Annotated in this window: 57 protein-coding genes; 29 read left to right on the top strand and 28 right to left on the bottom strand. The window is 49.5% G+C overall.

The annotated features are described in order from the left end of the window. Positions 1-21 precede the first annotated feature (21 nt). From DZK30_RS22675 to DZK30_RS22655, 5 genes are all read left to right on the top strand, one after another. On the top strand, positions 22-1368 hold the full coding sequence (locus DZK30_RS22675) for a UDP-N-acetylmuramate--L-alanine ligase (protein ID WP_118976477.1): 1347 nt from the start codon (positions 22-24) through the stop codon (positions 1366-1368). A gap of 42 nt (positions 1369-1410) precedes the next feature. Next, a complete protein-coding gene (gene accC, locus DZK30_RS22670; RefSeq protein WP_118976476.1) occupies positions 1411-2889 on the top strand; it encodes an acetyl-CoA carboxylase biotin carboxylase subunit in 1479 nt (492 codons plus the stop codon). A 218-nt stretch (positions 2890-3107) separates the two neighbouring features. Then, positions 3108-3980 carry a hypothetical protein gene (locus tag DZK30_RS22665; protein WP_118976475.1) on the top strand — a complete coding sequence of 291 codons (873 nt, stop codon included), beginning with the start codon at positions 3108-3110 and terminating at the stop codon, positions 3978-3980. A 32-nt stretch (positions 3981-4012) separates the two neighbouring features. Continuing rightward, a complete protein-coding gene (gene proC, locus DZK30_RS22660; RefSeq protein WP_118976474.1) occupies positions 4013-4813 on the top strand; it encodes a pyrroline-5-carboxylate reductase in 801 nt (266 codons plus the stop codon). Positions 4814-4988: 175 nt separating this feature from the next. Then, entirely contained in the window at positions 4989-5168 is a 180-nt protein-coding gene (locus tag DZK30_RS22655; RefSeq protein WP_118976473.1) for a class I lanthipeptide, read from the top strand. A 127-nt stretch (positions 5169-5295) separates the two neighbouring features. Here DZK30_RS22655 and DZK30_RS22650 read toward each other — a convergent pair whose 3' ends face one another. The 4 genes from DZK30_RS22650 to DZK30_RS22635 form a co-directional block, all read right to left on the bottom strand. Further along, complete coding sequence (locus DZK30_RS22650) at positions 5296-6054, bottom strand: acyl-CoA desaturase (protein WP_118976472.1); 759 nt, start codon at positions 6052-6054, stop codon at positions 5296-5298. A 207-nt stretch (positions 6055-6261) separates the two neighbouring features. Then, positions 6262-6534, bottom strand: a complete 273-nt coding sequence (locus tag DZK30_RS22645; protein WP_118976471.1) for a hypothetical protein — start codon at positions 6532-6534, stop codon at positions 6262-6264. A gap of 196 nt (positions 6535-6730) precedes the next feature. Further along, positions 6731-6979 carry a hypothetical protein gene (locus DZK30_RS22640; protein ID WP_118976470.1) on the bottom strand — a complete coding sequence of 83 codons (249 nt, stop codon included), beginning with the start codon at positions 6977-6979 and terminating at the stop codon, positions 6731-6733. A gap of 4 nt (positions 6980-6983) precedes the next feature. After that, positions 6984-7235: an RNA recognition motif domain-containing protein gene (locus tag DZK30_RS22635; protein WP_118976469.1), complete on the bottom strand. Its 252-nt coding sequence runs from the start codon at positions 7233-7235 to the stop codon at positions 6984-6986. Between the two features lie 431 nt (positions 7236-7666). Here DZK30_RS22635 and DZK30_RS22630 point away from each other — a divergent pair, with 431 nt between their 5' ends. The 7 genes from DZK30_RS22630 to hppD all read left to right on the top strand — a co-directional run bounded on the left by DZK30_RS22630 (position 7667) and on the right by hppD (position 19903). Continuing rightward, the gene (locus DZK30_RS22630; RefSeq protein ID WP_162903350.1) at positions 7667-7858 is read left to right on the top strand and encodes a hypothetical protein; all 192 of its coding nucleotides are present in this window, start codon (positions 7667-7669) and stop codon (positions 7856-7858) included. A 243-nt stretch (positions 7859-8101) separates the two neighbouring features. Continuing rightward, complete coding sequence (locus DZK30_RS22625) at positions 8102-8812, top strand: SDR family oxidoreductase (RefSeq protein ID WP_118976467.1); 711 nt, start codon at positions 8102-8104, stop codon at positions 8810-8812. A 159-nt stretch (positions 8813-8971) separates the two neighbouring features. Continuing rightward, positions 8972-10525 (top strand): T9SS response regulator signal transducer PorX, encoded by a 1554-nt coding sequence (gene porX / locus DZK30_RS22620; RefSeq protein ID WP_118976466.1) that lies wholly within the window; start codon positions 8972-8974, stop codon positions 10523-10525. 109 nt (positions 10526-10634) lie between these two features. Next, positions 10635-16445, top strand: a complete 5811-nt coding sequence (locus DZK30_RS22615; RefSeq protein ID WP_162903349.1) for an alpha-2-macroglobulin family protein — start codon at positions 10635-10637, stop codon at positions 16443-16445. An 87-nt stretch (positions 16446-16532) separates the two neighbouring features. Continuing rightward, positions 16533-17693, top strand: coding sequence for a homogentisate 1,2-dioxygenase (locus DZK30_RS22610; protein WP_118976464.1), 1161 nt, complete (start codon positions 16533-16535; stop codon positions 17691-17693). Between the two features lies 1 nt (position 17694). After that, a complete protein-coding gene (locus DZK30_RS22605; RefSeq protein WP_118976463.1) occupies positions 17695-18576 on the top strand; it encodes a hypothetical protein in 882 nt (293 codons plus the stop codon). 187 nt (positions 18577-18763) lie between these two features. Further along, complete coding sequence (gene hppD / locus DZK30_RS22600) at positions 18764-19903, top strand: 4-hydroxyphenylpyruvate dioxygenase (RefSeq protein WP_118976462.1); 1140 nt, start codon at positions 18764-18766, stop codon at positions 19901-19903. Positions 19904-19978: 75 nt separating this feature from the next. Here the strand turns inward: hppD and DZK30_RS22595 are convergent, their stop codons facing one another. Continuing rightward, positions 19979-21307 (bottom strand): saccharopine dehydrogenase C-terminal domain-containing protein, encoded by a 1329-nt coding sequence (locus tag DZK30_RS22595; RefSeq protein ID WP_118976461.1) that lies wholly within the window; start codon positions 21305-21307, stop codon positions 19979-19981. 156 nt (positions 21308-21463) lie between these two features. Here DZK30_RS22595 and DZK30_RS22590 point away from each other — a divergent pair, with 156 nt between their 5' ends. Both DZK30_RS22590 and DZK30_RS22585 read left to right on the top strand, forming a co-directional pair. Further along, on the top strand, positions 21464-21898 hold the full coding sequence (locus tag DZK30_RS22590) for a hotdog fold thioesterase (protein ID WP_118976460.1): 435 nt from the start codon (positions 21464-21466) through the stop codon (positions 21896-21898). Positions 21899-21944: 46 nt separating this feature from the next. Next, positions 21945-22742 (top strand): glycosyltransferase family 2 protein, encoded by a 798-nt coding sequence (locus tag DZK30_RS22585; RefSeq protein ID WP_118976459.1) that lies wholly within the window; start codon positions 21945-21947, stop codon positions 22740-22742. Here the strand turns inward: DZK30_RS22585 and DZK30_RS22580 are convergent. From DZK30_RS22580 to DZK30_RS22530, 11 genes are all read right to left on the bottom strand, one after another. After that, the gene (locus DZK30_RS22580) at positions 22721-23956 is read right to left on the bottom strand and encodes a 4-hydroxy-3-methylbut-2-enyl diphosphate reductase (RefSeq protein ID WP_118976458.1); all 1236 of its coding nucleotides are present in this window, start codon (positions 23954-23956) and stop codon (positions 22721-22723) included. The two genes, DZK30_RS22585 and DZK30_RS22580, sit on opposite strands and share 22 nt — an antisense overlap. Before the next feature lie 10 nt (positions 23957-23966). Next, positions 23967-24521 (bottom strand): SRPBCC family protein, encoded by a 555-nt coding sequence (locus tag DZK30_RS22575; protein ID WP_118976457.1) that lies wholly within the window; start codon positions 24519-24521, stop codon positions 23967-23969. 125 nt (positions 24522-24646) lie between these two features. Continuing rightward, complete coding sequence (locus tag DZK30_RS22570) at positions 24647-24946, bottom strand: GIY-YIG nuclease family protein (RefSeq protein WP_118976456.1); 300 nt, start codon at positions 24944-24946, stop codon at positions 24647-24649. Between the two features lie 304 nt (positions 24947-25250). Next, the gene (locus DZK30_RS22565; RefSeq protein WP_118976455.1) at positions 25251-26198 is read right to left on the bottom strand and encodes an arginase; all 948 of its coding nucleotides are present in this window, start codon (positions 26196-26198) and stop codon (positions 25251-25253) included. A 106-nt stretch (positions 26199-26304) separates the two neighbouring features. Further along, positions 26305-26787, bottom strand: coding sequence for a TlpA disulfide reductase family protein (locus DZK30_RS22560; protein ID WP_118976454.1), 483 nt, complete (start codon positions 26785-26787; stop codon positions 26305-26307). A 268-nt stretch (positions 26788-27055) separates the two neighbouring features. Continuing rightward, positions 27056-27880 carry a TPM domain-containing protein gene (locus tag DZK30_RS22555; RefSeq protein ID WP_118976453.1) on the bottom strand — a complete coding sequence of 275 codons (825 nt, stop codon included), beginning with the start codon at positions 27878-27880 and terminating at the stop codon, positions 27056-27058. Between the two features lie 12 nt (positions 27881-27892). Next, positions 27893-28354, bottom strand: coding sequence for a TPM domain-containing protein (locus tag DZK30_RS22550; RefSeq protein WP_118976452.1), 462 nt, complete (start codon positions 28352-28354; stop codon positions 27893-27895). Positions 28355-28411: 57 nt separating this feature from the next. Further along, positions 28412-29011, bottom strand: a complete 600-nt coding sequence (locus DZK30_RS22545; protein WP_118976451.1) for a LemA family protein — start codon at positions 29009-29011, stop codon at positions 28412-28414. Between the two features lie 92 nt (positions 29012-29103). Beyond that, positions 29104-29982 carry an NAD kinase gene (locus tag DZK30_RS22540; RefSeq protein ID WP_118976450.1) on the bottom strand — a complete coding sequence of 293 codons (879 nt, stop codon included), beginning with the start codon at positions 29980-29982 and terminating at the stop codon, positions 29104-29106. A 78-nt stretch (positions 29983-30060) separates the two neighbouring features. Further along, entirely contained in the window at positions 30061-31446 is a 1386-nt protein-coding gene (locus DZK30_RS22535) for a BamA/TamA family outer membrane protein (RefSeq protein WP_118976449.1), read from the bottom strand. Between the two features lie 161 nt (positions 31447-31607). Further along, positions 31608-32543, bottom strand: coding sequence for a helix-turn-helix domain-containing protein (locus DZK30_RS22530; RefSeq protein WP_118976553.1), 936 nt, complete (start codon positions 32541-32543; stop codon positions 31608-31610). Positions 32544-32658: 115 nt separating this feature from the next. On the opposite strand from DZK30_RS22530, the gene DZK30_RS22525 reads away from it, so the two are divergent. Together DZK30_RS22525 and DZK30_RS22520 are read left to right on the top strand one after the other, a co-directional pair. Further along, positions 32659-33078 (top strand): hypothetical protein, encoded by a 420-nt coding sequence (locus DZK30_RS22525; RefSeq protein WP_118976448.1) that lies wholly within the window; start codon positions 32659-32661, stop codon positions 33076-33078. Positions 33079-33097: 19 nt separating this feature from the next. Continuing rightward, positions 33098-33619 (top strand): hypothetical protein, encoded by a 522-nt coding sequence (locus tag DZK30_RS22520; RefSeq protein ID WP_118976447.1) that lies wholly within the window; start codon positions 33098-33100, stop codon positions 33617-33619. 103 nt (positions 33620-33722) lie between these two features. On the opposite strand, the gene DZK30_RS22515 is transcribed toward DZK30_RS22520, so the two are convergent. Genes DZK30_RS22515 through DZK30_RS22505 form a run of 3 tightly spaced genes read right to left on the bottom strand, consistent with a single transcriptional unit; the run spans position 33723 to position 36013 of the window. Then, positions 33723-34274 carry a DNA-3-methyladenine glycosylase I gene (locus DZK30_RS22515; protein WP_118976446.1) on the bottom strand — a complete coding sequence of 184 codons (552 nt, stop codon included), beginning with the start codon at positions 34272-34274 and terminating at the stop codon, positions 33723-33725. Between the two features lie 2 nt (positions 34275-34276). Then, positions 34277-35197: a helix-turn-helix domain-containing protein gene (locus tag DZK30_RS22510; protein WP_118976445.1), complete on the bottom strand. Its 921-nt coding sequence runs from the start codon at positions 35195-35197 to the stop codon at positions 34277-34279. 18 nt (positions 35198-35215) lie between these two features. Next, the gene (locus DZK30_RS22505; RefSeq protein WP_118976444.1) at positions 35216-36013 is read right to left on the bottom strand and encodes an SDR family oxidoreductase; all 798 of its coding nucleotides are present in this window, start codon (positions 36011-36013) and stop codon (positions 35216-35218) included. A gap of 189 nt (positions 36014-36202) precedes the next feature. On the opposite strand from DZK30_RS22505, the gene DZK30_RS22500 reads away from it, so the two are divergent. Continuing rightward, a complete protein-coding gene (locus DZK30_RS22500; protein ID WP_118976552.1) occupies positions 36203-37096 on the top strand; it encodes a DUF72 domain-containing protein in 894 nt (297 codons plus the stop codon). Here the strand turns inward: DZK30_RS22500 and DZK30_RS22495 are convergent. Continuing rightward, positions 37093-37560: an SRPBCC domain-containing protein gene (locus DZK30_RS22495; RefSeq protein WP_118976443.1), complete on the bottom strand. Its 468-nt coding sequence runs from the start codon at positions 37558-37560 to the stop codon at positions 37093-37095. The genes DZK30_RS22500 and DZK30_RS22495 overlap by 4 nt on opposite strands. A 156-nt stretch (positions 37561-37716) precedes the next feature. On the opposite strand from DZK30_RS22495, the gene DZK30_RS22490 reads away from it, so the two are divergent. From DZK30_RS22490 to DZK30_RS22470, 5 genes are all read left to right on the top strand, one after another. Beyond that, a complete protein-coding gene (locus DZK30_RS22490; protein ID WP_118976442.1) occupies positions 37717-38796 on the top strand; it encodes an NADH:flavin oxidoreductase in 1080 nt (359 codons plus the stop codon). 201 nt (positions 38797-38997) lie between these two features. Continuing rightward, positions 38998-39333, top strand: a complete 336-nt coding sequence (locus DZK30_RS22485; RefSeq protein ID WP_118976441.1) for a YciI family protein — start codon at positions 38998-39000, stop codon at positions 39331-39333. A gap of 3 nt (positions 39334-39336) precedes the next feature. Continuing rightward, complete coding sequence (locus tag DZK30_RS22480) at positions 39337-40554, top strand: RNA polymerase sigma factor (RefSeq protein ID WP_162903348.1); 1218 nt, start codon at positions 39337-39339, stop codon at positions 40552-40554. Between the two features lie 129 nt (positions 40555-40683). Continuing rightward, positions 40684-41592 (top strand): SIR2 family protein, encoded by a 909-nt coding sequence (locus tag DZK30_RS22475; protein WP_118976439.1) that lies wholly within the window; start codon positions 40684-40686, stop codon positions 41590-41592. A 178-nt stretch (positions 41593-41770) separates the two neighbouring features. Further along, positions 41771-42622, top strand: a complete 852-nt coding sequence (locus DZK30_RS22470; protein ID WP_118976438.1) for an alpha/beta fold hydrolase — start codon at positions 41771-41773, stop codon at positions 42620-42622. A 322-nt stretch (positions 42623-42944) separates the two neighbouring features. Here the strand turns inward: DZK30_RS22470 and DZK30_RS22465 are convergent, their stop codons facing one another. The 4 genes from DZK30_RS22465 to DZK30_RS22450 all read right to left on the bottom strand — a co-directional run bounded on the left by DZK30_RS22465 (position 42945) and on the right by DZK30_RS22450 (position 46697). After that, positions 42945-43472, bottom strand: coding sequence for a hypothetical protein (locus DZK30_RS22465; protein WP_118976437.1), 528 nt, complete (start codon positions 43470-43472; stop codon positions 42945-42947). Then, positions 43469-43942: an N-acetyltransferase gene (locus DZK30_RS22460; protein WP_118976436.1), complete on the bottom strand. Its 474-nt coding sequence runs from the start codon at positions 43940-43942 to the stop codon at positions 43469-43471. Before DZK30_RS22460 ends, DZK30_RS22465 begins: the two co-directional genes overlap by 4 nt. A 385-nt stretch (positions 43943-44327) precedes the next feature. Continuing rightward, positions 44328-45431 carry an MBL fold metallo-hydrolase gene (locus DZK30_RS22455; RefSeq protein WP_118976551.1) on the bottom strand — a complete coding sequence of 368 codons (1104 nt, stop codon included), beginning with the start codon at positions 45429-45431 and terminating at the stop codon, positions 44328-44330. Between the two features lie 54 nt (positions 45432-45485). After that, positions 45486-46697, bottom strand: a complete 1212-nt coding sequence (locus DZK30_RS22450; protein WP_118976550.1) for a phosphoglycerate kinase — start codon at positions 46695-46697, stop codon at positions 45486-45488. Between the two features lie 194 nt (positions 46698-46891). On the opposite strand from DZK30_RS22450, the gene DZK30_RS22445 reads away from it, so the two are divergent. The 4 genes from DZK30_RS22445 to DZK30_RS22430 all read left to right on the top strand — a co-directional run bounded on the left by DZK30_RS22445 (position 46892) and on the right by DZK30_RS22430 (position 49041). Continuing rightward, positions 46892-47410: a hypothetical protein gene (locus tag DZK30_RS22445; RefSeq protein WP_162903347.1), complete on the top strand. Its 519-nt coding sequence runs from the start codon at positions 46892-46894 to the stop codon at positions 47408-47410. 75 nt (positions 47411-47485) lie between these two features. Further along, entirely contained in the window at positions 47486-48379 is an 894-nt protein-coding gene (locus DZK30_RS22440; RefSeq protein WP_118976549.1) for a pirin family protein, read from the top strand. 1 nt (position 48380) lies between these two features. Further along, complete coding sequence (locus DZK30_RS22435) at positions 48381-48767, top strand: OsmC family protein (protein ID WP_118976434.1); 387 nt, start codon at positions 48381-48383, stop codon at positions 48765-48767. A 61-nt stretch (positions 48768-48828) separates the two neighbouring features. Continuing rightward, entirely contained in the window at positions 48829-49041 is a 213-nt protein-coding gene (locus DZK30_RS22430) for a hypothetical protein (RefSeq protein ID WP_162903346.1), read from the top strand. Positions 49042-49975: 934 nt separating this feature from the next. On the opposite strand, the gene DZK30_RS22425 is transcribed toward DZK30_RS22430, so the two are convergent. The 4 genes from DZK30_RS22425 to DZK30_RS22415 all read right to left on the bottom strand — a co-directional run bounded on the left by DZK30_RS22425 (position 49976) and on the right by DZK30_RS22415 (position 52517). Next, positions 49976-50599, bottom strand: a complete 624-nt coding sequence (locus DZK30_RS22425) for a peptidylprolyl isomerase (RefSeq protein WP_118976432.1) — start codon at positions 50597-50599, stop codon at positions 49976-49978. Positions 50600-51167: 568 nt separating this feature from the next. Next, complete coding sequence (locus DZK30_RS26080; RefSeq protein WP_162903345.1) at positions 51168-51353, bottom strand: hypothetical protein; 186 nt, start codon at positions 51351-51353, stop codon at positions 51168-51170. A gap of 23 nt (positions 51354-51376) precedes the next feature. After that, on the bottom strand, positions 51377-51709 hold the full coding sequence (locus DZK30_RS22420) for a hypothetical protein (RefSeq protein WP_205529539.1): 333 nt from the start codon (positions 51707-51709) through the stop codon (positions 51377-51379). A 13-nt stretch (positions 51710-51722) separates the two neighbouring features. After that, entirely contained in the window at positions 51723-52517 is a 795-nt protein-coding gene (locus tag DZK30_RS22415) for a carboxypeptidase regulatory-like domain-containing protein (protein ID WP_118976430.1), read from the bottom strand. Positions 52518-52810: 293 nt separating this feature from the next. Between DZK30_RS22415 and DZK30_RS22410 the strand changes: the two genes are divergently transcribed. From DZK30_RS22410 to DZK30_RS22400, 3 genes are all read left to right on the top strand, one after another. Continuing rightward, positions 52811-53851, top strand: a complete 1041-nt coding sequence (locus tag DZK30_RS22410) for a GlxA family transcriptional regulator (RefSeq protein ID WP_118976429.1) — start codon at positions 52811-52813, stop codon at positions 53849-53851. 144 nt (positions 53852-53995) lie between these two features. After that, the gene (gene gap, locus DZK30_RS22405; protein WP_118976428.1) at positions 53996-54973 is read left to right on the top strand and encodes a type I glyceraldehyde-3-phosphate dehydrogenase; all 978 of its coding nucleotides are present in this window, start codon (positions 53996-53998) and stop codon (positions 54971-54973) included. A gap of 470 nt (positions 54974-55443) precedes the next feature. Continuing rightward, the gene (locus tag DZK30_RS22400; RefSeq protein ID WP_118976427.1) at positions 55444-56778 is read left to right on the top strand and encodes a BamA/TamA family outer membrane protein; all 1335 of its coding nucleotides are present in this window, start codon (positions 55444-55446) and stop codon (positions 56776-56778) included. Positions 56779-56814 lie beyond the last annotated feature (36 nt).

The following is a 56814-nucleotide window of genomic DNA, read 5'->3' as shown; positions in this document are numbered from 1 at the left end:
AAATTAATACAAAATTTAATAATGCACATACATTTTATTGCTGTGGGTGGGGCTATTATGCATCAACTGGCAATAGCCCTGCACCGGAAAGGTTATACTGTTACCGGAAGCGACGACGAGATTACCGATCCTGCCCGCACCAATCTCAGCCACTATGGCCTTCTCCCCCCGGCCCAGGGCTGGTTTCCCGAAAAGATAACTACCGCGCTCGATGCCGTTATTCTGGGTATGCACGCTAAAGAAGACAACCCGGAATTGAAAAAAGCAAGGGAAGCCGGTATAGCAGTTTACTCATTTCCCGAGTATATGTACGAAGTTTCCCGGGATAAAAAGCGGGTTGTGGTTGCCGGTAGCCATGGTAAAACCACTACCACCTCCATGATCATGCACGTGCTGCGCGACCAGGAAGTGGATTTTGACTACCTGGTGGGCGCCCGTGTAGAGGGCTTCGATCATTCCGTGCGCATATCAGACGCGCCGGTCATTATCCTGGAAGGCGACGAATATCCTGCCTCGGTGATCGAGAAGCGTCCAAAAATCCACTTCTATCATCCCCAGATTTCGGTACTCACCGGTATTGCCTGGGATCATGTAAATGTATTTCCGACTTTTGAACAATATAAAGAGCAATTTGCGATCTACCTGAGGGAAATGGATGAGGGCAGCGTATTGATCTATAACGCAGAAGATAAAGAGGTCGTTTCCCTGGTGGGAAAGGAAGCGGCCCATCTCAAGCTGATGCCCTATGTAACGCCCAATTTCAGGATAACCGACAATGCCGTTGTGCTCACCACTTCGGAGGGAAAGGTAAACCTGCAGATCTTTGGCAGCCATAACCTGCAGAATATGGAAGCCGCCCGTAAAGTGTGCAATACGCTGGGTGTTTCGGATGCCGCCTTTTACCGGTCCATCGCAGGCTTCAGCGGCGCCGCCCGCCGGCTGGAAAAGATCGTGGAAAGAGAGGAATTTATCGCCTACCGCGATTTTGCCCATGCACCCTCCAAGCTGAAAGCAACGCTGAGCGCTGTACGGGACCGCTTCCCGGAGCATAAGCTGGTGGCCTGTTTTGAGCTGCATACCTTCAGCAGCCTCAATAGCACTTTCCTCAGCGAGTATGCCCATACCATGGACCCTGCCGATGAGGGCGCCGTATTTTTCAGCGCGCATGCGCTGCAGCTCAAAGGGCTGCCTTCGCTCGATCCGGCCGAGGTGCGCCGCCATTTTGCCAATGAACGCCTTTCCGTATTCGAAGACCGGGCTGCGTTGGAAGCCTGGATCAGGAGTGCGGTTGGCAATAGCCACCGGCCCGTGTGCCTGCTGCTGATGAGCTCGGGTACCTTTGAAGGCATGGACCTCGCATCTTTCTGATCCGGTTATCTTTTTAAGCATACTATACAACAATAACGATCAATGAATAAAATCTTAGTTGCCAATCGTGGTGAAATTGCCCTGCGGGTAATGCGCTCTGCAAAAGAGATGGGAATAAAAACGCTGGCTGTTTTTTCTGAAGCGGACCGCAATATGCCTTTTGTGGCCTATGCCGATGAAGCGGTCTGCATTGGGCCCGCCCCCTCGGCGCAGTCTTATCTTCGCGCCGATAAAATAATTGAAGTGGCCAAAGCCTATGGCGCCGACGCCATACATCCCGGCTATGGCTTCCTGAGCGAGAATGCTGCCTTTTCAAAGTCGGTAGCAGATGCCGGGCTTACCTTCATCGGCCCTTCGGCTCACTCGATCGAGATCATGGGTAGCAAGATCGCCGCCAAACAGGCAGCACAGAAATTCAATGTACCCATGGTACCTGGTACCGACAAGCCCCTGGAAAGCTATGAGGAGGCGCGTACCATTGCCGAGAAGGTGGGCTATCCCATCCTGATCAAGGCCTCGGCCGGTGGCGGCGGTAAAGGTATGCGTGTGGTCAACGGCGCAGAGGAACTGGAAGAACAGATGCGCATGGCCAAAAGCGAGGCCCTGAGCGCCTTTAGCAACGACGACGTTTTTATTGAAAAATATGTGGGCTCGCCCAAACATATCGAGATCCAGCTGATGGGCGACCAGCATGGCAATTGTGTATACCTGTTCGAACGCGAATGCTCCATACAACGCCGCCATCAGAAGCTGATCGAGGAAGCGCCGTCTTCCTGCCTCACGCCGGATATTCGCGAAGCCATGGGTAAGTGTGCCGTGGATGTAGCCAGGGCCTGTAACTATTACGGCGCCGGTACTGTAGAGTTCCTGGTAGACGAGGAGCTTAACTTTTACTTCCTGGAAATGAATACCCGCCTTCAGGTGGAGCACTGTGTAACAGAGATGATCAGCGGCATCGACCTGGTGAAAGAGCAGATACGTGTAGCCCGTGGTGAAAAACTTTCCTTTAGCCAGGAAGACCTTCATATCAATGGCCATGCTATCGAACTGCGCGTGTGCGCCGAAGACCCTATGGACAATTTCATGCCCGATACCGGAAGGCTCAATATCTATATACGCCCGCAGGGCCCAGGTGTACGCGTGGACGACGGCTATGAGCAAGGTATGGATATTCCCATTTTTTACGATCCGATGATCGCCAAGCTGGTCGTATGGGGACGCGACCGGAATGAAGCGATAGACCGCCTGTGCCGCGCCGTAGACGAGTACCGGATACAAGGCATCCAGACAACGTTGGCTTTTGGCAAATGGGCAGTACGCCAGCCAGCCTTTGTAGAAGGCAAGTTTGACACCAACTTTATTGCCAAATATTTCAAGCCCGAATACCTTGTGCATGAAACCGAAGAGGAAGCTGCCGTAGCCGCGGCGCTGGCAGGCATCCTGTGGGAGAAGGGCAAGAAAGAAACGCAAGCTCCGGCAAGCGGTGGTAAGGTGTCGCAATGGAAAATGCAACGCAACTGATCCCGGTAGAAAGAGCTGGCACAACCGGTATCTCTTAGAACCCATATTCCGCCGTATGGCCTTATAACAGGGGCATACGGCGGATTTCTTATCCGGCTTTCTTCCGGTATGGATTAACCTTTTTTAACGGAAAGAAAATTTTCATTTGCAAAGCAAATGCTTTAGCTTTATGCTGTGCAGAACCGTTGCAACACAACAATCATCTAAATTACGCCTTTATGAATGCAGACGATGAGTACAAAGAACCTGGGGGGGAAGAGGAACGGTTCAGTGACGATCCGGAAGAACAGCTGAGGATCGAGAACGAATTGCTGCGGCTCAAGCTACAGGCCGAGACCGGCGCCGATATCCACCGGCTGGAGGATGTACCACCCGAGGTCGAAAATGCCTTTCTCAACAATATCCTGGCCTTTGAGCGCCAGCTGGACAGCGTCGCAGAGGTAAGCATCTATAAGATATTGGGAGAACCAAAGGACTTTAAGGATGCCGCAGTGCTGAACGATGAACAGATCGAAAAGGAGCTTGAGCGCCTGGAAACATTTATGCGGGACAAAAATATCGAAGTGGACTACGGCGACAGCTACCCTGCGCGCCTTAAATACAAATTCATTACCGAAGAGCTGTTCCTGCACGAGACCCAGCAGTTTGACATTCCCGAAATGGTGAACCACTTCATTTACGAAGAGTTCCATCCCAATCACCGGCTAACGATTGAGGGTATTGCCGAAGACTTCCTGGAAATGTGGCTGGACCGGCATGTGGACGAGGAGAGTTTTATTCTTGCAGACGAATTCGTTTCGGACAACAACGTGGTTTATACCAAAGAGCAGTTCATAGCGCATATCCGCAATATCTTCGCATCTTACCTTTCTTTTGAGAATGGGGGCTACAAGATCACCAATATTGTCTTCGACCTGGGAGCAGACGGAGCGCCACAGGGACCGGGCTATGCCGAAGGTATGATCCGCTACGATGCCACGTTGGAAAGCAAAGAGACAGAAACGATCGAGGGACCATTTAAGATCGTTATGGCATGGGTAAACGGCTACTGGGAAATTACCAATGCCATTATGCCCGGCCTCTCGCGGTAACACCACACACTTTATCCGATAATTATTTTTCTATGAGCACTACAGTTGCCGTTATCGGCGGTGGCAACCTTGGCGTTGCCATAGCCGAGGGCCTCATCAGCAGCGGCTTTATACCCGCCCGGGAGCTGATCGTTACCAAACGCAATACCGAGAGCCTGGCCAACCTGGCCGGGCAAGGCGTGACCATTACCAACGACAACCTGGCCGCCGTACGGCAGGCAAGCTGGCTGATCTTTGCCGTGAAGCCCTTCCAGATCAAAGAGATACTGGCAACATTGCAACCCGTATTGGATCCCGGCCGCCACGTGATCGTGAGCGTAATGACCGGTGTATGGCTTCATGACCTGCGCGGCATGCTGGGTGAGGGCTTCAGCCTCTTCAGGGCTATGCCCAATACCGCGATTGCGATAAGGGAAAGCATGACCTGCATTTGCGCCGATGGCGCCAGCGACGGGCAGGTCGATTATGTGCAGGCATTGTTTGGACAGCTGGGTAAGACCGTTTTTATCGACGAGAAGCTGATGGATGCTGCCACCGTGCTTGGCGCTTGTGGTACCGCCTATGCGATGCGTTATATCAGGGCCAATATCCAGGGTGGTATCGAGATCGGCTTCGATGCACGTACAGCTGCGCTCATCGCCGCGCAAACAGTAAAAGGCGCAGCAGAGTTGCTACTGACGCGCAATACCCACCCCGAACAGGAGATCGATAAGGTAACTACGCCCAAGGGCTGTACCATTGCAGGCCTGAACGAGATGGAGCATCAGGGATTCAGCTCCTCGCTTATCCGCGGCGTGGTGACCAGCTATAAAAAGATCCAATCGGATATGTAAAGCAAAGCGGCAGGCGAAGCAGGTAATTCAATATACAGGAAAGACGGTATGCTATATTTTACATCGGCCAGCTACCTTTGGCATTGTCCGGCTGATACGGACAATGCTGAACAATCTTCCCATGGCATAGCATCTGTTTAAAGACAGGGAAGCCTACCAGACTCATCTATTTTTTATGAAAAAGAAAGGCATTTCGCTGAAAGCAAAGCTTACGCTGAACAAAGAAACATTGGCCCAATTGAACCAGCGCCAGCAGGCGGTAGTAGCCGGAGGCGGCACACTTAGCCGCTGCCAGACCAACAGGACCTGCGCGCCGCAAAATACCGGCTTTGTAAGTTGCGAAGGCATGTGTTGATCTCCGTTTAACGGGGGAGCACATACCGTAAAAAAAACTGTCTCTTTATGCTTACGCAAGCATAGGAGACAGTCCTTTTCTTTTTACATAACTCAAAATTTACCGGAACCTATAGCAACGGGCGGTATTAATGCTCCGTATGTGCGATACCTACGGTTTGCATTTTGGCCACCTTTATTATACCGAGCCACTTGAGAAAGAGTATTATCGGGTATACGGGATCGATTTCATGCCAGCGGTTGCCAAAATTTATGGCAGAAGGGCGCTTATGATGATTGTTATGGTAAGACTCACCAAGCATCAGAAGATCGACAAAGATCAGGTTGTGGGATGTATTTTTCAGTTTGAAATTGATGTAGCCATATTTATGAGCAAACCAATTGATCAATGCCCCGTGAAAAGCGCCCATCAATATAACGTTAGGCAATAACAGGTAGAACCAGGGTGAAGGGGCAAATAAAACAAAGAAGGTCGTATAGGCTATGGCCCATACTACTTTGGATAATCCCGAATTCGCCCACTTGTCAAACCAGGGCCATTCCGGAAGATGCTTGGTAAATCGCTCTTCGACAGGGAATGTTCCCTTTACGATACCCGCATAGATCTTTTTGGTCCGCCACATCATGGTAAAGATATTGGAGGAAAAGCTGGGCGAGTGCGGATCTTTTTCCGTATCGGTGTAGGCATGGTGCATCCGGTGCATGATGGCATAAGCTCTGGGACTCATATACGAAGATCCCTGTGTGATATAAGCGAAAATAAAGAAGAAACGCTCCCAGAATTTATTCATCTTAAAGGAAGCATGTGCCGCATAACGGTGCTGAAAGAACGTTTGTGAGAATAGCGATAAATACCATAGCCCACCAAAAAAAATGAGGATAATCATTTGATCAATTTATGAATGAGAAAATTGAATACAGGATTAATTACTAGGCCACTTCATGAAGGGTTGGTAAGTGGAAACCGGAAGATTGGAATACTGAATTCGTGAACGGTAAAGATAAGCTATAAATCCTTTGTTTGCTTTACTGGCGGCGTTTCTTATGATAGTTGTTCTTTATGGGAACATAGCACCATCACAGCATAACGACTATTAAAAATTAAGATCAAATTTGTTGCTGAATCCTTCTTCCCTGAACTTATCGCGAACAGCAGGACTCCCTATGATATTGCCGGTAAAGCGATTCCCCGACCGGTCTACATGTACCGAGCAGTGGCCACCATTGTCTATTACAAAAGCCAGCTTGTCTGCGAGTACGGCTATTACCATAGCTTCAAAAGTCACTTTCATATACGTGGCTGTATGGGCATTGGATGTTAACCTATTTAAAATATTGTACCGGAATTCCAGTTTCTTTATCATCATATTTGTTTTGATTTTTGGCAACCCCCTTCCCGGAGTAAAGCGTACAGGACGCAACTACTGCCTGACTTTAAAACATTGGCCGGGCAAACCTGTACAATAGTCATGCAGTGAGATGAGAAAGGGGATATAAGCCCTCTTTCTTTCCAGCTATAGAAGGCCGTAGCATTTGAATCATCGGACCGGCGCGGGTGTCCCGTTACTGCAGCCACCAGGCGCCTTCGGTAATAAGATGGCCGGACTTGATAAAAAGGCGTGCTACGTCGCCCGGCGAAGTAAACCGTGGACGCATACCTGCAGGTGCTACCAGCTCTATCATATTGTTGGCACTATTGATATTGCGGATCTCATAAGCTTCATCCGGCTTTCCTTCCGGAAAGCATTTGAGTAAAACATCGCCCTTAAGCAATTGGGTTATCTGTTGATCGGTAGTTATTTTTATGGGCATAGTGTTATAGGGCTGGCATCAGGAGCGCCCGATTGACCAGTATGATTTGTTGCATGAACTTACTTTGATCCAGTTTTTTTATAGCATTCAGACCATCGGCTTCATTTGTCATGATGACCAGGCCAAAGATGCGGGGTGCAGCAAGCATTCCCTCCCGGATGATCAATGCATGATTAACGAGACCGAATTCTGCGAATAGATACCTAAGTTGCTTAGGTATGGCGATTGCAGCCAGGTTACGGATTAAAATGTTCATGGAACCAGATAAAAGATGAACCGAAAAGAGGCAAGGGAAGCAAAATCTGAAGGGAAAGAATCGTTCGGATCAGGATGGACAGATGCCAATGAATACAAGTGAAGATAATCAATTTTTTCCACAAGCAGGCTTTTATTTTTTAGTGCATTTCCTTGCGTGCAAAGCAACCTGTCCTAATCGAAACCAATAAAAAAAGCTACTCTTTCGAGTAGCTTCATTGCTATTGTATATGTTTCAAAATGTCGGCGAAAGATTTGTCGTAAAGCGAATTATTGCTAAAAAATCTACGAATCCAAACTAAAATTATACTGTACCATCTATTTACTATCATTTGGTAAAGTTACGAAAAAATATTAAATTTTTTAAAAATATTTTCGTACCTTGTAAGAATGCTAGACTACTTGAAGGACTCGTGCAGGTTATTGGCTCTATTGAAAACAATAGACTTCGCCAAGTATACTTCTTTCAGGATACTACCCGGCTACATCAATAGAACTTATGTGCTGGCGCCATTTCTCAAGCACAATAATTATCAGGCGCGCACCGATGAGCAATTGATGAAGAAGCTGGACAAATTCCTGGAGGATTTTAAAGACAAAATGGGAGACAAAAGTAAAAATTGACCGGCGCCTCGTCTGAAAAAAATCTCGCTGCCGCATCAATATAGGCATCCTCTTTTCCCGCACACATTTCTCCTGATCCGGGATAAAAATATTTTATCTTCTTTTTCCTGAAACTTCGGAAAAAAAATAGCGACATTTGAGCATCCTTGTAGTACAATATCTGCCCATAAGGAGCTAAGCCGGCAATACATCAATAACGCCGGCAACCAGCAATATTCAATCAAAGCCATTTTTACAGGAACAATGTCAGAGACAATAAAAACAGCATTCATTACCGGCGGTTCCAAAGGCATCGGCTACGGTGTGGCCGAAACCCTCATCCGCCAGGGCATACAGGTAGCCATCACCAGTCGCTCCGGCGCTAATGCGGCGGAAGCCGCTGCAAAGCTTAATGCCATCAGGCAAGGCTATGCGCTCGGCCTGGAAGCCGATGTACGCGACCTGGCATCACAACAGCAGGCAGTAGATAAGGTCCTGCAGCAATGGGGCCGCATCGACTACGTGATCGCTAATGCCGGCGTGGGCCATTTCGCACCTATCCAGACTATCGCTATCGATACCTGGAAAGAAACCATCGATACCAATCTTACCGGCGTTTTTTATACCGCTAAGGCCACCCTGCCCTCGCTCGGCCAAAGCCAGGGCTACTTCATTACCATCGCCAGTCTTGCCGGCGCCAATTTTTTGCCCGAAGGCACCGCATACAATGCCAGCAAGTTTGGCCTCGTGGGCTTTACCCAGGCCATGATGCTCGATGTACGCAAAGAAGGTATTAAGGTAACCACCATTATGCCGGGATCGGTAGCTACGCAATTCAACGACCATACCGTTACGGCGCAGGACGCCTGGAAAATACAGCCGGAAGATATCGGGCAGATCGTGGCCGATATCATCCGCATGCCGGCGCGTACGCTTCCCAGTAAGATAGAAGTGCGCCCTGCCCTACCCGCATAGCCAGCCGCTTGCAAATAAAAACTTGTGTTAAAGGCAACAAGAAGCCAGTTATTTCGTTGTAGTTTAGCACAATAACCCAACTGTTTTCTATTCAGTAACTTTACCTCATACATTTTTTCAATTAACATCTAACCCTGCGTCGCAGGACCGCTTTATTATATGCAAGCAGAAATTTTATGGGTAGACGATGAAATAGAATCGTTGAAATCACAGATCCTTTTCCTGAAAAACAAAGGTTATGAAGTAAAGCCTTTCACCAATGGTTATGATGTGCTCGAGCACCTGAAGAGCAACCAGGCCGACGTGATCTTGCTGGATGAAAGCATGCCCGGCATGACCGGCCTGGAAACCCTTTCCCGCATCAAGGAAACCTATCCCACCGTACCGGTGGTAATGGTGACCAAGAACGAAGCGGAGAACATTATGGAAGAAGCGATCGGCTCGCAGATCACCGATTATCTCATTAAGCCGGTAAACCCCAACCAGGTGCTGCTCTCCCTGAAGAAGATCATGGATGGCAAACGCCTGGTATCGGAAAAGACTACAGTCGAATACCAGAAAGACTTCCGCAATCTTTTCATGGCGCTCAACAGCAGCCCCAATGTAGAAGAATGGAAAGACCTGTACAAAAAACTGGTGTATTGGGAAGTAGAAATGAGCAAGAGCGACAGTCCCGAAATGCAGGAGGTATTCAATACACAGAAGTCGGAAGCTAATACCGAGTTTTTCAAATTTGTTTCCCGCAACTATATCGACTGGATCAAAAACAAGCGCGACGATACCCCGGTGATGTCGCATACTTTGTTCAGCCAGATGATCGCACCACACGTTAAAAAAGGCAAATCCACCTTTATGGTGCTCATCGACAACCTGCGCTATGATCAATGGAAATCTATAGAACCCATCGTAAGCCAGTTCTTCCGCGTACAGGAAGAAGATATGTTCTATGCTATATTGCCTACCTCGACGCAGTACAGCCGTAATTCGATCTTCTCAGGCATGCTGCCTGTCGAGATCGAAAGGCGCTATCCGCTCGAATGGAAGAACGACGATGAGCAAGGCGGTAAGAACCTGTATGAGCGGCAGTTCCTGGGCGACCAGATCAAAAGCCTGAACATGGGCAACATTCGCTGGGAGTACCTGAAGATCACCAATAATGATGATGGTAAGACTATGGAAGATAATATTCACAATTACCTGAAGAATGATCTGACCGTGATCGTCTACAACTTTGTGGATATGCTTTCCCATGCCCGCACCGAGATGGAAGTGCTGAAGGAGCTGGCCGGCGACGAACAATCGTACCGCTCGCTTACCGTAAGCTGGTTTGAGCATTCGCCGCTGTTCCGCGCCCTGAAGAAGATCGCCGAAAAGGATATACAGGTGATCTTTACCACCGATCATGGCACCATGCGCGTGAAGACGCCCAGCAAATGTGTGGGGGACAAATCGACCACTACTAACCTGCGTTATAAACACGGCCGTAATATTCAATATGAGGAGAAAGATGTGTTTGCGATCACCACACCGCATGATGCCGGTTTGCCGCAACCCAACGTCAACTCCAAGTATATCTTTGCCAAAGAAGATGTATTCCTTTGCTATCCCAACAACTACAACTACTACGTGAACTACTACCGCAATACCTTCCAGCACGGAGGCGTATCGCTGGAGGAAATGATCGTACCGGTAATACGGATGCAAAGTAAGTAAGACATAACTAACAATAGCAAAAAATACCACACGACAATGTGGTATTTTTTTTGTTACAGCTTGTCCTCATAGCAGGATGCATACGAGGCATCTCTTAAATGCTACCACTATGAAAGCCAGCCTGATAAGTCTCGCGCTGCTGCTCGGCTATTGCTTTGCCACGGCTCAGCCCATTAGTATCGCTACACCCAAACCCGGACCTGATTATTTATACCGCATCACCTCAGCGGAAGCCTTATATCTTTTGGAGCATCCGTTGAAGACAGGAGACACCACTTTCTTCCACGACCTAGTAGGTCAGGTACCCAAGTATTCAGACAGTTTGCCGCTTCCCTATGGTCACTACCTCCAGGTATATGCTGAGGGTAATACTTTACGGTACCGCTACATTGCATCGGAGCCATGGCTCATTTATATACCCGAAGACGGCGATGATCTGTTGATACAGCTCACGTCCAGAGCGACGCGCCAGCCCGTAACTACAGCGGTAATTACGCTGAAAGGGAAGCCTATTCCTTATGATCTTAGAACAGCAGCCTATAAGCACGGCAAGACAAAACGGAAAGGCTTGCTGGCTGTAAGCTTCAAAGGTGAGACCTATTATTATACCGTTAAGCGGGAGCGGAACAAATCCGAAGACTGGAGATGGAGTGATAAGCCACCCGCTAAAACAACGATCCAATACCTGGCTACACCGGTCAGGGCAATAGCAGGCCTGTTTGCACGGAAACGTAAAGAGGATCGGGATCAAGAATGGGAAATGCAGCGCAGGTTTGGTAGCTACTTCTTTTTCAGTAAGCCTATATACCGCCCCGGAGACACCATAAGATTTAAGGCGCAGGTACTGAACAAAAGGAAAAACAAGTGGCTGGATAAAGCCTTATGGGTAACGCTAAATGACGAAAATGACCATAGTTATTATCTGGGAAAAGTAAAGCCTGCTGCGCCGGGAGAAGGTTATTCATTTCAGTTTGTGATACAGGATAGCATGAATATCAGATTAGACCGGGACCATAAAATTGAATTAAAAAATAAGGATTCAGCAACAATTGCCTGGGGCAGGTTCGCCTATGAAGAATATGAGTTGAAACGGTGTGCCTTTAAGGCCGAACTTATGGAAGAGGGCAAACAGGTAAGAGGAAAGCCATTCCGGCTAAAGCTTACCGCAAAGGATGCTAACGAATTGCCTGTTCCCGATGCACAGGCCGAATTATTCCTTATCGCAGAAAGGGTAACCGGAATCGAACAGGATACGCTTCTTCTACCCGATACCTTTTGGCATTACCAAACAGCGATTGAAAACGGAGAAAAAATAGTAGCCATACCGGACAGCATTTTTCCCAATGCGAATATCAGCTATAACCTATATGCGGTAATGCAAAACAGTGAACATGAAAGAACAGTGGAGCAACACTGGGTCAATTTCATGGACCAGGAAATAAACATTGATCTTTTAGATGATTCCGTGATGTTCAGTTGTCCGGAGAAGTCCCCCGATCACAAAATGCGTGTATCGGCTTTTGACAGATCCGATAATTTACTTTTGGACACTGCTATATACCTGCCTTGCGTGCTTCCCCTTAACCCTCATGCCTATGAATATAGCTGCGGCGAAACATTTCTCGAAACAGAAAAGGAAGAAGATGGCCTGGATCTGGACTGGTACCAGGTGGCAGATTCATTTCTGGTTACCTTACACAACCCGAGGAAGCTACCGGCGATCTATCACTTATATGAGGGGAATAAGGAAATAGCAAGAGGCTACGGCCAAACGTTATCGGTACAACTTCCGGTCAAAAGAAACATTGCTTACAAATGGATTATTAGCTACATCTGGTCGGGCCGTATGCTATCTAAAAGCAGGTATATTGGTCTGGCATCCTCACTGGTCAACCTGGAAGTAGCGCAGCCAGCAGTGGTTTATCCCGGTAAAGAAACGGAGATCACGATTACGGCAACGGATGCGGAACACAAGCCTGCCGCAGGCATGGATATACTAGCGTATGCTTATACCAGGAGATTTGATCATGAAGATCATATAAGAGAGCCTTACCTGCCCTACCTGGGACCATATCTGAAAGAGCGGGAGCCGCTCAGCCGGTTTTCTCTTGAAGAGGTGGAAAACTATCCTCGTACAGGAGGGCTAAGCTTCCCGTTCTGGCATAGCCGGTGGGGACTCGATACCGGTGCCTATTACCAATTGCTTTATCCTGCTCCCGGCGTTATCCCCCGGTTTCATTTGCCTTCTGCAGATAGCATCACACAGGTCGCTCCTTTTATTGTTCAGAGTGGTAAGCTGCTTCCAGTGCTGTACGTGCTGATTGATAACATTCCCGTCTACTACGGATTTACTGATGATAAGCTGCCATATAGTTTCGAAACGGATACCAACGCGCACCAGATCACAGTAAGGACCAGCCGCCATTTGATCACGATACCACAATTTCGTGCGAGACCCTTTGTCAGGAATGTCTTCAGTATTGACGTGGATGCCAAAGCGCCGGCCCTGACGATAACAGACTATCCCGATACACTTACAATCAATGAACGCAGTGTATTGTCTCCTTTTGTAATGGGCTATGACCCACGTAACGGATACTTCACCAATGCCTGCCTTAGCAATGGGGCGTCTCACAGCGCTATCCGGCTTACCAACAGCTATTCTGCCAGAACAGTTGGGCCGCTGGTATGGAAGTATTGGATATTTAAACAGGCTGGTCGTTTCGCTGTCAATTTCGAATTTGAGCCTTTCAGTCTCTATAATTTTGCTCCCGGCCTCGTAAAGCAAAAAGAACTATCACGGGTAAAGGCTATCCCGCCAAGGATAAATGCACCGGTGCCACAACTCAACGATGAAGTATTGACGGAAGAGCAGCTTGAGAAGGACTACCGGCGGGAACTTCTTCGCAAAAGACGTCGTGATCCTATAAAGCTCACAGGAGAACAATCGGTTGGCAAAGCGACGATCACCCTGGATCTTGATACGTCCTTCAGGCAGCCTTTGAATCTCATTTTAATTAAACCCGGAGATTTCAGCTTTATCCGTGTCTACCCGGGCGAGACAACCCTGATGAACAAACTTCCAGAGGGTATTTATGAACTCATTGTTGTCAGCAGCCATAATGTTTACCTTAAAAGTGGTAAGCTACTGGCCCGGAACAACTACACCAATTTTTACCGTTTCCGGCGCCTGGATACACTAAGTGGAAAATATACAGTCAAGATGGATTCGCTGTTGTCCGATATCTATGAACAGCCTGAAGGAAGAATCATACCCGGGGTCGATGAGGTATTGAACACTTATATTAGAGCCACCTATAACGGGCCTTCAATGCAGATAGAAGGAACACTCATAGACAGCCTCGGCGAACCTGTTCCCGGCGCCTCGATCACAGTAGCGACAACGGCTATTGGTACCGTAAGCGATGCCGACGGCCATTTCCAGCTGGCGATACCGGAAGCTATTAAGAATCCCCGTTTAGTAATCAAGGCTCTGGGCTGCGAGACAAAAGAAATAGCGGCGACACCCCAGATGTTTGCTATCACCCTTGAAGAAAGTCGTTCTCAGAGCATCGGCGAAGTACAAGTTTACGGACAGAAAGTTGATAAGAGGTCCTATACCGGCGCTGTCAGCATAATTACTTCCACCGGCGCCTACCCGCTTTCGTCTTTGCTCAACACCGTGAACAGCCTTTCGGGGCAAGCGATGGGCATAGGTATCACTTATAGTAACACAAGTCCCCAACTCGAACTCAAACCAGACGAGGCGCATGCTCCGCTTATCGTCATCGACGGTTTGATCTTTTCAGGTCCCTTGGGGCTTATTGATCTGTCGGCCATCGCTTCTATTACGCTGGTTAAGGATAAGGCTACAACCAGCCTCTACGGCGCCAGAGCCGCTAACGGGGTGTTGCAGATCACTATCAGGAAAGGAGCGACACTCCCCGAAAAGATAAGAAAAGGTCTGGAGCAGCCACCAGCTGCTATGCCCGAAACATTGATGGCAAGCGGGCTGCGTCATCGCTTTCGTGATGATGCTTACTGGTATCCGCATCTCAAAACGGACAAGCAGGGTAAGGTGAGCTTTAAAGTAATCTACCCTGACGACATTACGGCCTGGAAGACCTTTGTATTTGCTACGGATGGCGGCAGGCGAACCGGCAGTCATACCGGCCTGGTTAAATCCTATAAGCCACTTTCAGCATCTTTATATGCACCGTCCTTCCTGGTTAAGGGAGATACTGCTTTTATACTGGGTAAATCAGTCAGTTATCTTCCCGATACACAACAGATTACTGGCTCCTTCTTTCTGCAGGACCAGTTGGTAGGCCGGCAGCCAATAGCGTTGAACCGGTTTCACAATCACATTCAGCAGGTAATCGCCCCTGCTATGGATTCGGTCAGGTTGAAATACCAGATCGCAAGGGACGAAGGTTACTTCGATGGAGAGCAGACAAAGCTACCCGTCATACCCATCGGCGTTTCCATAGCCCGCGGTAGATTCACCGCGCTCAGGGCCGGAGATACGACCTTTACCATCCGCTGCCAACCGCATGATACCACCTACCTCACAGCCAATGCATCTCTGCTGGATATTGTCCGGGAAGAGATCGGTTTCATACAAGATTATCCCTATTTATGCAACGAGCAATTGGCATCGAAGATTATTGCCGCGCTGCAACAGCAGCATATCATGGAAGCGCTCGGACAGAAATGGGCAAAAAGGGATCAGAAGAAAGTCCAGGATATGATCGCCCTGCTGTTACAACGGCAAAACGGGGATAAGCTGTGGGGTTGGTGGGAAAACGGCGCTACCATCCAATGGGTTTCGCAACATGTGCTGCAAGCATTGGTTACCGCAAAAGAACGGGGTTATACTCTTGAACAGGACGCTATTGAGAAATGGGTGCAACCTATACAATATATATGGGAAAGGGATAGCACTTACCGGGATATCCATAGCCTTCAATTGATGTACCAGGCCGGATTAAAGGTCAACTATGAAAAATATGTTTCCCGTATAGAGCGGCAAAAGCAGCTTCAGGTATCCTTGCGCCTGGAGCTGATACGGCTGCGGCAACAATTGGGATTACCTTACGCCATACAGCCGCTGCTGGCTTCGATGCAAAGCGATCTTTTGGGCAATATCTTTTGGCAAGACAGCAGCCGAACCGTCTTCGGCAATGAAGTGATGGCTACTACCACTGCGTTGAAAATATTGCTATCCGATAGTACGATCGCTATTGATCATAACAAAGTGATCGGCTGGCTGTTACAGCAAAGGAGCGCCAGGGGCTGGCGCAATACTTATGAGAGCGCACAGATCATCGAGGCTTTGGCTCCTGCGCTAAACCTGAGCGATAGCGCTGCTTTGAAACCACGGCTACGGTTCAGCGGCAATATTGAAGAAGCAGTGACCACATTTCCTTACCGGAAAACTATTTACGGTCCAGCTGAGATCGTGGTTGAGAAAAAGGGCCGGATACCGGCCTACCTATCCTGGTATTGCAATTATTGGGACACGAGCGGGAAGAATGATGGCAAGCATTTCGTCCTGAGTACGACCTTCAGACAGGAAGCTAAGGTCGTATCACAGCTTTCGGCGGGCGTTCCTGTTACGATGATGGTGGATGTAACCGCAATAAAAGCCGCAGATTTTGTTCAGATCGATATCCCTATCCCAGCGGGATGCACCTTTGAGCAGAAGAGTGGATACTATCCGGGAGAGACACACCGCGAATACCATAAAGATCGTGTGAGCATTTTTTGCGAAATTATGGCCAAAGGTCATCATACTTTTACCGTAGATCTTTTGCCTAAATTTGACGGCACCTACACCTGCAATCCCGCGAAAGCCGAGTTAATGTATTTTCCTGTATTCTACGGTTGTACACCTCCAAAAAAGATCAGCATACGATGAGTGCTATCAGTTGGAATGGGTTTAACGCCTTGTTCCCATGCTATTTAACCAAATAGTTTTACCTTTACCGGTACATTTCAAAACGACATGGCTCACTATTATAGTCTGGGAAATATTCCCCACAAAAGACATACACAGTTCCGGAAGCCCGATGGCGGGCTGTATTCCGAGCAACTGTTCAGCACCGAAGGTTTTTCATCCAATTATTCGCTGCTGTATCATGTGCATCCACCTACGAAGATCATCAAAACTGAGGAGCCTTTCGATGTATCGCCCAAGGCCTCTACCGACAATATCCTGAAGCATCGCAGCTACCAGGGCTTTAAGATCAAGCCCGAGGCCGATTTTCTGAAGAGCAAGAAGACCGTGCTGTTCAATAATGACGTTCATCTTTCGTTGGCTGCGCCACAAAAAGGACTTACCGGTAATGTCTTTTATAAGAATGCCGATTCCGACGAGGTCATCTTCGTACACGAAGGCAGCGGCGTACTCAAGACCCAGTATGGCCTGCTCAAGTTTGGCTACGGCGACTACCTGGTAATCCCGCGCGGCACCATTTACCAGATCGAGTTCGATACAGAGGCCAACAGGCTGTTCATCGTCGACTCTTTCAGCCCGGTCACCTACCCTAAAAGATACCTGAGTAAATATGGTCAATTGCTGGAGCATGCCCCCTACTGCGAAAGGGATATCCGTAAGCCGGCCGACCTGCAGACCTTCGACGAGCAGGGTGAATTCGTCATCAATATTCGCAAAAAGGGCCTCATGTATCCCATCTGGTATGGCACGCATCCTTTTGATGTGGTAGGCTGGGATGGTTACGAATATCCCTATGCGCTCAGCATCCACGACTTTGAACCCATTACCGGCCGCGTGCACCAGCCGCCGCCTGTACACCAGACCTTTGATGCGCACAACTTCGTGATCTGCTCCTTTGTACCCCGTAAATACGATTACCATCCGCTGGCGATACCGGCGCCTTATAATCATAGCAATATCGACAGCGATGAAGTGCTGTACTATGTAGACGGCGAGTTTATGAGCCGTAAGCATGTAGAACGCGGTATGATAACGCTGCATCCCGGCGGTATCCCGCATGGCCCGCATCCCGGCGCCGTAGAAAAGAGCATCGGTAAGACCGAGACGCCGGAGCTGGCGGTAATGGTAGACACCTTCCACCCACTGATGATGACCGATGCGGCCAAGGGGATCGAAGATGAGCATTATGTGATGAGCTGGGCGGAATAAGGTGAAGCAGCTGGTTTCAAAATTGCAATACTTCTATTACGAGATAGGAGAATTCAGTGATATCGAGCGGAGAAGCCTGGAGCAAACGATGGACCTGCTACGCAACTATCCCTGGGACGAGCAGCGAAGAAGTTCCTTTGTTGGTCTCAATGGTGCTTCTGTAACCATAGAAGGCCATTCGGGCAGGTTTTTGAAGGCGGGACTGTATTATCATGGAAAGTTCATACTGTATTTGCTGAATGAACGGAAAAAGCTCTTTCTAAAGATTGTCGATACCTGGAACGAACTGGAGTTGGCCGTCAGGGATTTTTACGAGAACGTTCCGGATCATGATTTTGTAAAATATCTGGAATGGGTGAGAAAGCCATCGCGGTATTTTGTGACAAAAGACTTTGGGTATAAGGTTAGTGGTAAACGGATATTGAGGTTTTTAGCATTGCCTTTGGGTTTTACGATCTTGACCTCACCTGCGCTGCTCTTGGGTTTTAACCGTAGTAAGGTCGATATAGGAATGATCGCCGCCCTGACGCTTGTGTTTATATTGCTCGTAGGAATTAAGCTGCTTTTGTTCTTTAATTATTACTGGTACAGCAGAAAGCTTTACCTGAAAATATCCAGGGGCATTGATACGTTTGCGTTCGGTACGCTTGGCAAAATGGAACAGTACAGCAAGCAGGATATAGAATGGGTTAAAGAATATTCCTGCCAGGGACAAAGAGTCCCATGGAACGATTGTTATGTGTACGTTATCCGGATGAAAAATGGTAAAGAGCTGAAGTTGACAAATCTGTTGATCAGTAGCTTTATCTTTGGGGAGAAATTTCCAGGTCATGAAGTGCGCACCGTAAACAAGCCTTTTGCAACTGTTTATAACTGTCCTTAAAATTGTTTAAAGAAAATCAATAGTGGAAAGAGAATATCATAACTCTTCTTACATCAGGGTAAAGAAGCGGCTTAAAAAGCTGGTGATGGCGATGTGGCATTAGGAGCTATTGCATTGCGCAGACGGCAGGATGCCGTATCTGCAGAAAAATCTAATAGCTAATATCTAACTTCTAATATCTAATATCATGTCAACAGTAACCGGAAAAACATTTGCAGAGAAAATAGCCCAGGCCCAGGATTTCCTACCCATCAACGGAACCGACTATATCGAATTTTATGTAGGCAATGCGAAGCAGGCAGCGCACTATTACAAAACCGCTTTCGGCTTCCAGTCGGTGGCCTATGCCGGTCCCGAAACCGGTGTGCGGGACCGTGCTTCTTATGTGCTGCAGCAAGGCAAGATACGCCTGGTGCTCACCACCGCACTCAATTCAGATCATCCTATTTCCGAGCATGTTAAAAAGCATGGCGATGGCGTAAAGGTGCTGGCCCTTTGGGTAGATGATGCCTACAGCGCTTTTGAAGAGACTACCAAACGCGGCGGTAAGCCTTACCAGGAGCCGGTTACCATGACCGACGAATTCGGCGAAGTGCGTATGTCCGGTATCTATACTTATGGTGAGACCATACACATGTTTATCGAGCGCAAAAATTATAAAGGTGCTTTCATGCCCGGCTACGAGGCCTGGGAAAGCGCTTATAACCCTGCTGATGCCGGACTGCTGTACGTCGACCATTGTGTAGGCAATGTAGGCTGGAACCGCATGTTGCCTACCGTACAATGGTACGAAGAGGTAATGGGCTTTGTGAACATCCTTTCTTTCGACGATAAACAGATCAATACCGAATATTCGGCTCTTATGAGTAAGGTGATGAGCAATGGCAACGGCTATTCCAAATTCCCTATCAACGAGCCGGCAGAAGGCAAGAAGAAATCCCAGATCGAAGAATACCTGGATTTCTACGAAGGCGAAGGCGTGCAGCATATTGCCGTAGCGACTAAAGACATCGTAAAAACAGTGACCGATCTGAAGGCGCGTGGCGTAGAGTTCCTGACCGCACCGCCCGATGCTTACTACGAAATGTTGCCGGAGCGCGTAGGCACTATCGATGAAGACATCAAGAAGCTGCAGGGACTGGGCATCCTGGTCGACCGCGACGAGGAGGGCTACCTGCTGCAGATCTTCACCAAACCGGTGGAAGACCGCCCTACCCTTTTCTTCGAGATCATCGAACGCCATGGCGCGCAAAGCTTCGGCGCGGGCAACTTTAAAGCCCTATTTGAAAGTATCGAAAGGGAGCAGGCTAGGCGCGGCAATCTGTAAGGTATTTCCAATGATAAAAAAAGAGAAGTCAAGTTTTAAAAACTTGACTTCTCTTTTTTTATGTGCTTATGCGCTTTAATCGATGATCTCGATAAATTCGATACCGTTCTTCTTCAGCTCTTTCAAGACCGGCACATAGACCTCGGGCATTACAGGGATCTGTACACCGGTAAAGTTCTTGGTGCTGATCTCTTGCAGCAATATTTTTTTGGCCAGGATCGCCATGGGTAAGCCTACCGTCTTGGACATGGCGCTGTACTGGCGGTTGTCGCCGGTTACGATCATAGAGCTGGTAAGCTTTACCAGCACACCCTTTCTTTCGTAGTCGATCTGATGCTGCATCACGACCATATCCTTGTCCAGGGCTTTCATTTTCCAGCGCTCTTCCAGCAATGTCTGCAGGATATCGGCCGAAGAAAGTTGCCCTACACCATTGATCCGGCGGTTGTCAAACAGGCCCAGCCAATCCATCTGCTTCATTTCTTTTTCGTCGGCGCCGAATTTTTTCTTGAACTGCTCCCGCAGCTTATCATCATTGGCAACGCCAACAACTTTAGCTGTCCAGTCGGCATAAGAGCTGTTATCGGCGTGGAACTTATCCTCTTCATTGACCAGGCCGGCTTTGATCACCAGGTCCCAGCCCTTCATAAAGGCCGGATGACGCAAGGTAGCGCGCACAAAGGTTTTGATATCGGGCAGACTGTACAGCTCCAGGTACTTTAGCGAGTCCCGGTTGGGATAATAGCTAAGAGAGCCCAGCTCGGCCACCTTGATCTTTTTGCTGGCCGAGAACAGCTGCTCGTATTTGGCTTCATGCTGCTTGCCGTTTTCCAGCCATACAGCGCCCTGCTTGCCAGCCAGCACAATGTTACGTGGGTTCCAACTGATCTTATAATGCCAGGGATTATCGTCGCTTTCCGGCGCCACCAGGCCACCGCAATAGCTCTTAAAGCTCTGGATGGTGCCTGCGATGCGCTGCACGCCATGAATGATCGCATTGGCCGACATATGGTCGATCCCGGGATCAAGGCCCATTTCACACATCATGGTGATGCCTGCTTTCCTGGCTTCAGCATCCAGCGCTTTGATCTCATCGGATACGTAAGACGAGGTGATGAGGTTCTTCTTGAATTTCAGGCAGTCTTTGGCCAGCAGGTAGTGCAGGTGAGGCGGCATGAGGGACAATACGATATCCGCATTTTTGACCAGCTGCTGCCGGGCCTGCTCGTCCATAATGTCGATCACCGCGGCTTCGCCTTTAGGATGCCCGTTAAGCTTTTCTGCAACCATCTCCGGATTGGCGTCCATTACCACCACTCTCCATTTTTGTTTAGCGTTGGAGAGCATATAGTCAATTAAGTGAGCAGACGACTTGCCGGCTCCTGCGATGAGAACTGTAAGCATAGTACAAATTGTTAATTGGTTAGTAAGTGCAATGCAAATATAGTCAACCGGTGCACATTTTTTTACATTTAAAAAAAAAGGTTTGTTTTAATTGCGCACTTTTTAAAGTATAAATAAATCGTTTAAGCATTAACTTTGACCGCTCAATTCATTTGAATGGCAATCTGGAACAAGGAAATCGTAAGCCTGGAAGAGCTGAACGCCTTGCGGCACAAGACGCTCGCCGGGGTATTGGATATGAACTTTACCGAGATCGGCGACGATTTCCTACGGCTGCAAATGCCCGTCGACGAGCGTACCCATCAACCCTATGGCCTCTTGCATGGCGGCGCTTCAGCGGCTTTGGCCGAAACCGTGGGCAGTGTCGCCAGCTGGCTCGTTATAGACAGGGAAAAACAGATATGCGTGGGTATGGAAATCAATTGTAATCATGTACGGGGCAAGCGGAGCGGCATAGTGACGGCTACTGCCACGGCACTGCACCTCGGCGCTACCTCGCATATATGGGATATCAGGATTACGGATGAGGCCGGGAAATTGGTCTGTGTCAGCCGGCTGACTATGGCTATATTGAAAAAACCGGCTGAGTAATGCCGATTATAATCATCCATACCTGATTTAACCTTGTTGCCCACTTATGCCTTCCGAACAAAATATACCGACGCCCGTAAGCCTTTGCATCGTATCTAACCAGCTGAACAGCCTGCTGGAAAGGATCGTAAAGGCAGCATCGGGTTGGTTTTCGGAAATATTGATCGGCTACGACGGCAAAGCGGAAGCTGTACCGGAGTCCTTTCTATCAGCCGCCCCCAACCTGCGCCTGGTGCCTGTGAGCTGGGAAGGTTTCAGCGCTACCAAAAACAAGCTGGCCGCACTGGCGGCCTATCCCTGGATATTGTCGCTTGACAGCGACGAGCTCCCCGACGACCAATTGTTCCGGTCCATAGCGGCCTTACCGTTTGCCGGTCTGCCCAAAGAACATATCTACACCTTCCGGCGGCTATCTTATTTTGAGGGGAAAAAGATAGTACATGGCGCCTGGGGCCGCGACCGGGTGATACGCCTGTATCACAGGGAAACTACGGCCTGGGACAATGCCATCGTGCATGAGGCACTGATACTGCATCCCGGCATGAAGCTGCAATTGCTGGAGGGCACACTATTGCATTATACCGCCGACGATTACGCGACTTTCCTGGAAAAAAACCGGCGTTATGCCCGGCTGTCGGCCGAAAAATATTTTCAAAAGGGAAAGAAAAGCCCGGTCTGGAAACGTATTGGTTCGCCCCTGTTCACGTTTATACGGGAATACCTGTTCCTGGGAGGCTTCCTGGATGGCGCAGCAGGCTGTAGGGTTGCCCGGATCAACATGCTGTATACCCGTTGGAAATATGCTTACCTGGCCGAAATGTATCAGGAACGCTCTTCCAGCTGAAGTCTTACCTCTTCCAGCTTCTCCGCATTTCCCGTCAACCGGCTCAGCCGCTCTACCACCCGTTCTACCAGGGCATCCGGGCAGCTGGCGCCCGAGGTAATCAACACTTTTAATGGCCGGTGCGCCGGCAAAAAGTCCTGTGTCATTTTTTCCTTACGTTCGTGCAGATCGTAATGCCGTATTTGCCCGTTATCGATAAGACATTCCTCATGGTTGATAAAATAGGTGGGCAGGTTTTCTTCGCATAGCTCCACGAGATGCGAAGTATTGCTGCTGTTGTACCCACCGATCACCAGGGCCAGATCGGCCTGCTGTTGCAACATACCGCTAACGGCAGTCTGGTTGTCGTTGGTCGCATAGCATAGCGTATCGCGGGTATCGGCAAAACGTGCTTTCACCGATTGCTCGTCGAGATCGAAATGCGCGATCATTACCTGCTTCAGGTAGTCGGCAATGCCTTGCGTATCGCTGGCGAGCATGGTGGTCTGGTTCACGACACCGATACGGTTAAGATCGGTAGCAACGTCAAAGCCTTTTGAATACTGGCCTTCGAATTCATCGTAAAAATGCTCCGGCTGTTCCTCTCCGGTAATATACCGGGCCAGCCGTTGCGCCTGCTGCATATCCTTTACCACTACGGTAGGCGTATGCGCCTTGCTGTGCGAAAAGGTGGCGCGGGTCTCTTCGTGCCTGGGCTTACCATGCACCACGATGGTATAGCCGTCTTTGCCGATCTTCTCGCTGCGGTTCCATACTTTTTCTACAAAGGGGCAAGTGGTATTATACTTTGTGGGTTCGATATGCTTTTCCTTCAGTATCTCTTCTATTTCCAGCGTGGTGCCGAAAGCCGGTATGATAACGATATCCTCGTTGCTGAGCTCGTCCCAGCTGATCAGCTGCCTGCCATAGGTATCCATAATAAATTGTACCCCTTCGGCGATAAGATCGGCATTTACCTGCGGATTATGGATCATTTCGCTCAGCAGGAAGATCCGTTTGCCCGGGTTTTCCGTCACCGCCTTAAAAGCGATCTCAATCGCGTTCTCCACGCCGTAGCAAAACCCGAAATGCCGGGCCAGTATGATCTCCAGGCTACCGATATCCAATATGGTCGGACTAAAATCTTTCTTCAGCTTGTCTTCTTTCCTGCGTTGGTTCTTGATTGCCGTAATCAGGGGACTGCGGTAATGGACAGGAACATCAAATGTCTTCATCTTTGTAGTATTATGCGATCAACGCTTTCAGGGCCTCCAGCCGGCCAGACCAGTACTCCTTCCGCGCAGCGGCTTGTTCCGCGTCCGGCAGCTTCATATGCTGTACGACGATTTGTGTTTTCTCCGGCGTCTTGATATACAATTCCACGCTCACGCTGGTCGTGTCATCGCTCCAGGTAATCCGTAACGATTTATTTTCGGTCGCTTTCCTGATGGTAAACGTTTCGCCGGGCAGCCAGCGGGCGCTTAGTTTGCTGTCCGTCCAGCTTTGGTACAGCAATTGTACCGGCACGTTCATTGTTTTGCTCACACTGATCTCGAAACCGTTCTCTTTCTCTCCTCTTTGCTTCAGGCCGCGGCTCCATTCGTAGGAAGTGGTCAGGAGATTCTGATTCCACTGTCCCAGGGGTTCCAGGCCTTTGGTAGCGCCTACCAGGCTGAAGATCTCTGCATGTTTCATCGCTTTGGCTCCCAGCTTGTCGAGCTTAAGGAACCACTCTTCCATCGTCTTGCCGGTCTGTGCTTTCACCAGCTTATCGGTAATGATTGCTCTTTCCTTATCCATGGTATTCCGATGGTCGCTGAGCTTGTCGAAGCGATACTCAGCTCATTTATCCTTTCGACGGGCTCAAGGACCTGTTAGTTGACGGTTGCTGAGCTTGTCGAAGCGACAAACGTTTGCTCTCTAACTTAGTTTTGTTTATTCTTTTTGGTATAACTTTTGGCCAATTCCGGTAATTGATCATAGCGGCCCTTGATTAACGCTTCCTTCTTCTTTCGGCTCCAACCTTGTATTTGCTTCTCACGTGCAAAGGCGTCAACAATCCTTGTAAAGCTTTCCAGATAAACTAATGTTACTGGTAAGAACTTACTCGTAAATTGAGCACCGATACCTTGGTGATGTTGTTCCAGCCTTCTCTCCATATTAGTGGTACTTCCTGTATAGTACATACCATTTGAACATTTCAAAATATATACATAGGCTTTCATAGTATATTACTTTGTCTTCGGACAGTCGCTGAGCTTGTCGAAGCGGCACTCATCTCATTTGTCCTTTCGACGGGCTCAAGGACCGGTTGGTTGACGGTCGCTGAGCCCGTCGAAGCGACACTCATCTCATTTGTCCTTCCGACGGGCTCAAGGACCAGTTAGTGACGGTCGCTGAGCTTGTCGAAGCGACACTCAGCTCATTTGTCCTTCCGACGGGCTCAAGGACCAGTTAGTGACGGTCGCTGAGCTTGTCGAAGCGACACTCAGCCCATTTATCCTTTCGATGGGCTATGAATCAGGTGTTTTAATTCACCAGCAATAGGTTCACGCTTCGCTGAAGAATGTTGAAAGCGATCTCTGCCATCAGGTTCTCCTTATCCAGCGTGGGGTTTACCTCGGTGATCTCGAAGCAGCAGATCTTATGGTTCTGCATCAGCGTAGCCATAATATCCTCAGCCTCCCTTTCCCGGAGGCCATTACTTACCGGTGTGCCGGTACCACGCGAAATAGAGCTGTCCATGCTGTCCACATCGAAGGACACATAGATCTCCTCGCAATTGCTCAGGTGCAGCAGGGTTTGGCGTACTACGTTCTCCACGCCTTTTTTACGTACCTCCTGCACGGGGATCACTTTGATATTGTATTTCTTCAGCAGGGCCTCCTCTTCTTTCTCATAGTCGCGCAAGGCAATAAATACCAGGTCCTCGGGTAGTACCTTAGGCTGTATTTTTCCTATACCCTTCAGCTTATTCCACCAGTCGACGGTAACGGCGTCCAGCTTATGTGTTTTGTTCTCTGTATTGTCCTCGCCCAGGGAGGCAGCCAGGGGCATGCCATGCATATTGCCCGAAGGCGTGGTATAAGGCGTATGCATATCGGCATGCGCGTCGATCCAGATCACCCCAAGGCGGCTTTTAGGCTTAGCCATTTTGATACCGGCTATGGTACCACCTGCAGTGCTGTGATCGCCGGACAATACGATGGGAAACAGACCCGATTTCAAAGTCTCGGTTACCGATGCCGCGATCCGTTCATACATCGTGTAAATTCCTTTGATACGCTTGGCATATGGCGATTCTACCGGCTCGTACAACAGCTTATTTTCATCGGGGATCACCTCGGTAGGAATATTTACGAAAAGGCTGCTCATAAAGTCGAGCGCCGCTACTTTGATGGCATCTACACCAAGACTGGCGCCTCTTGTGCCGGCGCCTATTTCCGATCGTACTTCTATGATTTTGATATTACGCATAGGCTCCAAAAGTACAAAAAAGGGCACAGCTTTCCGAAAACAGGCCGCTTTTTGCCTGAAACATAACCTTATAGCACTATTTAAAGGTTATAGAAACTTTGCCTGCTTACAATTGCTTATCGACCCAGCTTTTCAGCTCGTCTACGCTGATCTCATCAGCATGCAGCTTCCTTTCTCCGGTCTTGTTGTTGATGAATAAGGTCGCCGGCAGGCCGCCTTCCCATTCGGGCGCGATCTTGGGAATATAGCTGGTGGGATTGGTCTCGTTGAACCAGGCCACTTCGGGGCGCAGCTTTTTCTTAGACACCCAGCTCTGGAGCTTAGCCGGGTATTGCTCCTTGAAGTCGAAGCTCACCAGCAATACCTTCACAGGTTTATCTTTGTACAGGTCGTGGACCATATTAAATGAGGGTAGCTCCTTGACGCAGGGCACACACCAGGTAGCCCAGAAATTGACGATGTAAAGGGTATCTTTATTGGCGGTACGGGCAACCAGATCGTCTGCATTATAGGAAGCAATCTTTTGCGCCTGCGCTGTATAGAGACCGGCAAAAAGGAACAGTGCCGGGAATAATAATCCTTTCTTCATCCCGTAAAGTTAGGCGGTTCGATTTTTGCAAACGCCGGACCGGGAACTTTTTGCATTTTATTTAAGTGGCTATCCGGATATAGGCAACAGGATACAATTTGTTTCTAAATAACGGTTGCTGAGCTTGTCGAAGCACCATCTTTGTCCTTTCGACAGGCTTAAGGACTGGCTTTGTTTCTTATATCCGGATACTCAGATTTATTTATTCCCCCTAACGCTATAAGAGTTTCAAACGCTTATAGCGTCAGGGGGAAAACAGAAGAACATTTTACCAGCTACCGCTGGCGCCACCACCGCCAAAGCTGCCGCCGCCAAAGCCTCCGAAACCACCACCACCATTGCTTCCGCCCCCTCCCCAACCGCTGCCGCCACTACCGCCGCCGCTGTTAAAGATGCTGCCCAGAATGGCGCCAGTGAGGAAATCGCTGCCACGGCGGCTCATATAGTTGCCCCTGCCGCCACCTTTGCCACCGCCGCCTCTGATAGCGGCAATGACGATGACAATGATGATTACCGCGAAAATAAGGAGCGGGACGCCCCAACCACCTTCCTGCCCGGCATCGGGCGGAGCTTCGGCCGTATATTCGCCTTTGGTAGCAGCAATCACAGCCTTTGCGGCTTTATCCAGCCCGCCGTAGTAATTGCTGCTGCGGAAGTCGGGCGCCATCTCGTTGCGGATGATGCGGCCGCACATGGCATCAGTGAGCACGCCTTCCAGGCCTTGTCCAGGAGAGATATTGATCTTACGGTCTTCCGAAGACACCAGGATAATGACGCCGTTGTTCTTTTCTTTGCGCCCTACGCCCCAGTAATTACCCAGCTGAGTGGCATAATCGGCCGGCTCATAATCGCCCAGGCTTTTTACGGTAACGATAGTGATCTGCGTAGAGGTACTGCGGTCAAACTCGACCAGCTGACGCTCCAGCTCATCTTGCTGCGCCGGGGTCATAATACCAGCCAGGTCGTTGACCAGGCGTGGGGGCGAGGGTTTGGGCGGAAAATCTTTGGTATTGGTGGCGCTCCATACCGGGCTAAGGCCCGGCAGGGCCAGGAGAAGGGAAAGGAAAAAACTAAAAAATGCGGTCCGTTTCATGATCGGTAGTTATCAGTGGCCAAAAACGATATCGTCGGGTAATTCATTCTTATCATCGCCGCTATGGGGAAAATGCGTGGCCAGGGCTTTGCCGATATTGATCGCGCAGGAGGCAATACCATCGGCAACGCGGCCCTCCTGGAAAAAACGGCGCATCAGGCTCAGCTCATATTTCCAGTAAGGATCACCGCCGGTTTTTTTAAAAATGCCTTCATCGCCATAAAGGGCCATTTGCCGGTCGGTCAGGGCTACATAGATCAGCACAGCATTATGCGCCTCGGTCCGTTCCATTTTCAGTTTAAAAAAAACTTCTTTGGCCCGGTCCATGGGATCGACATAGCTGCAGCGCGATTCAACATATACCCGTACCTCGCCCGAAGTGCTGCGTTCTGCCGCCTTGATGGCCGCTACGATCACCCGCTGGTCTGCATCGGCGATCAGCGGTGCTTTTTTCGATTTGAATAAGCCGAACATATAGTAATAAATTAAAAAAGCGGTGTTACCCGCTTTTTCATTAAGAACGTTCTTGTATTAAAATTTAACTTCAGGCCTTTTTTCCGCTCCGGCCTCTGCCTGGAACACTTCTTTCTGCTTAAAGCCCAGCATACCGGCAAAAAGGTTGTTGGGGAACGACCTTACCTTTACATTGTAGTCCTGTACAGCATCGTTGTAACCGATACGTGCAGTATTAATGCGGTTTTCAGTACCGGAAAGCTCATCCTGCAGACCCAGAAAATTCTGGTTGGCTTTGAGGTCGGGGTAACGTTCCACCATAATGTTGATCATGCTCCTGGCAGCCTCCTGGGTAGCGTTGCTGGCTTTCTGTATCTGGGCAATCTTTTGTGCGTTCAGGCTATCGGCAGGCACATTGGTAGCCTGTTTCAGCTCTCCGGCCCTGGCTTGTGCCACTTGTACGTAAGTGCTGCGCTCAAAATCGGCAGCGCCCTTTACCGTAGCCACCAGGTTGGGGATTAGGTCGGCACGGCGCTGGTATTGGGTTTGCACCGTACCCCATTTATTTTTTACGTTTTCGTCCAGCTGCACCATGCTGCGTTGCAGGTTGCAGGCCTGGCAGCCGCCAATCAGTACGATAGCGACAAGTACAAGAATAACGATGAGTCCCTTTTTCATGTGTTGTTGTTTTTGTTAGCGTTATTTGTTCAAAAATAAAACTATTTAGTTGATGACGCAATATATACGGCCAATTTTCGGCAAATGCACGCTTAGTTGCGGCTGTCGATGCCCCAGTACAGCTTTTGCCGTATCGTCTTCAGGAAATTGTGCTCATCGAGCCGTACCAGGGAAATGGTAAAGCGTTCCCTCTTGATGGCCAGCTGCACTTCGCGGGTAATGGTCTCCACCCGGGAATCCAGCGTGCAGAGGAAATTATCGGTACGTCCTTCTATCTCGAAAGAGATCACATTGTCGTCCGGTACCACAATAGGCCGTATGTTCAGGTTATGCGGGGCTACCGGCGTAATCACGAAGCTGGACGTCTGCGGAAATACCAAGGGCCCGCTGCAACTGAGCGAATAGCCGGTGCTGCCGGTAGGCGTAGATACGATAAGGCCGTCGGCCCAATACGTATTGAGGAATTCCCCATTGAGATAGGTATGGATCTTGATCATCGAAGAAGTATCCTTGCGATGGAGCGTGAACTCGTTAAGGGCAAAAGGGCTTTCTCCGAACAAGGGTATACTGGAATCGAGATGCACCAGTGTACGTTTGTCGATGGTATAAGAGCCGCGGATGAGACCATTGAGTGCAATGTCGATCTCATTTTCCGGTATGGCCGCAAGGAAGCCCAACCGTCCCAGGTTGATGCCGATAATGGGGATATTGGTATCGCCTATGAAGCATACGGTATCCAGCATGGTGCCATCGCCACCCAGGCTGATCATAAAATTGGTATTGCGGCTCAGATCGTCGTAGCCGGTAAACAACAATGGCTCCTGCTCAAAATCGATATGGGGCAGCATCCGTTCGTAAAAGTCCTTAAAAACAGTGACGCGTACGTTGTTTTCCTTCAGCAGGTGAAAGGTGTGCTGCAGCAGCGGAATGTCTGCCTCTTCAAACACACGATTGTATAAAGCGATCAGCATGATATCAGGCAATGGGAAAGGAGATGAATAATAGCATTTTTTTGTCAAGAGCCGCCCGTAGCCGGCTTTGCAGGACCCTTACTCGCCATTGCGGTGTAAATATAGCCCTTTTTCATTGAGGTGATTGATCGTATACTCGATACGCACCTTGATATCATATAGGGTAACGATATCGAGGCCTACCCCGGCCGAGTATAAAGCACGGTTGTACAGGCGATCGTTGACCGGGTACTTGTTGTATCCTGCCCCCGCATCGCCATACACTTTGCCATACACCCTGATGGGAATGACCTCGAAGAAACGGATGGGCAGGTTGATGTGCCAGTTGACGAGCTCGCGCTTAAAATTGGCCCTTACAATGCCGAAGCAGGAGCCATCGATCACATAGTACTCATACCCGCGGATATAGTCAAACTCGTAACCCAGGTTTTGCCGGAAAATATAAGGCTGGTCCTGCGGCAGCGAGACCCTACCCCTCAGGATGAGCGAGCCATACCATTTTTTCCAGGGATTAATAAAATGATCATAATGCAGGTTAATGCAGGTTTGCCACTGCCCGCTCTGCAACGCCAGCTTCTGCTCAAAAACGCCCACAAAGCGGCGCCCGGTGAGGGGATAATTCCAGTTATCGACGCCGTTGTACTCATAGCGGTAGAGCAATTTCAATACATTTTCCTGGGTACGGCCACCGCCCAGATACGAGGGATTGAGCTCGGCAATCGTATCGCTGATCCAATAGTGATGGAACGATAGCTCGACCAGGTGTGTGGCGGCATACCGGGGGCGGTAAGTGTACCACACAGCAACATCAAAGCGGCGCTGCATAAAATTATTGCTGCTGCGCAGGAATTTCAGCTTGTTGGTATCGGTCATATAGGCGATCTCCCGGTTCTGCAAGCCGAAGACAGATACGCCGTAGCCGTGACGCTGATCCTTATCGGCAAAAGGCCGGGCATAGGTAAGGCCTATTTTTTGCGTATAGCCGACCTGCCCGGTAATACCCACCGTTTCATGATTGCCCCTGAAATTATTGTGGTTTAGGGTAAGCCCCAGGTTGATACGACGGAGATCCCGGTTCTGTTCCGTCCACCAGACATTGAAATTACGGTCGGCAAATTCAAAATTGGGATCTGGCATGATGGGGAAACGGTCCAGCACAAAAACAGCCATGCTGAAGGTATCGCCGGCAATGGGCTCCCAACTGACCTTTACGTCAGTAAATAGACGCAGGTTGACCAGGCGCAGCCGGTTCTTCTCCTGTAGTATAGCAAGGTCCGCCTTTGGTAAACGGTCGCCTTGCTGTACGCTCAGTTCACGAAGAATGATGCGATCCTTTGTCTTCCGCTGCCCGGAAATGATAATTGTCTTTAGGAAAACGCTGTCAGTACCCTTCCCGGGCGTTTCCGGCTGGGCAAAAGTAGCAAGCGTACAAAGGCAGAACAGGGTCAGTAAAGACAGTCTCAAAACGGGCTGTTTTTCAGGAAGGGGCAAAGATAGGGCTTTACCGGCAGTCACTTGCTATCTCCTGCAAGTGCAGACAGTGCCATCCGCCGGTCGGAACGGCGGAAGTTGGCTCCCCTGTAAAGATGAGGACTAAAGTCATACCTCTTGCATACAGCAACAAGCTACCGGAACTGTAAAGGCGATACGGAGGTCTGCTTTTTGAAAAAATTGGAAAAGTGCGCGAGTTCCTCAAACCCCAGGCACCAGGCGATCTCCGAAATATTCCAGTCGGTCTGTTTCAGCAGGATCTTGGCCTCCTGTGCAATGCGGGTGCTGATCAGGTGCGTGGTCGTTTTCCCGGTATTCTCTTTGAGCACTTTGTTGAGGTAATTGACATGGATCGCCAGCCGGTCGGCATAATCCTTTGCTGTACGGAGGCTCACTTTCTGACTGGGCAGCTCAATGGGGAACTGGCGTTCCAGCAGCTCGATAAACAGCGAAGTGACCCTGGCCGAGGCATTGTGCTCGGTGTACAGTGCTGCAGCCGGCTGCAGCTTCTGTCCGTAATGGATCAGCTCCAGCACATAATTGCGCAGCAAGTCGTACTTATACGCATAGTCAGAAGCGATCTCTTTCTGCATCTTTTCAAATACCTGCGCGATCTCATCTGCTTCCGCATCGCTGATCTCGAATACCGGGTAGCCGCCGGACCGGAAAATGGGCAGGTCGTCAAGTACTACCCCACTCTTGTTACGGATGAGGAAGCTATCGGTAAAGACACAGAAATAGCCCGCCTGCTCAGGGTCCTGCGGCAGCCAGTGATAAGGCACCTTGGGCGTGGCAAACAGTAAGGCATTCCTCTCGATATTGATCACCTTGTCGGCATATTCGGCCCGGTTCTTACCCCGTATGAGACTGATCTTATAATAAGCCCGGCGGTTATAGGGCATTACTGATTTGCGTTTTACCTCCGCTATCGTTTTCGCGAGATCAAATACATTAAAATGCCCTACCTCTTTGTTAATTCCCGGTGGCAGCAAGGCATCTATTTCCTGGCCCGTAAAATCGGCTGCCTGCTTATAGAATTCCTCCAGAGAAGTGCTTTTGATACGTTTCATCGGTTCATAAGGTATTGTAAATATCAAACCTGTAAAATACCGGGTAAAGCTAGTGAACATGGTGTTATCCAAACACATAAATTTCTACATTTGTCCTTCGATAAAACTAATTGCCATGGAAGAACCGAAGATGGTTAGCATTATGGTGCATGATAAACGCGTGGATATGACCGGCAGCATGTATGTGGAGCAGCTGGATGCGCATACCTTCAGGGCTGTCGAAAATGAGTTGTTCAATCCCACCATTACCATAGGGACAGAATTCCTGACCCGCTTCAACCAGGACGGTCATCACGAAATCGTAAAGATTACGAAAATGTCGCCCTATACTACCCGTCGTTTTCTCTTAAGTCAGAGTGTTCCTGCTGCAGACTACCAGCTGCTGGGTGATGAGATTACCCGCCAGGGTGGCTATTGGCAGGTCGATATGGGTGGCATCGCTTCGGTAAGCCTGCCTGTAAACTGCCCACTCGACCTGGATGAGATCTTCCGGATTTTCAACCACTGGCCTACGGAAATTAAAGACGAAGACTAGAACAGCCTGCAAACGCTTTATGGAAAGAACATCGGCGGCCTATATCGAGGACATTGCCTTCAGCTATTTTCTCAGCTATTCCTTTCAAAGAACGGCGGCGCATCAGGCTTTCAGGGATCTATTCGCATTAGCCAGCGCAAAAGGAATGTTGACGCCTGAAGAACGGCAGGAATACAAACGCCTCGATGAGGTAACGGCCAATCGGCATGCTGAACGGATTATCGATACACAGGGAAATATAAGCCAAACAGCCAGGTTGGTCAGCAAGATTTATCGCTCCGAAAGTGCCGGCCAGGCTTTGATCGAAGGGCTCCGAACAACAGTACAGGAGGAAGCATTGTGGATGTGCCTGCCTGTATATCGCGATGCGATATTATTTTACAATGAGCAGGATGAGCTGATCGAAGGGATCAATATATGTTTCGAATGCGACAGCATTGAATCCATATATGGGAGGCCGGTCAGTACCGACATTAAGACATTTGACCGTCTCAGGCAGCTTTTGCTGCTGCTGGGTCATCCCATAGAAACACGTAGCTGACCGTAATCGCAAAGCCAAGGAGTAGCCGTAGGAAATCGATTAACTGAAAGCGACGCCGCATCGTAGCGGCGCCGCAAGAAAATAAACCATCACCTTAGGTACATTATTTCGCTGCCCACATGGGCTTTTGCTTCATTACTTCGCTATAGATGCGGCATTGCGGCGTATGTGCCCCCGGAAGGTAGCCGGTGCTCATCAGGAATTCGTTCACGATCTCGCCGCCGGTGAAGCGGAAGGTTTTTTTGAACAGCTTTACCCACTCCTCTTTCGTTTTGGGATGATGATGCGCCAGCCATTTTTCAAAGGAACCATATTCTTTCTGCAAGGCCAGGATGGTCTTTGCATTTTCTATGGCCGCATTCACCTTCAGCTTGTTCCTGATAATGCCGGCATCGTTCATCAGCCGCTCAATATCCTTTTCACCATAAGCTGCTACCTTCTTAATATTAAAGTTGTGATAAGCCTTGCGAAATGAGGCTTCTTTCTTCAATATCGTTTCCCAGCTGAGGCCGGCCTGGTTGATCTCCATAATTAGACGGCCAAACAGCTCATTGTCGTCGTGAATAGGAAAACCATAATGGTTGTCGTGATAATTCTGGTGCAAAGCCTTTTTTTCTTCGGGCTGTAAGGTATCGATAACGCTGCAGTACGACATGGTTAGTTTTTATGAAACGATTGCTTGAAGGCCAGTGGCGTGAGACTGGTTTTCTTTTTAAAGATCTTGTTAAACGATTGCGGATGCTCAAAGCCCAGCTGGTAGGCTACTTCGGCCACCGTTAGGTTATCCGTGGTCAGGTATTCCTTGGCTTTTTCGATCACCTTTTCGTGAATATGTTGCTGTGTATTCTGCCCGGTAATGGAGCGCAATATATCGCTGAGGTAGCGTGGCGAAAAATGCAGCTGATCGGCCAGGTACTGTACGGTGGGCAGGCCTTTCATCAAAGCCTGCGTATCGTTGAAATAATCATCCAGCAGGCCCTCAAGTTGCATCAGCGTATCGTGATGCGCGACCTTCTGCGTCAGGAACTGCCTTTTGTAAAAGCGGTTGCTGTAATTGAGCAACACTTCGATCTGCGAGAGCAGCACCTCATGGCTAAACTCGTCGATGGTATGGCTCAGCTCCTCTTCGATATGACGGAACACTTCCAATACCGTTTTGCGCTCCCTTTCGGAAAGATACAGGGCTTCGTTGGCTGAGTAGGAAAAGAAACCGTAATTACGGATATTCTTTGCCAGGGGATAGCCCCTGAAGAAATCGGGATGGATCAATAAGGTATAGCCCTTGTATTCCGTGTCATCTGTAACGGCCAGCACCTGGTTGGGTGCTGTAAATACCAGCCCGCCCTCGTCAAAGTCGTAATAGCTTTGCCCATACCGGATCTTGCCTGGCTGCCCCTGCTTATAGGAGATTTTGTAAAAATCAAACACAAACCCTTCCGGCAGGCGGTCCTTCTCCACCGAAATGCGGGTATTATCCACCAGGCTGATCAGCGGATGCAGGGGCTTAGACAAACCCAGCGACCGGTGCAGATCGGCTATGGCGTGAAACTTTTGCGGAATATGCGTTTCCTTTTTCACGATACGAAGTTAGGATTTTTAGGCACCCAAAAATGTCGCTTCCATCTGCTGGTGAAAAGCTTCGTTACCCAATTCCCTGCGCCGGGCATGCATTGCCTCGGCATCGGGCCCGGCAAGGTAAACCAATTGGTCCTTACCATCGGTGGCCGCTTCATACACCACCGCTGCAATAGCCTCTACCGGGCTGAACTGGTGCTGCTCAATGCCGGCAAACAAGCTATCGGTCCATTGCTGGTAAGCCGGATGCGGTGAGAAATCCAGCGAGCGGCCAATGAAATCGGTTTGAATACCGCCGGGAGCTATGGTTTTGGTACCCACGCCTATCTTGCGCAACTCAAAGGCCATGCTTTCGTTCCAGCCTTCGAGCGCCCACTTGGTGGCGTGATACAGGGAGCTGAAGGGGAAAGTAATGTGTCCGCCGATGGAGGTTGTGGTAAGGAAAAGGCCTCTTTTCTTTTCCCTGAAATAAGGAATAAAGGCTTGCGCTACGCGGATCACACCCAGCAGATTGGTGTCGAACTGGCGCACGATCTGCTCATCGCTGATGGCCTCTAATGGTCCCATAAGGCCATAGCCGGCATTGTTGAACACCACATCAATATCACTTAGAGCAATAGCTTGCTGTACGGTGGACCTTACCTGTTGCAGGTTGGTTACATCAAGGGGCAAAAGGGTAATATTGGGGATCTGTCCCAATTCGGTTTCCTGTTCGGGTCGACGCATGGTAGCGATCACGTTCCAGCCATTGGCAGCGAATAATTTTGCAGTAGCTTTACCCAGGCCTGAGGAAGCGCCGGTGATGAAAATAGTCTTCATTTGTCTTGTATTTTTAAGAATACAAAGGTGCTGCGCCGGATCAGGCGCCGGGTTGCCAAAATGCAGAAGGTTGTAGCCGGAATGACGAATGGTTTTTTTCATCATTATAGCAAGTTAAAGGATAAGAGACAGCCAGGTATTGTGCGTTTATACCGCTACTTCGCTTATTTTCGCAAAAAACACGCCACTATGCAATTCGGAAAAGTAGCCGATCCGGGAGCCATCGATTTCACCCTGCCAAAAGACGCGCCGGAAACAGCAAAGCTGCTGAAAGCCCATCAGCAGGATACACCCTTCGAAGTCTATGTCGGCTGCGCCAAATGGAATAAGACCGATCTGAAAGGTTTTTACCCTAAAGGCACCAAAGATGAGCTGACCTATTATGCTACACAGTTCAACAGCATTGAGCTCAACGCTACTTTCTACGGCATGCCCGATTGGAAACAAGTGGAAACCTGGAAGGACAAGACGCCGGCAGGATTTAAATTTTTCCCTAAGCTGACCAATACCATCAGTCATTTCAAACGCCTGATCGATGTAAAGGAGCCGGTGGAGCAATTCTGCAATGCTATCGCTGCCTTTGACGACCGCCTGGGCATGGCCTTCCTGCAACTGCACGACAATTTTAAACCGAAGGATTTTGAGCGCCTGAAAAAGGTGCTGGAGGAGTTTCCGAAGGGCATTCCCCTGGCCTTGGAGGTGCGCAACGAAGAATGGTTTACCAATAAAGAGGTAAGCAAGGCTTATAGCGAGTTGCTCGAGCAATTGGGCATGGCCAACATTATTGTCGATACGGCAGGACGCCGCGACATGCTACACATGCGGCTGACCAGCCCCGTAGCTTTCGTTCGCTATGTGGGCGCCAACCATCCCAGCGATGTGGCGCGCCTCGACGACTGGATGGATCGTATCAAAAAATGGCGGAAAGAAGGGCTGCAAAAGCTGTACTTCTTCGTACACCAGAACGTGGAGCTGGAATCGCCTTTGCTGGCCACGCATTTCATAGAGCAGATGAACAAGGCATTCAAACTATCTTTACCTATACCAGCCAGGCAGACGACGCAGAAATCCATGTTTGACTAAGAACCTTGCGTCACATAACGTTCCAGCTTGTCCAGGCTTTGTTCCGTACCTTCTGTGTTGTCCTCGGGGCGTATACCAGGCGGTATATCCGTAAATAGAAATGTGACTCTTATGTTTTCCCTTACGGGTTCAAGAAGGACGGTCATCTGCATTTTCCCACCGAAGGCCGGATCATCCGAATCAAACCGTATTGCCTGCACTACTTTTTTATTGGGAGCCAGCTCCGTAAATGTTGCGCTGAAGCGGTCTTCATGGGTACCGGTCTTGCCGGGACTGCCGGTTTCCGTATCGGGGTAATACAGCGACATTTCGTAGCCGCCGCCTTCCCTCAGGTCGAAATGATGTATTTCCCCTGTCATATCACCCGGCGCCAGCCATACGGAAAGGGCGGCGGGGTCAGTCAGCGCCCGGTAAAGCCGTTCAGGCGTCGCCGCGATGATCCTTTCGTTCCTTGTTGAAGACATCTGCTTTGTTTTTTATGTTTTACAAAGGAATGGGTAAATAGTTGGCCTTTCCCCTGCCTGCCTTTTTGAAAGCAGGGAGCGCTTTTTCGAAAAATGAATAAGGTGTCTTTTGTCCCCTTTTGACTTTCCCGGTCGTTATGGGATAAAAAGCATCTTATGGATCATTTATTCAGCCCTTTTCAGCTTAAATCGTTAAGCACCAGGAATCGTTTTGTGATGTCGCCCATGACCCGATCCTTTTCGCCGGGTGGTATTCCCACACCCGAAGTGGCGCAGTATTACCAGCGGCGGGCGGAGGCAGGCGTGGGACTCATTCTTTCGGAAGGCACGGCGATCGACAGGCCGGCGGCCGTTAACGATCCCGGGGTACCTCATTTTCACGGCGATGCGGCATTGGCCGGTTGGCAGCAGGTAGCCACAGCGGTACGCGGGGCAGGCGGGCAGATGGGGCCACAGCTCTGGCATGCCGGTATCCAGGACAACCATGCTTCGGGATGGCTGCCTGCTACACCCTTCGAAGGCCCGTCCGGAGTGGGCAATGGCGTTGCCATGACCGACGCCGACATCGCCGATACGATAACCGCTTTCGGCACGGCAGCGAAAGCAGCAAAGCAAATGGGTTTCAGCTGTGTAGAGCTCCAGGGGGCGCATGGTTACCTTATCGATCAGTTTTTCTGGCACCATACCAATAGGCGTACCGACCGGTTTGGTGGTAATACCTTGGCAATGCGTAGCCGCTTTGCCGTCGAAGTGATCAGGGAAGTACGCCGGCAGACCGGCGAAGATTTCACCCTTATCTTTCGCCTGTCGCAATGGCGGTTTACAGATGTCAAAAGCAAGCTGGCAACAACACCGCAGGAACTGGAAGCCTGGCTGCAGCCCCTTGCCGATGCCGGTGTCGACATCTTTCATTGCTCTACGCGCCGCTTCTCCGAACCCGAATTCAACGACTCGGACCTTAATCTTGCCGGCTGGGCCAAAAAGCTTACGGGCAAAGCGACCATTACGGTGGGCTCCGTGGGCCTGGATAAAGATGTAACCACTATATTTACAGGCGAAGCCGCGAAGCCGGCGCCTATCGATGAGCTACGGCGCAGGATGGATAAAGAAGAATTTGACCTCGTAGCCGTAGGCAGACCGTTGCTTGCCGATCCCTTTTGGGTACAGAAGGTAAGGGAAAACCGGATGACCGAGCTGCAAGCCTTTAACCCGGAAATGCTGGGCCGGTTGGTATAAAAAATAAGTGACTATCCGGATATAGGAAACAGGATACAATTTGCTTCCCTTTGACGGTTGCTGAGCCTGTCGAAGCACATTTATAGCTGTCCTTTCGACATGCTCAAGGACCGGCTTCGTTTTCTATATCCGGTTAAAAAAAAATTTGTCCCCCTTTGGCGTACCCGATCGTTATAGGGTGAACATTAAAATCAAAATAAAATGAAAGAGTTTGTGTTGATCTTCAGGCTGGCCGATATGGCCGATGCCCAACCCTCGCCCGAGCAGATCCAGGAAAGAATGAACTGGATGGCTGGCATCGCTGCGCAGAATAAGCTGGCCGACAAGGGCAATAGTCTGTCGCCGGTAAGCGCCAAAACGATAAGGCCCGGCGATGTGGTTTCCGATGGTCCCTTCACCGAGATCAAGGAATTCATTGCCGGCTATGTGATCGTAAAGACAGATACTATCGAAGAGGCCGTTGCACTGGCTAAAGCCAACCCGATCTTTAAGACCGGCGGCAGTATTGAAGTGAGGGAAGTACTCGTTCGTAAATAAGCGATGAGCGAGCCTTTGTTACCCCACCTGTTCCGGCAGGAGTATTCGAAAATGACGGCCGTGCTGTGCCGTCATTTCGGCTTGCAACATATAGAGATCGCGGAGGATATTGTCAGCGATACCTTTCTGAAAGCCGCTGAGACCTGGCCTTTGAACGGTATCCCGGAAAACCCGCCGGCATGGCTGTATACGGTAGCGAAGAACAGGGCCAAAGATGTGCTGAAGCGGCAGCATCTTTTTGAAGAACGTATCCGTCCGGCCATCGGGAGGGCAACCGCAGACAGTGAGGCCGAACCCGATTTTGAACCGCAGGCGATTGCCGATAGTCAGCTGGCTATGATCTTTGCCGTCTGCAATCCTGTCAATGCGCCGGAAGCCCAGATATGCCTGGCGCTGCAGATCCTTTGCGGATTCAGCCTGGAGGAGATTGCCAATGCTTTCCTGGTCCCCAGGGAGACTATCAAGAAACGCCTGCAAAGGGGCCGCGCTGCCCTGCGTGCCGATGATTTCCATATCGGTCCCCTGGATGAGCATACGATAAAGGCCAGAAGGCCAACTGTCATCAATACCCTGTATCTGTTGTTCAACGAGGGGTATCATTCCCGGTCAAACGACGGGTTGATCCGCAAAGAACTTTGTTCCGAAGCGATACGTCTTGCCCTGTTGCTTACCCAAAACGCACACACCGACAGCCCGGAAGCCAATGCATTGCTGGCCTTGTGCTGCTTCCAGGCTTCCCGTCTGGAAGCGCGTCATACAGCCGAAGGTGAAGTGGTACTCTTCGAAGACCAGGACCGGCAACAATGGGATCAGGAACTGATCCATAAAGGCAATTTTTTCCTGGTAAACGCCTGTAGCGGCAATACCTTGTCCCGTTATCACCTGGAAGCCGGCATTGCCTATTGGCACACCACTCCGGAGGGAACGAACAAATGGCGGTATATCCTGGACCTCTATAACCATTTGCTGCTGCTGGCTTATACACCGGCAGCAGCTCTCAACCGCACCTTTGCCCTGGCGCAGGTGCAGGGACGGCCAGCTGCGCTGGCAGAGGCGTTGAAGCTGGGCCTGGAACAGCTGGCCGATTACCATGCCCTGCTGGGTTATCTTTACACCGGCGCCGATACTGAACTGGCGCGGCAACATTATGGACAAGCCATTGCGCTGACAAGCACTTCTGCCGGCAGGCTGACCCTGCAAAAAGCCATAGATAATTTGTGACCGTTCCTGTAACACGGCTACCGGAGCGGCCATCCGGACGGTTCAATGGCTTTGACGTCAAGGTGAAGGAGGCTTGCAGTCCGTATTTTATCCTGCGGAACGTATCTTTACCCGCCAAGCCAACAATCTATGACCCTTAATGAAGTGATTGACCGTAATGCTGCCGATATTGCCTTTATCGCCGGTAACGGCATCAACCGTTTTCCCAACAATCCAAAGGCCATTTCCTGGGACGATCTGCTGCTGAAGCTGTGGAAACAGTTTGCCCCTGACCGCTTTACTAAAATACCCAAAGGGGTTACGCTTACCGAGTTCTACGATCTGCTCGATATCGCCAACAGCAATAAGCCCGGCATACCCTATGCCATACAAAAAGAAGCAGCCAGGCTCCTTTCCGGTTGGAGCTTTCTACCCCATCATGCTGCTTTCATCCGTAAAGCGCACCAGCTCGGCGCGCCTGTGCTCACGACCAATTTTGACCTCGTACTGCCGGAAACGATGAACCTGCGATTGTTACATACCAGCACCGACCACTTCACCGATTTTTATCCCTGGACCACTTACTACAGTGACCGCAGGCTGACATCCCCGGCACAAGGCTTTGGCATCTGGTATATCAATGGCTTCGTTCGTTACCCCCGCAGCATCCGGCTGGGACTGTCGCATTATATGGGTTCGGTAGAAAAAGCCAGGGCCTACCTGCATAAAGGTGGGGATGGACGGCTGTTTGGTGGCGAGTCGCCGGAGGATTGGCGGGGCGCGCATACCTGGTTGCATATCCTTTTTCACCGCTCGCTCTGCATTTTTGGCCTGGGATTGGAAGAGAACGAAGTATTCCTACGCTGGCTGCTGATCGAAAGAGCTAAATATTATAAAAAGTTCCCGGCGCGGAAAAAGAAAGGATGGTATGTGGCCCCCAGGCCGGAAAATCCCGATGACCGGGCCATGGGTAAAATGCAGTTCCTGCAGGGTATGGGTTTTGAATTGGTAGAGGTAGATCATTTTGAGCATATTTATGATATACCCTGGCGGTTATAATAAGGCAGTTATACAGCTTAATAACAGGCAAGAGTTGCTGATGGGGATAAAAAAATGAACCAATATTCATTTTTTACTTTTATTAACAGGCAAAAACCTGTAGTTTTACCTGAACAAACATCCCGTAACGGCCGGAATTGTCCTGTAACCTTAAAAGAAGCGCGCGCCGATCAGTATCATGCCTTATAAAGATCATTTCATTACCACCAACCGGATCAACCTTCACTACATCGAGTACGAGTGCTCTAAGAACAAACCTACACTGGTACTGCTGCACGGCCTCACCGCCAACGCCCATGCCTTCGACGGCCTGGTGTACCGCGGACTCGCCAACCATTTCCGCGTGATCGCACCCGATCTTCGTGGTCGTGGCCATAGCGACAAGCCCGCCTTCCACTACGGCTTAAAACATCATGCCAAAGACATTATAGGTCTACTGGATCATCTTGGTATCGAAAAAGCCCTGATCGGCGGCCACTCTTTTGGGGGTCTGCTGAGTGTATACCTGGCCAATTACTACCCCGAACGGGTGGAAAAAGTAATTATCCTGGATGCTGCGGCGGAAATGAATGCTAAAGTGCCTTTAATGCTGATGCCGGTGCTCAAACGGCTCGACAGGACCTTTCCTTCCTTTGAGCAGTACCTGGATTATGCCAAGGCAGCGCCTCAAAACAGTAACTGGGATGAGGTAATGACGACCTATTATCGCGCCGATGTCCGTACGCTTCCGGATGGCAGGGTGCGGCCTTACGCCAATCTTACAAAGATGATCAAAGTGTCGATAGGCGTAGCCAATCAGCCCTGGCGTTCCTTATTCAGCGAAGTAAGGCAACCCTCGCTGCTGATCAATGGCGCCGACATTTATAACCTTGGGGAACCCATATTACCCGATTTCAAAGCAAGGGAATCCGTATCCCTGATGCCCGACGGACGCTATGTGCGTGTGGACGGGAATCACCAGACCATGCTTTACGGTGCCGGCGCCGGCCAGATCGTGAATGCGATCAGTGGTTTCCTCAACGAATCATAATAGTTGATAAGCCCGCTGCGACGCTGTGGGGAAAGCAAATGCGGGCGCTCTATGAAGGTGTTCCAGTAAGTTTCTTTGCGCCTTTGTGGCAAATAAAGACAACGAGTGGTTTAAAATTGGTCAAATTTTCTAAAGCACATACATTAAATGCACCTGCGCGTAAGGGATAGTGGTAGCTATTCCGGCGAACGTTTTGTGCGTAGGGTGCGTGCCGTAGTAATGACGGATAGACGCTTTTATTTTGGGTAGGTGTAGGCGTAGTTGTAACGGGAAATTCTATGATCCTGTTGGGGACCTTAGAAGTGCCTGGTTCTGAATCCGCCTAATCAATCGCTACAGCAAGCCTGTTCGATACATTCTTTTCTTCCCGTTTCCTTATAGTTTTGTTGGTGATAATGTAGTGCTCTTTTTCCTTTTCGATGAGCTTATACCAGGCAATTGCAGGAATGGCCTTATTGGAATGTAATTCTAAACGGATGATAATGTTCTCACTGGGAGATCTATGATCGTTGATCAATTGGCTTAATTCTGTTTCGTCTATATTAATTTCCCGGGCAAACACTTTCCGTTTTTTGTTCAGCAGTTGGACATATGCTTTCAAGAAATAACTGAATTTAAGTTTGGGGTTAAACGCTCCGTTGCTCAGGTAATCTTCTAATCGAAACCTAAGTTGTAAAATATCGGATGTTAGCTTATCCTCTGCAGTTATTTCAGCCTGAACTTTAGCCCTTGCAGCTTTAAGCTGGTTACCAGCTTCTTTCTTTTGTGCGGGGCTTAGGATCGAGGGGTGTACATAGGCATCTGCCAATTCCTCGGATGTATACTTTACGCTTATTTTTTTTGTGTTCATAACAAATACTTTAAAATAATATCATTTAAGACTTTCCCTTCTAAAAACAATTGCCAACCCGCATCCAGCATTCCATATTTATCGATGTAATGTTTTTTTAACCTGGTTTTGGGTACTAATGATAAGCAAGCGTTTTTCCCATATCGTTTGACCGCAAGGCGGCCTGCATAGGCGATGAGATTGCCAGCTATACCTTCGTAGGTTTTATTTTCTCCCACATTCTCCAGGGAACATGCCAATAAGCTAATTTCAATCCTACTTTCACGAGGGAAGTCAATTAATGCCATTACCCCCAATATATCATCTTCGCCGGGAATTTGCAATTTGTATACCGCTACATTCGCATGGCCCTTGAAGGATTTCCACGAAAAATGATACCGCTTTTTGGTGAGTGCTTTGTAGTCTTCCTCCTCAACGGGTACTATTTTTACTTTCTGCTCTTCCCTGGTCTTTACTTTAATTAAAGCCATATGCGAATATACAATAATCTTTACAAATTTTGTAAAGTTTCTTTGTACGCTTTGGGTTAATTATTTAAACGTCGGTATATGGTCATATGCCCGGCAATGGTACATTAAAGTTGAGATCTGTTTTTAAACCCGGGTGCGCTGACTATAAAAAACGACGGAGCATGGTTTCTTTTTGTGCCGCCTTTTTGGGAGGACGAAGCAATTTTTCTCATGAGCACCATGACAGGTAATAAACATTATAAGAGAATAAAAGGAAGAGATATTGACACTCAATAAAAAGACAGGTAAAGCAAAGCGCCTCAACTAATGTTTTTCTATATCCGTATAGTCAGTTTATTCCAATTTACGTGCTATTGCACTACGACAGAAAACCAACCACCGGCGCTCAGGCGAGCCCCTCCCACCAATGTCTGCTGTGGTACTGTCCGTCGAGCGATATACGCTCACCGATCTGTGGGGTGATCACCTTTACCTTAAGGGTATCGGCACGTTTCAACACCCTCCTGATAGAATCGTCCCAGGGATGGGTTGCCAGGGCAAATTTACCCCAATGTACCGGGAAAAGCACCCTGGCATGCAGGTCCACGGCCGCTTGCGCCGTCTCCTCCGGCATCATGTGGATATGCGCCCAGTAAGGATTGTATTGCCCGTCTTCCAGGATGGCCAAATCGAAGGGACCGAAGCGCTCCCCGATCGCTTTGAAATGACTGTCATAGCCCGAATCGCCACCCAGGTAGAAGCGATAGTCGCCGGCTTCCAATACGAAGGAAGACCAGAGGGTCTGGTTGCGTTTGAATCCCCTGCCGGAAAAATGACGGGCTGGCGTTGCTGTAAAACGGGTCGTATCGTTGATCGCCGTCGTATCCCACCAGTCCAGTTCCCGGATCTTTGCTGCCGGAATGCCCCAGTACTCCAGGTGAGCGCCTACCCCCAGCGAGGTAACAACCGTACCTGCTTTGTCCTTCAGCTGTAGCAGGGTGCCATAATCCAGGTGATCGTAATGGTCGTGCGTAAGCAACAGGATATCGATCTGCGGCAGGTCGGCGACAGTAAAAACGCTAACGCCGGCAAAGGCTTTGGTACCGGCATATTGTACCGGCGAAGTCCTCTGGCTGAATACCGGGTCGACAAGGATATTCAGACCGTTCACCTGCAACAGGTAAGACGAATGGCCAAACCAGGTCAGCTGCGGCAGGGCCGGTACCGGCTGCTTCAGATCCGTTGTGATCACGGGTAGCGCTTCGGCCGGGCGTTTACGTTCATGTTTTCCAAAGAAAAAGTCCCGCATCACGGTAAGCATGCTCACGCCTTCTGTGAGCGGCGGCGTCAGCGATTGGTTGTGGAAGCTCCCGTTGCGGTATTGCGGCGAGTGGTGTATGCGTTCCAGGCGTTTGCCCGAAGGTAGTTTGCCAAAGGAGGCCTGCCGCATGAAAAGCATAGTAGCTATAACCGGCAGTACGAGGATCAGCAGGATCAATGTCAGCAACATGTTCATTCAATAAAAAGAAAACAGGCTGTCCCATTGGAGACAGCCTGCCGTAATTTATTTGTTGATGGCTGCAATACCCGGCAGCTCTTTACCTTCAAAAAATTCGAGCATGGCGCCGCCGCCGGTGGACACGTAGCTTACCTTATCGGCCAGCCCGAATTTGTTGACCGCCGCAACGCTGTCGCCACCGCCAACCAGGCTGTAGGCGCCCTGTTGTGTTGCTGCTACTACTGCATCGGCTATGGCTTTGGTGCCGGCCTGGAACTTTTCCATTTCAAATACACCCATAGGGCCATTCCAGAGAATAGTCTTCGATGCCTCGATCACTTTGCTGAAAGCGGCGATCGCTTTTTCTCCGATATCAAGGCCCATCCAGCCATCGGGGATCTGTTTGTTATCGGCGGTATCGGTATTGGCATCCGGTGCAAATTTATCGGCGATCACACTATCGGCCGGCAGGTGAATGTTTACCCCTTTATCTTTAGCTTTTGCCAGCAAAGCGTTAGCCATATCCAGGCGATCGTCTTCGCAAAGCGAGTTGCCGATCTGTCCGCCCTGTGCCTTAAAAAAGGTGTAAGCCATACCGCCGCCGATAATGATGTCTGTAGCCTTATCCAGCAGGTTCTCTATGATAATGATCTTATCCGATACTTTGGCGCCGCCGATGATGGCTGTAAACGGCTTTTCGTTGTTGTGCAGCACCTTTTCGCCGGCTTTAACCTCGGCCTCCATGAGCAGGCCGAACATTTTTTTGCCCGTGGGAAAGAATTGTGCGATCACTGCGGTAGACGCATGCGCCCGGTGAGCAGTGCCGAAGGCATCGTTGACATAAACATCACCCAGCTTAGCCAGCTTTTCGGAAAATGCCGCATCGCCTTTCTCTTCTTCCTTATGATAACGCAGGTTCTCAAGCAGTAGTACCTGTCCGGGCTGCAATGCAGCGGCCTTCTGTTCGACGTCTTCGCCAATGCAATCCGCGGCAAATTGCACTTCACGGTTCAAGGCTTTGGAGAGGTGATCCACAATACGGCTCAGCGAAAAATCTTCCTTCTTCAGCTCCGGTTTCTTTTCCATGTCCTTGATCGGGCGGCCCCAGTGGCTCATCAGGATCACGCTGCCGCCGTCCTGCAACACCTTATTGATAGTAGGCAACGCTGCGCGGATGCGGGTGTCGTCTGTAATTTTTCCTTCTTTGATCGGTACGTTGAAATCGACCCTGATCAATGCTTTCTGGTTGCTGAAGTCGTAGGCAGCGAATGGACTCATGTGCGTTATCTTTTTTTTATATTTTGGAAACAGGATGCAAAAGTAGCGAAAGGCGCCGAGATACAACAAGCAATGCTGCTTATGGCTCTCATCTTATACCGGATTGTTCCGGCAAGCCGGGAATTGGCTTACTTTTGACCGCAAATGATATACGGGATACTACCTTAAAATCGTTTTTGTCTTAAATTATCTTGATGCGCCACTCTCACTTTTTCCGTGCGGCCTTATTGCTACTACTTTTTTCGCCTGCAGCACTGCACGCCCAGGAACCCCAATACCCGGCCTATGATACCACTGCCGAAGAGCTGGCCGATATCCAGCGTGTGATCGATGCCACGCTGCCCGATGTAGAAGCGATGCTTAAGAAGAAGGGCTCATTCCTTCCTTTTGCTACCGTGATTCTTGCCAACGACAGTATAGCCGATATTGCCGTTAAAGACAGCGCCAAAGCGTATACGGCCGATGATCTGAAGGAAGAGCTGAGCATCGATGCGCTGAAAGGCGCATATAAAGCAGTGGTGATCTTCTCGGCCGGCCGTATCAATGATCCTTCCGATGGGAAAGAAACCAAAGCCGTGCTGGTATTTGCAGAGCATACCAATGACGACTTTGCCTATCTCTTCTATTATCCCTACAAAATCACAGCACGGAAAGAAGTCATTTTCGGAGAAAGTTTTGGTGACTTTGCGCCACAGGTCATGTTCAAGCCCTGACCTTCGCCTTGTGCACCCGGGCCGGAGCATTTAATGCTTATATTTGAAATCCTATCCGATTCAACCGATATATTTATGTCCAACATCAACCTGATTATTGAAGAACGTCCGAGGAATATCGGCAATTTTATGGTCGGCCGCCTGCTTCCCTTTAAGGATAAGCGTATGGTCGGCCCGTTTATTTTTATCGATCATATGGGCCCGGTCAGTATGAGCGAACGGGAAAATATGGATATCCCGCCGCATCCACATATCGGCCTGTCAACGCTTACGTATTTGTTTGAAGGCGCCATTATGCACCGCGACAGTCTTGGCACCGAGGTGGAGATCAAGCCAGGGCAAGTCAATTGGATGACCGCCGGCGCCGGCATCGTGCACAGCGAGCGCACACCGGAATACCTCCGGCATGCCGATAAGGTGCTGCACGGCCTGCAGATATGGGTAGCGCTCCCAAAAGATCATGAAGACATGGCCTGCTCCTTCTTTCATGCTGACGAAGAAGATCTGCCGCAATGGACAGAAGGAGACATCCGCTACCGGCTTATCGCAGGTAGCTATGGCGGCAAAACCACGCCGGTACCGGTGTACAGTCCGCTATACCTGCTTGAGATCAAAAGCGATACTGAACAGACCCTGCAGCTAGGCTCCCAGCTATACGGCGAAGCCGGGCTGTACATCCTCGAAGGCAGCGTGACAGGCGAAGGGCATGTTTTTGAGCCCAGACAGCTGTTGGTGGCCAAAGATGCCAAATTGTGCACCTTTACCATGGCGCCGGGCACCACCGTTTATATCTTCGGTGGAGAGCCCTTGCCCGAAGACCGCCTGATCTACTGGAACTTCGTGGCGACCGACCATGAACACATCAATAATGCTAAGGAAAAGTGGAAAGCGCAGGCCTTCGAGCCGGTACCGGGCGAAACGGATTTTGTACCCTTGCCACCCGAGCCTTCCAACCTGAAAATGAAATAAAATGGCTACGATCACATCAATTACGGGAAAAGACCACTACCGGACTGAGGTACGGACCAGCGCACACCAGCTTGTTGTGGACGAACCTTTGGGCTATGGCGGCAAAGCGTTGGGACCGGCACCGGATGAGCTGCTGGCTTCGGCGCTGGGCAGTTGTACCAGCATTACCTTGCGTATGTATGCCGACCGGAAAGGCTGGCCCCTGGAATCGGTCCAGACAACGGTAACCCTGAGCCGTGAGTCGGGGCGCACCGAAATGACAATGGATATTGTGCTGGACGGCCCGCTCGACCAGGAACAAAGGGAACGCCTGCTCGATATCGCACACAAGTGCCCGGTGCATGTAACCCTGAACCAGGCGGTAACGATCCATACCGTTTTAAAATAAACGGGATATTTCCTTTTTAATCAGAAATGTATATTTTAGCGGCCTAAAAGATCGTATTATTATGAAAAGAATGTTGCTTGCCGTTGCCGCTGTCATAGCCCTTTCTTCATGCTCGAAAACCTATACCTGCACCTGTACTTCGGTGATGCCCAATGGCACGGTAACAGATGTGAAGACCCAATCGCTCAACGGCACTAAAGATGGCAGTGAAGAAAAATGCAAGCAATTTGATAATGTCAGGGGCGATATTACCACCACCTGCCAGTTGAACTAAAATATTTTCATCGTCAGTTCTCCTATACAAGGAGCTGCCCTCATAGGGGACAGCTCCTTTATTTTTACGGCGCCGGCCAGATCGTAAACGCGATCAGCGGTTTTCTCAACGAATCATGATATGGGATAAGCTCGCAGTGGCACTGCAGTGCTGAAAAAAATAGCTTTAAATTCTTGCTTCCGGCCTAAATATACTATTGTCCTGATGCGGAACTTACGGGCGCCTGTGGAGAGAAGGATCCGGGGCGCTTTATCATAGCTCACGGTACAAAGGCACTTAGTTCTTTTTATGCCTGGGTATTGGTGTACCTAACCGGGTCTTTGTGACCTTTGCGTATCCCTTGGCGACCTTTGAAATACAAGGGCAGGATACTTTGTGTCAAAAACACATGTTGCAAGGCCAATGTCGTTTAGTTAAGAAACCAGGTATCTATAGCATTTCAAAATTTCGCCCCGCGAGGGCAATCTCTTAATTAGGGGGACAGCCTTTTTTAACGTATGCCAATATCCTTTCTCAACAGGAAGAGATCCTTCATTCGCAAGCTGCGCAAGCGATTCAGGATGACAATGGGGCATTTACGAAATCGGATACTACGCAAAAACATCACGCTGTCTTGCTGAGGTCTGCGCAGCAACCGAAGCATCTCAACACCTTCAAACAATTGAAGACAATGCCCTAAAAGGCGCAGATGGTCAAGGCCTATTGTTAGCTACCGGCATATCCCTTTAGCAGTAAAATACTTCTAAGCGACGCATTTCACGCTAATTCTTTGTGACCTTTGCGTACAACTTAGCGTCCTTCGCGGTTAACCACATGCCTTTTTCCTTAAATGCTTAACTAAACGACATTGTATTGCACAGCAGAAAAAGGACAACAAGACCGGCGTGAAATTCTCGGCCTGTCTACCTGAAATATCAGGCTATACTACGCCGTATTAATCCAGCCGTTTGATATCCAGAATGGTGATAGCGGGCGAAAACTGTTGCTCATGCTCCGGCTGCCGGTAGATCTCCTGCACCGTTTTCATACCCGATACTATCTTACCAAATACGGCATAGCCTTCGCCATCGGGATTATTCTCACCACCGTGATCGAAGCCCGGCTCATCTTTAAGGCAGATGAAGAATTCGGAGTTGGCCGTTCCGGGCGCATTGCGCGCCATCGATAAGGAACCGGTAACATGCCGCAGACCCGTTTTGCTGGTCGGTTCATGCGGAATAAGGGGCAGGCGTTGCGCCAGCGCCGGCTTCGCTTCCCAAAGTCCGCCCTGTACCAGGTGGCTATGGAGCGCACCGGTAACCTGGTTATCGTCGCTTAAGATCCGGTAAAATGAAGTATTACGGTAATAGCCCGAGTCCACGTTGCGCAGGAAAGCCGCTACTGTGGCCGGCGCTTTTTCGGGGTATAGCTCAGCCTCTATATTGCCAAACCGGGTTTCGATCACGACCCATGTACCGGTATGCGGCTTATGGTTATTGCAGCCGGAAAGTGCCTGGCAAAAGAGAAAAACACAGAAAAAGATGCCGGTGTACCGGGAAACAGGATGCCAATGTTTCATAGCGCAAAGATATTGCTTTTGTATCGCCGGTAGGACAATGGGGCGTTTACTGCTAGGTTAGCCCAGACCGTAAACACATCGCAGTTCATGCTGACATCTGCGGGCGCCATGGAAGCATCTAAATGAAGACATTGCCCAATAGGTGCAGCTGATAAAGGTCCGCTGTCAGTTAGCGGCATATACCTTTAGCGGGAGAAATAATTCTAATGAAGCAATGGCGCCAAATCTTTGCGTCAGCTTGGCGACCTCAGCGGTTAACCGCACGCCTTTCCCCTTTGCTTAATAACGACATCGGCTTTTTATATTGCATTTTAATCAGGACACCATTCAAAGCTATACCTGTATCGAGGACTGCGGCTTCCCATCGCATTAAATCGTTGCGAACCACAAATCATTTATAGAAAATAAATTACTTGGTAAAGTTGAATGCCATTCCAAAATATTTTCTAACAAAGAAGGGTTGATTGAATAATTTATATTGACTATCTGGATAAAGAAAACAAAGTTCTGTACGCCTATAAATACCAGTTGGCACGCTTTGCTTACTCGTCTTTTTATTTGGGTGTTACTACCTTTTTCTTTTTTGCTCCGCCAAAAAAGAAAGAAAAAAGGCGGCAAAAAAACAATGCTCCGCTGTTTTTTTGTGGCCAGCGCACCCGGGCTTAAAAACAGATGGCAACTTTAATGCAGCATTGCCGGGCGTAGGATCATAGATCAACATTTTAATAATTAACCCAAAGAATGTTTTCTTCATTGCTCCTGTTTTCGGCTGGTTTTCTATATCCGAATAGTCAGATAATTTTTATCGTTCCAGCTATTAACTTCAATAATGGCGTATTTTGAGCCTGCTTGTTGAAGAAAATTGTCAAGGCTATTAAAGTGTGAACTGTCCACGAAAACAATAGGCAATGTAACGTGAAACATCCCTACCCTTTTATTCCCGTTAAGAATGCTACCCCATAACTCACCGTCGTCGCAATCCCAATCGATAAAATCGCCATTTGTTTCTGCAAAAATCTTTATCATTTCAGGCATTTTCTTTAGTTGTATCGGAAACGAGTAAGCTTTTAAAAACACACCTGTTAAATCTTCTGTTTTGTTTTTTGACATGTCTGGTTCTTTATTATTCATCATAATGAACCGATAGCAGCATGAAATAAGGTACCTTCCTACCATTAATTTCATAGGGCTTCCACTGGGGGAATGCTTTAAAGGCGTTGATAAGCTCGATTCCAGAACCGGCCCCTAAGTCTCTGAATACAAGAATGTCAGACATTTTTCCAGCCGTATCTATTAAAAAGCCGGCCTGCACCTCGCCCTTAATCTCAGCTTCTTTCATATTACGTCTATAGTGAATCTTTTTCATCAGAAAGGACCTCAACTGCTCATTGCCACCAGGAAACGCGGGAAGCATGCGCGGTGAGTTCCTGGCATATTCAGCAGCAACCTTTGCCTTGCCAATATGAATAGGCCCGACACGGTCTTCCGGGGTGTCCTGTCCCATCTTTTCTACCGGGCACCTGAGAAAATCTTCTGTATACACCTTATCTGTGGCATTAATGGTTATATCTCTATCGATCAATATCCTGTCAAAAGCACCTGTCGTATCGGAACGTTGCAGGGAAGTATGCAGCTTCTGATCGCCGGACTGAACAGAGATCAAAATCGAATAATTCCCGGCACTATCATTTTGTACTTCGCCAACTTTCTGAAAGGATGAATTGGTAATGCTAAGCTTGACACCAGGTACAGGCTTTTGTGTTAGTGCATCGGAGATGTTTCCCTTAATGACTATAGTTCTACCTTGTCTTTCCGATTGTTGGAAATTACCTGTTGTTGTTTGACCGGATAATTTGCCGGAAGACAAAATAATCAGAAGGAGTAGCACTAAACCAGGTCTATGCATTTGTTGAGTCATCGTTTATTTTAATTGTGGCGTAAAAAATAATTAGAATACAATGCGCAAATTTAGGTTATCAGGCCTGGAACAAAACAATCCAATTGGATAAGTCCTTATTAAGGCCCCTTGTATAGCTATTGCTCGTTGCCGCCCCACTATACGGGTACATCCAAGTAGATGATGTGAATGTCTTTTAAACGCGGCCTGGCTGGCGTACGGTTGCTTTATTGCTGCGCTCTCCTGTTTGGCATGGCCCGAATGGTATCATTTGTGTCCTTTGAGACAAGGGTATCAAGTCCTAATTTTGCATTATGAATGCGACCCATAAGGAAAAAGGGGCTCAGAAAAAGCAGGTGGTCATCGTAGCCATGAGCAGCCGTCTGCTGATCCAGCTTGCGGGCCCGGCCGATGTATTCAGCTATGCCAACAGCGTTCTGCGGGGCAGGGCATCGGGTGGCGGATACGAGATCATTGTCGCAGCCCCTACCCCGGATAAAACAGTAAAAATGGAAACCGGGCTCGAGCTGCGCTGCCAGACAGCTGCAATGGAGATCGACTACCCTATCGATACCCTGATCATTGCCGGCAACGATTTCCGTGATATACAGACAGAAGCCTTGACCCCGTTTTACCAATGGCTTTCCACCATCAACGAACGGAATACCCGGCGCATAGCATCGGTATGCGGCGGCGCCTTTGCCCTGGCAAAGACAGGCCTGCTGGACGGACGCAATGCTACTACGCACTGGAACCTGGGCGAAAAGCTGCAGCGCCATTATCCCCAGGTACGGGTAAATGCCAATCCCTTTTACATCAATGACGGCCCTGTTTATACCGCTGCCGGTGTATCGTCGGGTATCGATCTGGCCCTGGCGCTGGTGGAAGAAGACTATGGAAAAGATATCGCCGTCGAAGTAGCCCGCCAGCTGGTGTTTTACCTGAGCCGGCCAGGCTTTCAGTCACAATTTGGCAGCTTGCTGCCTGCATACGAGCCTGCAGGCATCACTCATAGGCTGCAGGAATGGGTAAAAGAACGCCTGCACGAGCCCCTGGCTGTTGGCAGTATGGCGGAGCACCTACATATGAGCGTACGTAACCTTACGCGCGTATTCCGGAAAGAAGCCGGGATGCCACCGGCAAAATTCGTTGAAAAACTCCGGGTGGAAGCAGCCCGGAAGTTACTGGAAGATACGGATATGCCGTTGGAGCGTATCGCTGAGCTATGCGGCCTGGGCAGTCATGTCTCCATGCGAAGAACCTTTTTAAGGCACCTGATGACAACGCCATCCGATTATCGCAGGGCCTTTCGCACTGCCTTAAAGCACAAGACTGCTATGAGCGGCATGGCCTGAAGACCCTATGGGGCAACAGGACCTGTTAAAAGCTCCGTACAGCAACGGGAAGGGAACGAGCCCAACCGGCATTACCAGGGACTATAGCTACGCTGCAGGATTGCAGTGATGCGGCAAACATTGTAATATTTAACCCATAACGATATGAGAATTGGCATCAACGGCTTCGGCCGTATCGGCAGAATGATCTTCAGGGCCATGCAAAGCCACCCGGAAATTGAAGTGGTGGCCATCAACGACCTTGCAGATGCACCTATCCTGGCACATTTGCTGCAATACGACAGCGCGCATGGACGCTTCCCGGGTGAAGTGTCGGCAGCAGAAGGGATGTTGCTGGTCGACGGCAAACGCATACAGTTGCTGCGTGAGCGGGATCCGGCGCAACTGCCATGGCAATCCCTGCGCGTCGACCTCGTAGTAGAGGCAACAGGGCGGTTTACCGATAAGCAAGCTGCCGCAGGGCATATTCATGCCGGGGCGGGAAAAGTGCTGATCACCGCTCCGGCCACCGGTGGCGTAAAGACCATTGTGCATGGCGTCAACAATGAGCTTATAGGAGGCGATCTTATTTATTGTACAGCATCCTGTACTACCGGGGCCATTGCGCCTGTTCTTTCGGTGCTGGATAAAGAATTCGGCGTCGAATCGGGCTATATGGTTACCGTGCATGCCTTTACTGCCGATCAAAACCTGCAGGATGCGCCGCATAAGGATCTGCGTCGCGCCCGTGCCGCCTCGTATGCCATTATCCCCACCTCCACCGGCGCTGCCAAAGCGATAGGAGAAGTGCTGCCCCGGCTTAAAGGCAAGCTTGACGGTTGTTCCTACCGTGTACCGGTGATCGATGTGTCTATTGCCGATCTGTCGGTCAACCTGCTGCGGGAGGTATCTTCCGATGAGGTGAATCAAGTGCTGCAGCATTATGCCGGCACGTCGCTGAAGGGCATTATGGCCTATACCGAGGAGCAATTGGTATCGGCCGACCTGCTGGGCAATACGCACTCCTCGATCGTTGACGGAAGCCTGACAAAGGCCATCGGCAAGCTGGTCAAAGTTGCCGCCTGGTACGACAATGAAGTGGGCATATCCAATCGTATCGCCGAGCTGGTATCTTTGTTGTAGCATGTAGCGTGAGGCAACCATTTCCTGTTTTCTGTTCCCGGAAAAAACGGCACCCGGCTGTTTCAAAGATTTCCTATGCCGTTCAGTTGAAATGCTGACAGACCTGACACCTCGCTGATTGATCGCAGGCCCGGAGAACAATACGGCAAAGCCAATACGTTACAGCGACCGTCATCTTGCGATATCGACGGTCATCTTAAACGAAGCCGATGGTCACCCTGAGCGAAGTCGAAGGGTGAAAAGCGGACCATTTCTGACGCTGATGATTGCAGCAAACGTATAAGACCTCTGTAAGGCAAAAATGAATACTTTTTAGCGGCCCGATCGGGAATACTGCTGTAGCAGCGAAATCGTGTCAGCCTTCTTTCTTTTTCCGTTGCGTGCTGCAACCATGGCGGATATATATCCCTACGGCAACTTTAATGGTTTCCCTGCGTTATGACTACCTTTGCCAACCAACAAGCTTATTTATGACAACACGACCCGGTACAGACCGGATCCGGTATTGTTCCTTCAGGATATTGACGCTGCTTCCGTTTTTAGTTCTTATACTGCAGAAGAGCCATGGCCAGGTGCTGGCGCCTGTAGATACGGCGCAGCAGCAGGCGCTGCCGGAGCCGGTAAAACCGCAGGATAGTGCACTATATAAGCAGGTGGACGTAAGCGACCTGTTTCAGCTGGTGCTGCATCCCCGGCAAAAGAACAATGCCTCCCGCAAACGGTCGGGCATAACGGTAATTCCCAATATCGCCGCCAACCCCACTATCGGCTTTCAGGCGGGCGTAAAAGCGGTAGCCGGCAAAGTGCTGGGAGATAAGCCCAATACCTATATGTCTGTAGCCGCCACATCGGCTTCTGTTACCACCAAAGGCATCCTTTATTTCTATGTCAATCACAACATTTTTACGCCGGGTAACAAATGGAATATCCAGGGCAGCCTTGTTGCTTCGCGATCGGTTATTCCCGACTTCGGTTTAGGCATCGGCCATGATGACGGCAGTACAGGAAGCGACAGGATACTGACCAATCCGGACCGGAAGGCTTATGTATGGCATTCGGAGTACTATAAATTCTTTGAAAAGATCTATAAGGAAGTAAAGCATAACCTGTTCCTGGGAGCCGGTGTTCAGTTCGATATCAGGCGGAACATTACCAATGCCCGCGGCGATACCGGCCTCACCCCTTATCACATCTATAATACCAAGCATGGCTATGCCGACGATCACTACTTCGCCAATGGCTTTTTGCTCAATGCCGCCTATATTACCCGCGATAACCCTAACCGGGCGTATAAAGGTATCTATGCCGATGTGGGCATCCGCATCAACCAGACCTGGATCGGCAGTTCGAAGAACGCGCTGCAGGCCACTTTTGATTTCCGCAAATACTTCAGCTTATCGCAACGGACTCCCGAGCACGTGATCGCTTTCTGGGCCTGGGGTTCGGGCGTATTGGCCGGAACCGTACCTTATCTCGAGCTTCCCGGCACCGGCAGGGATCCCAGCTTTCGCAGCGGCCGGGGATATACCGCAGGCTATTTTAAAAGCACCCAGTTTTTCTACACCGAAACAGAATACCGTTTCCCGATCACCAGCAATAAGCTGTTGAGCGGCGTTGCCTTTGTCAATATGGAAACCGCCAACGATAAAGTAGCGACCCGCATCTTCGAGGTATGGCGGCCCGGCGCCGGCGGAGGGCTCAGGATCCTGTTCAACAAGGTGACCCGCACCACGCTATGCCTCGACTATGCCTTCGGAATGTATGGTTCTAAAGGCTTTTTCCTCAACCTGAATGAGACATTCTGATACCAATCGTTATACTGGTCAGACTTCGTTGCCCTT

This window comes from Taibaiella koreensis, from assembly GCF_003545715.1.
GTDB classification, from domain to species: domain Bacteria; phylum Bacteroidota; class Bacteroidia; order Chitinophagales; family Chitinophagaceae; genus Taibaiella; species Taibaiella koreensis.
The sequence above is the reverse complement of the archived record's forward strand: the minus strand, read 5'-3'. Positions and strand labels throughout refer to the sequence as shown.

What these genes read in the sequence shown, in the direction of transcription:
- DZK30_RS22675 (WP_118976477.1), top strand. Translation starts at nt 22, where the DNA reads ATGCACATACATTTTATTGCTGTGGGTGGGGCTATTATGCATCAACTG.
- accC (WP_118976476.1), top strand. Translation starts at nt 1,411, where the DNA reads ATGAATAAAATCTTAGTTGCCAATCGTGGTGAAATTGCCCTGCGGGTA.
- DZK30_RS22665 (WP_118976475.1), top strand. Translation starts at nt 3,108, where the DNA reads ATGAATGCAGACGATGAGTACAAAGAACCTGGGGGGGAAGAGGAACGG.
- proC (WP_118976474.1), top strand. Translation starts at nt 4,013, where the DNA reads ATGAGCACTACAGTTGCCGTTATCGGCGGTGGCAACCTTGGCGTTGCC.
- DZK30_RS22655 (WP_118976473.1), top strand. Translation starts at nt 4,989, where the DNA reads ATGAAAAAGAAAGGCATTTCGCTGAAAGCAAAGCTTACGCTGAACAAA.
- DZK30_RS22650 (WP_118976472.1), bottom strand. Translation starts at nt 6,054, where the DNA reads ATGATTATCCTCATTTTTTTTGGTGGGCTATGGTATTTATCGCTATTC.
- DZK30_RS22645 (WP_118976471.1), bottom strand. Translation starts at nt 6,534, where the DNA reads ATGATGATAAAGAAACTGGAATTCCGGTACAATATTTTAAATAGGTTA.
- DZK30_RS22640 (WP_118976470.1), bottom strand. Translation starts at nt 6,979, where the DNA reads ATGCCCATAAAAATAACTACCGATCAACAGATAACCCAATTGCTTAAG.
- DZK30_RS22635 (WP_118976469.1), bottom strand. Translation starts at nt 7,235, where the DNA reads ATGAACATTTTAATCCGTAACCTGGCTGCAATCGCCATACCTAAGCAA.
- DZK30_RS22625 (WP_118976467.1), top strand. Translation starts at nt 8,102, where the DNA reads ATGTCAGAGACAATAAAAACAGCATTCATTACCGGCGGTTCCAAAGGC.
- porX (WP_118976466.1), top strand. Translation starts at nt 8,972, where the DNA reads ATGCAAGCAGAAATTTTATGGGTAGACGATGAAATAGAATCGTTGAAA.
- DZK30_RS22615 (WP_162903349.1), top strand. Translation starts at nt 10,635, where the DNA reads ATGAAAGCCAGCCTGATAAGTCTCGCGCTGCTGCTCGGCTATTGCTTT.
- DZK30_RS22610 (WP_118976464.1), top strand. Translation starts at nt 16,533, where the DNA reads ATGGCTCACTATTATAGTCTGGGAAATATTCCCCACAAAAGACATACA.
- hppD (WP_118976462.1), top strand. Translation starts at nt 18,764, where the DNA reads ATGTCAACAGTAACCGGAAAAACATTTGCAGAGAAAATAGCCCAGGCC.
- DZK30_RS22595 (WP_118976461.1), bottom strand. Translation starts at nt 21,307, where the DNA reads ATGCTTACAGTTCTCATCGCAGGAGCCGGCAAGTCGTCTGCTCACTTA.
- DZK30_RS22590 (WP_118976460.1), top strand. Translation starts at nt 21,464, where the DNA reads ATGGCAATCTGGAACAAGGAAATCGTAAGCCTGGAAGAGCTGAACGCC.
- DZK30_RS22585 (WP_118976459.1), top strand. Translation starts at nt 21,945, where the DNA reads ATGCCTTCCGAACAAAATATACCGACGCCCGTAAGCCTTTGCATCGTA.
- DZK30_RS22580 (WP_118976458.1), bottom strand. Translation starts at nt 23,956, where the DNA reads ATGAAGACATTTGATGTTCCTGTCCATTACCGCAGTCCCCTGATTACG.
- DZK30_RS22575 (WP_118976457.1), bottom strand. Translation starts at nt 24,521, where the DNA reads ATGGATAAGGAAAGAGCAATCATTACCGATAAGCTGGTGAAAGCACAG.
- DZK30_RS22570 (WP_118976456.1), bottom strand. Translation starts at nt 24,946, where the DNA reads ATGAAAGCCTATGTATATATTTTGAAATGTTCAAATGGTATGTACTAT.
- DZK30_RS22565 (WP_118976455.1), bottom strand. Translation starts at nt 26,198, where the DNA reads ATGCGTAATATCAAAATCATAGAAGTACGATCGGAAATAGGCGCCGGC.
- DZK30_RS22560 (WP_118976454.1), bottom strand. Translation starts at nt 26,787, where the DNA reads ATGAAGAAAGGATTATTATTCCCGGCACTGTTCCTTTTTGCCGGTCTC.
- DZK30_RS22555 (WP_118976453.1), bottom strand. Translation starts at nt 27,880, where the DNA reads ATGAAACGGACCGCATTTTTTAGTTTTTTCCTTTCCCTTCTCCTGGCC.
- DZK30_RS22550 (WP_118976452.1), bottom strand. Translation starts at nt 28,354, where the DNA reads ATGTTCGGCTTATTCAAATCGAAAAAAGCACCGCTGATCGCCGATGCA.
- DZK30_RS22545 (WP_118976451.1), bottom strand. Translation starts at nt 29,011, where the DNA reads ATGAAAAAGGGACTCATCGTTATTCTTGTACTTGTCGCTATCGTACTG.
- DZK30_RS22540 (WP_118976450.1), bottom strand. Translation starts at nt 29,982, where the DNA reads ATGCTGATCGCTTTATACAATCGTGTGTTTGAAGAGGCAGACATTCCG.
- DZK30_RS22530 (WP_118976553.1), bottom strand. Translation starts at nt 32,543, where the DNA reads ATGAAACGTATCAAAAGCACTTCTCTGGAGGAATTCTATAAGCAGGCA.
- DZK30_RS22525 (WP_118976448.1), top strand. Translation starts at nt 32,659, where the DNA reads ATGGAAGAACCGAAGATGGTTAGCATTATGGTGCATGATAAACGCGTG.
- DZK30_RS22520 (WP_118976447.1), top strand. Translation starts at nt 33,098, where the DNA reads ATGGAAAGAACATCGGCGGCCTATATCGAGGACATTGCCTTCAGCTAT.
- DZK30_RS22515 (WP_118976446.1), bottom strand. Translation starts at nt 34,274, where the DNA reads ATGTCGTACTGCAGCGTTATCGATACCTTACAGCCCGAAGAAAAAAAG.
- DZK30_RS22505 (WP_118976444.1), bottom strand. Translation starts at nt 36,013, where the DNA reads ATGAAGACTATTTTCATCACCGGCGCTTCCTCAGGCCTGGGTAAAGCT.
- DZK30_RS22500 (WP_118976552.1), top strand. Translation starts at nt 36,203, where the DNA reads ATGCAATTCGGAAAAGTAGCCGATCCGGGAGCCATCGATTTCACCCTG.
- DZK30_RS22495 (WP_118976443.1), bottom strand. Translation starts at nt 37,560, where the DNA reads ATGTCTTCAACAAGGAACGAAAGGATCATCGCGGCGACGCCTGAACGG.
- DZK30_RS22490 (WP_118976442.1), top strand. Translation starts at nt 37,717, where the DNA reads ATGGATCATTTATTCAGCCCTTTTCAGCTTAAATCGTTAAGCACCAGG.
- DZK30_RS22485 (WP_118976441.1), top strand. Translation starts at nt 38,998, where the DNA reads ATGAAAGAGTTTGTGTTGATCTTCAGGCTGGCCGATATGGCCGATGCC.
- DZK30_RS22480 (WP_162903348.1), top strand. Translation starts at nt 39,337, where the DNA reads ATGAGCGAGCCTTTGTTACCCCACCTGTTCCGGCAGGAGTATTCGAAA.
- DZK30_RS22475 (WP_118976439.1), top strand. Translation starts at nt 40,684, where the DNA reads ATGACCCTTAATGAAGTGATTGACCGTAATGCTGCCGATATTGCCTTT.
- DZK30_RS22470 (WP_118976438.1), top strand. Translation starts at nt 41,771, where the DNA reads ATGCCTTATAAAGATCATTTCATTACCACCAACCGGATCAACCTTCAC.
- DZK30_RS22465 (WP_118976437.1), bottom strand. Translation starts at nt 43,472, where the DNA reads ATGAACACAAAAAAAATAAGCGTAAAGTATACATCCGAGGAATTGGCA.
- DZK30_RS22460 (WP_118976436.1), bottom strand. Translation starts at nt 43,942, where the DNA reads ATGGCTTTAATTAAAGTAAAGACCAGGGAAGAGCAGAAAGTAAAAATA.
- DZK30_RS22455 (WP_118976551.1), bottom strand. Translation starts at nt 45,431, where the DNA reads ATGTTGCTGACATTGATCCTGCTGATCCTCGTACTGCCGGTTATAGCT.
- DZK30_RS22450 (WP_118976550.1), bottom strand. Translation starts at nt 46,697, where the DNA reads ATGAGTCCATTCGCTGCCTACGACTTCAGCAACCAGAAAGCATTGATC.
- DZK30_RS22445 (WP_162903347.1), top strand. Translation starts at nt 46,892, where the DNA reads ATGCGCCACTCTCACTTTTTCCGTGCGGCCTTATTGCTACTACTTTTT.
- DZK30_RS22440 (WP_118976549.1), top strand. Translation starts at nt 47,486, where the DNA reads ATGTCCAACATCAACCTGATTATTGAAGAACGTCCGAGGAATATCGGC.
- DZK30_RS22435 (WP_118976434.1), top strand. Translation starts at nt 48,381, where the DNA reads ATGGCTACGATCACATCAATTACGGGAAAAGACCACTACCGGACTGAG.
- DZK30_RS22430 (WP_162903346.1), top strand. Translation starts at nt 48,829, where the DNA reads ATGAAAAGAATGTTGCTTGCCGTTGCCGCTGTCATAGCCCTTTCTTCA.
- DZK30_RS22425 (WP_118976432.1), bottom strand. Translation starts at nt 50,599, where the DNA reads ATGAAACATTGGCATCCTGTTTCCCGGTACACCGGCATCTTTTTCTGT.
- DZK30_RS26080 (WP_162903345.1), bottom strand. Translation starts at nt 51,353, where the DNA reads ATGAAGAAAACATTCTTTGGGTTAATTATTAAAATGTTGATCTATGAT.
- DZK30_RS22420 (WP_205529539.1), bottom strand. Translation starts at nt 51,709, where the DNA reads ATGTCAAAAAACAAAACAGAAGATTTAACAGGTGTGTTTTTAAAAGCT.
- DZK30_RS22415 (WP_118976430.1), bottom strand. Translation starts at nt 52,517, where the DNA reads ATGACTCAACAAATGCATAGACCTGGTTTAGTGCTACTCCTTCTGATT.
- DZK30_RS22410 (WP_118976429.1), top strand. Translation starts at nt 52,811, where the DNA reads ATGAATGCGACCCATAAGGAAAAAGGGGCTCAGAAAAAGCAGGTGGTC.
- gap (WP_118976428.1), top strand. Translation starts at nt 53,996, where the DNA reads ATGAGAATTGGCATCAACGGCTTCGGCCGTATCGGCAGAATGATCTTC.
- DZK30_RS22400 (WP_118976427.1), top strand. Translation starts at nt 55,444, where the DNA reads ATGACAACACGACCCGGTACAGACCGGATCCGGTATTGTTCCTTCAGG.